We start from the raw sequence: 54,305 nt of genomic DNA on the forward strand, positions 1-54,305 counted from the left end.
CGCTCGACGACGTCGCGAAGATGATCGCCGACAAGACCGGCGGCAAGTGAGGCGACGGACGTGAGCGCACTGGGAGAAGCGGCCGTCGTCACCGAGGCCGAGGTCACCCCCGTCTCGCCGGGCGGGCTCCGCAAGGAGTCCGCCTGGCGGCGTCGCGACCGCCGCTGGGGCTACGTCTTCGTCGGCCCGCAGCTGCTCGGGATGGCGCTCTTCGTCGTCGTGCCGTTCGCGGCGAGCATGGTGCTCGCCTTCGCGCACTGGGATGGCCTCAACGACCTGAGCTGGGTCGGCTTCGACAACTTCAAAACGGAGCTGACCGACCCGCTGTTCGGGAGGTCGATCCTCAACACCCTGCTGATCGCGCTCATCACGGTGCCGATCGGCCTCGGGCTCGCCGTCGTGCTCGCGGTCGCGCTCGAACGGCTCAAGACGCGGACGCTCTACCTGATCCTGTTCTTCGCGCCGGTCGTCACCTCGTCGGTCGCGGTCGCCATGATCTGGCAGCAGCTCTTCCGCAAGGACGGCGTGATCAGCGGTTTCATCGCCTCCGTCTTCCACGTCGCTCCGCCGGACTGGCTCGGCGACCCGCACCTGGCCCTGCTCGCCGTGTGCATCGTGACGATCTGGTCGTCGGTCGGCCTCAACGTCATCATCTTCCTGGCCGGCCTCCAGAACATCTCGCCCGCGGTCATCGAGGCCGCACGGCTCGACGGCGCCGGCGCGCTCACCCTGTTCTTCCGGGTGCGGCTGCCGCTGCTGTCGCCGATCATCTTCTTCTCGACGGTCATCGCGTTCATCAGTTCGCTGCAGACCTTCGACACCGTCTTCATCCTCACGGCGAACGCCGGGCCGGACAACGCGACCCGGACGATCGTCTACCACATCTACGACCTGGGCTTCGGGAAGTTCCAGTTCGGCCCCGCGAGCGCGGCCTCCATCATCCTGCTGGTCATCACGCTGATCATCACGGGGATCCAGTTCACCGCGCAGAAGAAGTTCGTCCACTACGAGGATGGTGCAGCATGACCACCGCTGAGCTCCGGACGCCCACCCCGACCGCCGCCCCGCCGGCCTCCGCGCCCCGGGCGCCCCGCACCGGCCGCGGCGCCTCCCGCGCCCGCAATGCCGCCCTCCACGTCGTGCTGCTCGCCGGCGGGATCGCGATGGTGTTCCCGTTCCTCTGGATGCTGATCACCTCGTTCAAGTCGCTGCCGCAGCTGCTGAACGACCCGCTGAGCTTCTGGCCGCAGCCGTTCACGCTGCAGAACTACGTGGACGCCTGGAACGACGTCCCGTTCGGCAGCGCCTACTGGAACACGATCTACATCGCGGTGCTCGTCGTCGTCGGCACGCTGATCACCGCCGCGATGGCCGGGTACGCGTTCGCGCGCATCCCGTTCCGCGGCAGCCGGGTGCTGTTCGTCGTCTTCCTGGCGACGCAGATGATCCCGATGCAGGTGACGCTCATCCCGTTCTACTTCCTGATGGCGAGGCTCGGCTGGGTGGACTCGCACCTCGCGCTGATCGTGCCGGCCGCGCTGGCCAACCCGTTCGCGGTGTTCCTGATGCGCCAGTTCGTGCTGTCGCTGCCGAAGGAGCTGGAGGAGGCCGCCATCGTCGACGGCGCCGGCCGCTGGCGGATCTTCTGGAGCGTCGTCCTCCCCAACCTGAAGCCCGGGCTCGGTGCGCTCGCGATCATCGTGGCGCTGAGCACCTGGAACAACTTCCTGCTGCCGCTGGTCATCCTCAACACGCAGGACAACTTCACGGTGCCGCTGCTGCTGCAGAGCTTCCGCGGTCAGTTCGGGTCGGTGAACTACGGCCTGATCATGGCGGCGTCGGCGATCGCCACCATCCCGATGCTCATCGCGTTCGTGATCGGTCAGCGGCGCATCCTGAACAGCATGGCGGCGTCGGGGCTGGGCGGCCGGTGAGGGCCGCGGACCGGGTCTCGCCGTTCCTCGACCTGGAGTCGGCGCCGTTCACGCTGCCGGGGTCGCGGATCCTGGTGTTCCGTGACGCCGGGCTGCCGGACGCTCTGACGGTGCGGCTCGCGGAGTACGAGCGCGACCTGGACGACTGCGTGCTCGTGCGGACGCTGCGGGTGCTCGACGGCGACGGGCGCGCGGTCGCGGTGTCCGCGGTGCATCCCGACCGCATCTCGTTCGGCCCGGACGTGACGCTGACCTTCGACGGGCCGTCCGCGCTGAGCGTCGGCGGCGACGGCGTGTGGACGGTGGAGGTCGACCTCCCCTCCGGCGACTCGCCCGTCGCGCTCGCCTCGGCGGACGGCGCCGTGCGGATCACCTCCACCGGAGTCGCGCGCGGGGCCGCGCACGCCGACGCCCTCGCCGCGACCTCCCGGATCTGGGAGGACTGGTTCGCCCGCACGCCCGCCGTCCGGGCCGACCTCGCCGACATGACCGCGTTCTGCTGGTGGGTGCTCGGCGCCAACATCGTCTCCCTCCCCGGCCGCGGGGCCCGTGCCGTCGTCCCGTCGAAGATCGGCTACGTCGGGCTCTGGCAGTGGGACGCGTACTTCATCGCCTCCGGCCTGCGGCACGGCGACCCCGACCTGGCCCGCGAGCAGCTCGAACTCGCCTTCGGGTACGCCGGGGCGGACGGGCAGCTCCCGGACGTCGTGCACGACGAGGGCATCCTCGCGTCGAGCGACGACCTCCCGCCGGGTGACCGCGACAACCTCCGCCGCGCGGGGTCCGCCATCGCCGACCCGACCGCGCCCATCCCGCTGACCAAGCCGCCGCTCGCCGCGTGGGCGCTGCGCCGGCTGGAGGGCTACGTGGACGACCCGGCGTTCTTCGACAGCGCCTGGGAGGCCGTGGCCCGCAGCCAGGACTGGTGGTTCACGCACTCCGACCTCGACGGCGATGGGATGCCGGAGTACGGCCACCCGTACTCGTCCGGGCTGGACGACAGCCCCGTCTTCGACGCGGAGCTGCCGGTGGCCTCCCCCGACCTCGCGGCCTACCTGATCCTGCAGGACGACCTGCTGGCCGGACGCGCACGTGCTGTCGGGGACGCGGACGGCGCCACCCGTCACACCGCGCGGGCGTCGCGCACCCTCGCACTGCTGGAGGCGATGTGGGACGAGTCGGCCGGCTACTTCCGCTCGTACGGCGCGGGGGCTCCCGTGGACGCGGAGACGGCCGTCTCGCTGCTGCCGCTGCTGACCGGCCGCCTGCCGGGGCGCTACGTGGCCGGCATCCTCGCCGCCCTGGACGACCCGACCCGCTTCGCGACGCCGTGGAGCGTGCCGACGGTGGCGCGCCGAGAGCCGGACTACTCAGACGAGCGCATGTGGCGCGGCCCGGTCTGGGTGAACGTCAACGCGCTCCTCGCCGAGGGCCTCGCGGTCTCGGGCCAGCCGGAGCGGTCGCGGGCACTCATCGAGGAGACGCTGCGTCTGGTCATGCACGGCGGCGGTCCGCACGAGTACTACAACCCGTCGACGGGCGGCAAGCCTCCGCGCGCGACGACCGCGTTCGGGTGGTCGGCGGCGCTGTTCGTGGACCTAGCCGTACAGGTCAGCGCCTGAGATTCGTCACGAATCGCGGCTATCCGTCGTCGAGAGCGACGATTCGTGACGAATCCACGCGCGGGTCAGCTCAGCCGCTCCCAGTTGATGCCGGCGTCGGCCAGCAAGCGGCGCATGCCGTTCGTCCAGTTCTCGGCCAGGGCGGCCTTCGCGGCCGGGACGTCGCGCTCGACCAGGTGCCGGGCGATCTGCGCATGCTCCTCTGCCGAGCGCTCCACGAGCACGTCGTCGCCCACGAGGAGGCTCTCGTAACGGTGGATGGCGCTGCGGACCTGGGCGATCTGCTCCAGCAGCGTGCGGTTGGGGCAGGCGCTCAGCATGAGGTTGTGCCACTCGTCGTCCTTGCGGTTGACGATCGCGTGCTCGGCGAGGTCGTCCGAGAAGGCAGCGGCCAGGGCGGCGAGGCGCTGGCCGAGGGCGGCGAGCTCGTCCACCGGCGACAGGTCGAGCGCCAGGCCCTCCAGGGTGACGATGATCGGGCAGAGGTCCTCGAACTCCTGCGCGCTGAGCGGCACGAAGCGGAAGCCCTTGCCGTTCTCGCTCTCGATCTGGCCCTCGGACTCCAGGGCGATGAGGGCCTCGCGCAGCGGCGTGCGGGAGACGCCGAGCTCGGCCGCGAGCTGCACCTCGTTGATGCTCTCCCCCGGGCGGACCTCGCCGGCGCGCATCCGCGCGAGGAGTTCCTCGCGCACCTGTGAACGCAGGTTCTTGCGCTCGATCGCCATGTGACCTCCCGGCCGGACTCGTGGTCGCCAGCTTAGGGGTTGACCCGTCGCTTCGATCCCTTTAGCGTTACTGTATACAGAATACAGTCGACACGGCAGAGAACACAAGGAGACCGATGACGATCCCCGAGCCCCGGAGCATCCGGCTCGACGCGCTCGCCTACGGCGGCGACTACAACCCCGACCAGTGGCCCGAGGAGGTCTGGGCGGAGGACGTGCGCCTCATGGTGGAGGCCGGCGTCAACATCGTCACGCTCCCCGTCTTCTCCTGGCCGCTGCTGGAGCCGGAGCCCGGCAGCTGGGACTTCGCCGGACTGGACCGCATCATCGACCTCCTCTGGGCCCACGGCATCACGGTCGACCTGGCCACCGCGACCGCGACGCCGCCCGCGTGGCTCGTCCGCGAGCATCCCGAGGTGCTGCCGTGGAACGTCGACGGCGTCCGGCTGGAGTTCGGATCCCGGCAGTCGTACTGCCCGAGCTCGCCCGTGTTCCGGGAGGCCGCCCTCCGGCTCACCCGCGCCCTCGCCGAGCGCTACGGCGAGCACCCCGCGCTCGCGCTCTGGCACGTCTCCAACGAGTACGGTGACCACGTCGCGCGGTGCTGGTGCCCGGAGTCCGCGCGGCACTTCCGCCGTTGGCTGGAGGCCCGCTACGGCGACATCGCCGGCCTCAACGAGGCCTGGGGCACGAGCTGCTGGGGCCAGCACTACCTGAGCTTCGACCAGATCGAGCCGCCGCGCACCGCGACCGGGCCGATCAACCCCGCCCAGGTGGTGGACTTCGAGCGGTTCTCGTCCGACGCGCTCCTGGAGCTCTTCCAGTCCGAGGTCGACGTGCTGCGGGAGGTCACGCCCGAGATCGCGGTGACCACCAACTTCATGAGCCTGTTCCGCGAGCTGAACTACTGGGACTTCGCCGACGCGGAGGACCTCGTCACCGACGACGCCTATCCGGACCCCGCCGACCCGCACGCGCATGTCGGCGCCGCGCTCAACTACGGGCTGATGCGCAGCCTGAAGGACGGCCGGCCCTGGCTGCTGCTGGAGCAGGCTCCGAGCGCGGTGAGCTGGCGCGACGTCAACGTCCCGAAGGCGCCGGGGCAGCTCCGGCTCGGCAGCCTCCAGGCGGTCGCGCACGGCTCGGACGGCGTGATGTTCTTCCAGTGGCGGCAGGCGAAGTTCGGGCCGGAGAAGTTCCACTCGGCGATGCTCGGGCACCGCGGCGAGCGCAGCCGCAGCTACCGGGAGTCCACAGCGCTCGGCGCGGAGCTGAAGAAGCTGGAGGCCGTGCGCGGCACGCGCGTCCGCTCCTCGGTCGCGCTGGTGGCCGACTGGGACGCCTGGTGGGGCGTGACGCAGACCGAGTCGATGCCGTCGCAGCGCCTGGACTGGCTGACCGAGGCGCGCGCCTGGCACGCCGCCGCGTTCGCGCTCGGGCAGCCGGTGGATGTCGCCCGGGCTGCCGGCCCGTTCGGCGCGCACCGGGTGGTGCTCGTCCCCAACCTGTACGCGGCGACCGCCGAGCAGGCCGAGGCGCTGAGCGCGTTCGTCGCCGGTGGCGGCCACGTGGTCGTTGGGCCGTTCTCCGGCGTGGTCGACCACCGCGAGCAGGTGCACGAGGGCGGCGCTCCGGGACCGCTCCGCGACCTCCTGGGCGTGGAGGTGGACGAGTGGTGGCCGCTGGCCGACGGCGCCCAGCGCGCGGTCGAGCTCGGCGGCGTCGTCCACTCGACCCGGGTCTGGGGCGAGTGGATCGAGGCGGGCACGGGCACCGAGGTTCTCGGCCGGTTCGCCGACGGCGACCTTGCCGGCCTCCCGGCCTTCACCCGCCGGTCGCACGGTGACGGCGCCGCCTGGTACCTGGCCGCCGGGCTGGACCAGGCGGGGATGCGCGCCGTTCTCTCCACCGTGTTCGCAGCCGCCGATGTGGAGGCCCGCGAGCCCGACACCGCGCTGGAGGTCGTCACCCGCACCGACGGCGCCACCGACTTCACCTTCGTGCTCAACCACGGCCGGGAGACGCGGACCGCTCCGCGCATCCCGGGCGGCGTGGACCTGCTCACCGGCGCGGACGCCGGCGACGGGCTGCCGCTCGACGCGTTCGGCGTCGCCGTGATCCAGCACCCGACCCGCACCGACAGCGAGAGGCAAGCATGACCCACCCCTTCGTCCATCCGTATGTGCCGAACACGGCGCCCGAGTCACGGCAGGCCATGCTCGACGCGGTCGGCGCGACCTCCGTCGAGGAGTTCTACGCCGACGTTCCGGCGGACCTGCGGCTCGGCCGCGATCTCGACCTCCCGGAGCCGCTCATCGCGGAGCAGGACCTCGTCCGCCACGTCGGAGGGTTGCTGCGCCGCAACCGCGCGGTGGAGCCCGGTCGCCTCTTCCTCGGTGCCGGCACGTACCACCACGCGGTGCCCGCGGTCGTCGACGAGGTCATCAACCGCAGCGAGTTCCTCACCGCGTACGCGGGCGAGCCGTACGAGGATCACGGCAGGTTCCAGGCGCTGTTCGAGTACCAGTCGCTGATGGGCGAGCTGCTGAACCTCGACGTCGTGAACGTACCCACCTATGACGGTTACCAGGCGGCGGCGACCGCGCTGGCGATGGCGACGCGCATCACCGGCCGTCGCGGCATCCTGCTGGTCAGCGACGCGCACCCGGACAAGCTGTCGAAGGTGCGGGACTACCTGCTGCCGGTCGCCGACCTCACGATCGTGCCGACGGTGGACGGGGTGGCCGACGTTGCCGCGGCCTCCGCCCTCATCGGCCCGGACACCGCAGCGGTCTGGATCGAGACGCCGAGCTTCCACGGGGCGCTGGAGACCGCGGTTCGCGAGCTCGCCGATGCCGCGCACGCGGCCGGTGCGGTTCTCGTCGCGGGGACCGACCCGATCGGCCTCGGTGTGCTCGCCTCCCCCGCCGACCTCGGCGCGGACATCGTGCACGGCGACATCCAGTCGCTCGGCCTGCACCCGTGGTTCGGCGGCGCGCACGGCGGCTTCATCGCCGTCCGCGACGACACCCGTTTCGTGATGGAGATGCCGTCGCGGCTTTTCGGGCTGGAGTCCACCGACGTGCCCGGCGAGTACGGCTTCGGGGACGTCGCCTACGACCGCACCTCCTTCGCGGTGCGCGAGGAGGGCAAGGAGTGGGTCGGCACCGCAGCCGCACTGTGGGGAATCGCCGCGGGCGTGTACCTCTCGCTGATGGGGCCGCAGGGGATGGCCGAGCTCGGCGACACGCTCATGTCGCGAACGGCATATGCTCGCGATGCGCTCACCGCCCTCCCCGGGGTGCAGCGCGCCGACGGCGCCATCCATTTCCGGGAGTTCGTGCTCGACGTAAGCGCCACCTCCCTCACCGCCCCCGAGCTGGTGGCCGCGCTGCGTGCCCGCGGCTTCGAGCCGGGCCTCGCCCTGGATGACATGCGCCTTCTGGTATGCGTCACCGAGCAGAACACCCAGACCGACATCGACGACCTCGCCGCCGCCCTCGGCGCCGCCCTGAAGGAGAACGCCCGATGAGCCTCCCCGTCGCCCCCAAGCCCGCCCTGCGCCGGTTCCACCAGGCGCGCTGGGACGAGCCGATCGTCTTCGAGCTGCACGCGCCAGGCGAGCGCGGCGTGATCCCGTCGCGCACCGAGGACGGTGTGCGCGGCGCCGTCGGAGACGTCGTCGCCGAATTGCCGGCCTCCCTGCGCCGCGCCTCCGCGCCCGCGCTGCCGGAGGTCGGCCAGATGCGCGTACTCAAGCACTACCTCCGGCTCAGCCAGGAGAACCTCGGCGCCGACCTCAACGTCGACGTGGGCCAGGGCACCTGCACGATGAAGTACGCACCGAAGGTCAACGAGGCGATCATCCGCACGCCCGACCTCACCGAGCTGCACCCGCTGCAGGACCCGGAGACGGCACAGGGCGTGCTGGAGATCGTCTGGCGCACCGAGCGGATGCTCACCGAGATCTCCGGGATGAGCCGCGTCTCGCTGCAGACCAGCGGCGGCTCGGAGGCGATCTGGGCGAACATCTCGATGATCCGCGCCTACCACGCGTCCCGCGGCGAGGCGGAGCAGCGGGACGAGGTGATCACGACGATCTTCTCGCACCCGTCCAACGCGGCAGCCGCCAAGATGGCCGGCTACAAGGTCATCACGATCTTCCCGGACGCCGACGGCTACCCCGACGTGGAGGCGCTGCGGGCCGCCCTTTCGGAGCGCACGGCCGCGATCATGGTCACGAATCCCGAGGACACCGGCATCTACAACCCGCGCATCCGCGAGTGGGTCGAGCTGGCGCACTCGGTGGGCGCGCTCGCGTCGTACGACCAGGCGAACGCCAACGGCATCCTCGGGATAACCCGCGCCCGCGACGCCGGGTTCGACGTGTGCCACTTCAACCTGCACAAGACGTTCGGCACCCCGCACGGCTGCGGCGGCCCCGGCTCCGGCGCCAACGCGGTGTCGGAGGCGCTCGCGCCCTTCCTGCCCGGGCCCGTGGTCGAGAAGGTGGGCGTCCGGTACGTGCTGGACGCGGACCGGCCGCAGTCGATCGGGTCGGTCGCGCCCTTCTACGGCGTCATCCCGAACATCGTGCGCACCTACGCGTGGCTCCGCGCCCTCGGGGCTCCCGGTCTGCGCGCCGTCGCGGAGACGGCCGTGCTCAACAACAACTACCTGATGAAGCTCGTGCTCGACATCCCCGGTGCCAGCGCACCGTACGCGACCGGCCGCCGCCGCATCGAGCAGGTGCGCTACTCGTGGCAGGAGCTGTTCGAGGAGACCGGCATCAGCTCCGAGGAGATCGGCATCCGCGCGAGCGACTTCGGGATGCACTACTGGACGAGCCACCACCCCTACGTGGTGCCGCAGCCGTTCACGCTGGAGCCGACCGAGTCGTACTCGAAGGCCGAGCTGGAGGAGTACGCGCGCGTGCTCGCCGAGGTCGCGCGCGAGGCGCGGGAGACCCCGGAGGTCGTCCGCACCGCCCCGCACAACCAGACAGTGCACCACACGCACCACGACGACCTGGACGACCCGGAGCGCTGGGCCGTGACGTGGCGGGCCTACCGTCGGAAGCACTTCGGCGACGGTTCGGGAGTCACGGCGCCGGAGCCCGAGCTGGAAGCAGCGGTCGTGTGACGATCGGGCTCATCGTGAACCCGGTCGCGGGCGTCGGCGGCCCGGCCGGGCTCGCCGGCAGCGACGGCGCCGCGGTGCAGCGTGAGGCGCTGCGCCGCGGCGGCCGGCCGCGTGCGGGAGAGCGTGCGCTGGAGGCGCTGCGCGTGCTCGCGGCCGCGCACCCCGGCGCCGAAGTCCTCACCGCCTCCGGCGCACTGGGAGAGGACGCCGTGCGTGCCGCCGGACTCATTCCCCGCGTGGCATACACCCCTCACCACCCCGCGAAGGGCACGTTGTCGTCACTTCCGGGGGCGAAAAGTGACAAGAACGTGCCCCTCGGCGGTACTGATGGGGATGACACGGCTCGGGCGGCGGCGGCGCTGCGGGCCGCTGGCGCATCTCTCATCCTGTTCGCGGGCGGGGACGGCACGGCCCGGGATGTCGCTCGCGGCCTCCCTGCCGGCTCGCCCGTCCTCGGCATCCCCGCCGGAGTCAAGATGTACTCCGGCTGCTTCGCCGTCTCCCCCGCCGCCGCCGGCGTTCCCGCCGCCGACTGGCTCCGCTCCCCGCTCTCCACCGCCGAGGCCGAAGTGCTCGACCTCGATGAGGCCCTCCTGCGCGCCGGCCGCCCCGATCCGCGCCTCTTCGCGCTGGTCGCGGTCCCCGTCGCCGCCGGACGAACCCAGGCCCGCAAGGCCGCCACCCCGGCATCCGCCAGGGAGGCCGTCCGCCGCGCCGCCGCGGGTGCTGCCGCGGCGATGCGCCCGGGTGTCCGCTACCTCCTCGGCCCCGGCGGGACCACCACTGAGCTGGGCCGCCTGCTCGGGCTCGACACCTCGCCGCTCGGCGTCGACCTCGTGCAGGACGGCCGCCTCCTCGCCCGAGACCTCACCGAGCAGCAGACCTACGACGCCGTCGCCGGCCACGACGCCCAGGCGGTCGTGACCGTCATCGGTGGCCAGGGCTTCCTGCTCGGCCGGGGAAACCAGCAGCTCTCCGCGCGCGTGATCGCCGCGCTGGGCGCCGCTCCCCTGCTCGTCGTCGCCACCGAGCAGAAACTCATCGACCTCGCCGGCCGGCCACTCCTGGTCGACACCGGCGACGCGGCTCTCGACCTGCGGCTGGCCGGTCACGTCCGCGTGACCACCGGGCCTGCGACCGCGAGCCTCTACCCTGTCAGTGCCGCGTCAGCGGCCCCCATCGAAGGAGAACCCGAATGCGTCTAGCCGGCAAGTCCGCCATCGTCACCGGAGGGGCAGGCGGCATCGGCCGCGCCACCTCCCTCGCCTTCGCGGCGGAGGGCGCGCGCGTCGCCGTCGTCGACCTGCAGCAGGAGGCCGCCGAGGCCGTCGCCGCCGAGATCCGTGCGGCAGGCGGCGAGGCCATCGCGCTCGGCGCCGATGTGTCCGCCGAGGCCGACGTGCAGCGCGTGGTCGCCGCCGTGGTGGAGGCGTTCGGCGGTGTCGACGTCTCGTTCAACAACGCGGGCATCATCCGCCGCACGACCGCGGTCGAGACCACCGTCGAGGAGTGGGACCGCGTCTTCGGCGTCAACGTGCGCGGCGTCTTCCTGATGTGCAAGCACGTCGTGCCCGTCATGGCGGCCGCCGGGAAGGGCTCCATCATCAACACCGGCAGCGGCTGGGGGCTGAAGGGCGGCGGCCAGGCCATCTCGTACTGCGCCTCCAAGGGAGCGGTCGTCAACATGACCCGCGCGCTGGCGATCGACCACGGCCCGCAGGGCATCCGCGTCAACTCGATCAACCCGGGCGATGTGAACACCGGCATGCTGCGCGACGAGGCCCGCCAGCTCGGCCAGGAGGCCGGCTCGTTCCTCGCGGAGGCGGCCGACCGCCCGCTGCGCCGGATGGGCGAGCCGTCCGAGATCGCCGCGGCCGTCGTCTGGCTGGCGAGCGACGAGTCGTCGTACGTCACCGGCACCGCCCTCGTGGCGGACGGCGGCGGGATCGCGTAACCCGACGGGATCCTGTGCCAGGGTGGGGATGTGGAAGGCGCGGACATCGACCTGGCGTACATCCCGCCCGGCGCGGTGCAGCTCCACGACGCCCGGCAGAAGCGGCGCTGGACCGTCGAGCTGGAGTCGTTCGAGATCGGGGTGTTCCCGGTGACGGAGGAGCAGGTCGCCGAGCTGATCGGCGAGCCCGCGACGCATCCCCGCCGGCCCGCGACCGGGGTGAGTTGGCTGCGCGCGATCCGGTTCTGCAACGCGGCGTCCGAGTGGGAGGGGCTCGACCCGGCGTACGCCGTCGACGGCGAGGAGGTCACCTGGCACGTCGACTCCGACGGCTACCGCCTCCCCACCGAGGCCGAGTGGGAGTACGCCTGCCGCGCGGGCTCGACCGGACCGCACTACGGGCCGCTGGCCGAGGTGGCCTGGACCAGCGCGGACGGCCTCAGTGCTCCGCACGACGTGGGCGGAAGGCTGCCCAACCTGCACGGCCTGTTCGACACGCTCGGGAACGTGTGGGAGTGGTGCTGGGACTACCTCGACCCGGCACGCTATGACGACTACCGGGTGTTCCGCGGCGGAGGCTTCGCCGACGACGCCTGGAGCGTGCGCGCGTCGGTGCGCCGCGGCGGTTCGCCGCGGACCCGGCACGAGGACCTCGGCTTCCGGGTCGCGCGCGGCGGCTTCGACGCGGAGGGCGCGGCCCAGGGCTGGTCTGCGGAGGCCGACCGCGAGCGCGCGGCGCTGGAGTTCCCGCTCCCGCCGGGCTGGACGCCGCGCCGCTAGCGCGGGAAGTCTCAGAGCCCGAGCGAGCGCTTGATCAGCGTCTCAGCGTCGTCCGGCCCGACGGCCGGAGCGGTGGCCTCCCGGTTCGCCTCGGTGACGGCCTTGACCACTTCGTCGCGCTGGATGCGAATGCCGCGCGGGGCCTCGATGCCGACCCGCACGCCGTCGCCGCGGACGTCGAGGATCGTGACGACGATGTCGTCCCCGATGAGCACGCGCTCGCCGACCTTCCGGGTCAATACCAGCATTGATCCAGCCTATCGGGCAGTCGACCCCGCGCCCACTCCCCCATCGGCCCGCCCGATTCCCGCGGTCAGCGCAGCCGGGCCGGGCGGACCCGCACCGGCGCGAGCCAGGCCGCGACAATCACTGCGGTGATCGATCCGGCCGCCATGATCGCGGCGAGCACGACCACCTGGAACCGCCCCGCCTCCAGCGGCGAGACCCCGCCGAAGATCGCGCCGACGAACGCGCCCGGCAGGGTGACAAGGCCCGTCGTCTTCGTCTGGTCGACGGACGGGATCAGCGCCGAGTACACCGCTCCCCTGGCCTGCTCCAGAGTCGACTGCCGTGGCGTCGCGCCCAGCGCCAGCCAGCCCTCCACCTCGTCCCAGTGGTCGTCGACCGCCTCGGTGAACCGGCGGCCGGAGAGTGTCGCGATGCTCATGGAGTTGCCGATGACGATGCCGCCGATGGCGAGCGCATAGCGCGCCGAGAACTCGATCGCGCCGGTCAGGAAGACGACGGAGAAGGAGACGACGACGCCGGTGAGCATCGCCGTCCCCATCATGAGCGCGTGCTCCCCCGACCAGCCGATGCGGTGCGTGGCGGTCGCCGCCGCGACGCCGAACATGACCAGGAGGGCCAGTGCGACCCAGACCGGATCGGTGATGACCCCGGCGAGGACCACACTGATGATCGCGAGCTGGGCGGCCCCGCGGAGGATCGCCAGGGCCGGGGCCCAGCGGTGCGGCACGCGGTACGTGGCGAGGACGACGGTGGCCAGCAACGCGAGCACGGCGACCCCGAGGAGGGTCGGCGCGAGCTCGGCGAAAATGGGCACGTCCCACCCTAATCCGGGCGTGTTTCACACATGATCATCCACAGGGTTTCACACCGTGTGAATTACGAGGATGTAATTTCGAAGCTGTCTTCGAATTCCCGATAGTCTCGGAGAAAATGCAGATCAGAGCCTGAATCATCCTGAAAGGCAGTCTGAGAGCCCTCTAATCTCGGGCGTGTCCTCCACACCTGAGGGCAGTTGTTCCACCCGTTTTCAACAGAGTTATCCACAGGTGGAGAAAGTCAGCGGTCGCTCCACCCGACCGGTACCCCCAAAAAGGAGGTCGAGTCCGGCGTCGTCGTGTACGCGACGCCGATCGCGGCGATCGCGTCGACGCCGCTGCCGGCCTCCGCGACCAGGTTCGCCCACACCCGGGTGTCCTCGGGCTTGCGGGTGACGTCGACGGCGATCCAGACCTGGTCGGGGACCACATCGTGGAGGATGCCGGCGTAGCGGGCGGCGTCGGAGGGGGCTTCGCCGACGCCGATCGCGACGATCGTCGAGCCGTTGCGCCGCACGCCGTCCGCCCGCGCCTGCAGGGCCTCCCGGCGGCCGCCGACGTGACGGGAGCCGGTTCGTCCGACCGTGCCGGCCACGGCCACCTCGATCGCCGGGGTGGCCAGCGCCATCGCCTGCGCGACGGACAGCGCGTCTTCCCGGAGGCCGAACACGAAGACGAGGTCGCCGGGGTTCGTCGCGAGTCGCGGCGCCGGGCGGGTCGGCTCCTCGAAGCGCTCGGGCCGCCGCGCGGGAGCGGGGGAGGGCGTCGAGTCGATGACGATGGTCGTGGGCTCCACCGGCACGGGCAGGTACCGGGCCGGGACGAGCGCCTCCGGATCGGTCTCGGCGATGATCTCCTCCATGACCTCCTCGAACTGCGAGGAGGCGTTCGCGTGCTGGAAGCGGACCTCCTGCTCGTCGGCGTCGGCCAGCAGGCCGGCGATCATGTCGGACGGGGCGAGCTCGTGGAGGTCCTTCTTCGGACGCCAGGCGTTATGAGGCCAGAGTCGGGGTGACAATTCGAATTACTCCGATCGTTTCGATGGGCGCCGGGGAGGTGGTGGCCTCGTTGTATGACAGGACGGGGAGAGCGGGCGCCTGCGCGGCGATGAGCCGGCGGACGGAGGGGCGGAGCTGCGGCGCGCAGACGAGTACGGCGCCTTCGTGCTCGGTGGCGGCGGAGCGGACCTCGCTGAGGACCTGCTCGAGCACCGGGGGATCGAGGACGAGCTGCGAGCCGTACTCGGTCTGGCGCTGGCCCTCCAGCATCGCCTGCTCGAGCATGGGATCGAGGGTGATGACGCGGAGGGTGCCGTCGTCCACGTAGGGGTTGGAGAGCGCGGCGCCGAGCGCGAGCCGGGCTGCTTCGACCAGGCCCTCGGGTTCGAGCGAGACCTTGGCCCGGAGCGTGAGCGCCTCGTAGATGCGCGCGAGGTCGTTGATCGGCACGCGCTCGGAGAGCAGCCCCTGGAGCACGCGCTGCACCTCCGCGAGGCTGAGCAGGGCGGGGACGAGCTCGTCGACCGCGGACGGGTTCACCCGCTTCACGCCCTCGGTGAGCACGCGGACGTCCTCGCGGGACAGCAGGCGGGCCGCGTTGGCGGTGACCGCCGACGAGAGGTGCGTGACGACGACGGAGACGCGGTCGATGACCGTCGCACCGGACAGCTCGGCGGTGTAGCGCAGTTCGGCGGCGATCCACTTGGCGGGGAGGCCGAACACCGGCTCGATCGTGTCGACTCCGGCGAGCGCGGTGAGGTCGTCGCCGAGGGCGAGCACCTTGCCGCGCGGCGCCTGGCCGCGGCCGACCTCCACGCCGGCCACCGTGATGCAGTACGTGGCCGACGGGAGTTCGCCGTTGTCGCGCGTGCGCACCGGCGGGACGACGATGCCGAGCTCGATCGCCAGCTTGCGCCGCAGTGCGCGCACGCGGCCGAGCAGGTCGTCCGAGCCCCCGGAGACGATGTCGATCAGGTCGGTGGCGAGCTGGATCTCCAGCGGGTGCACCCGCATGTGCTCCAGGAGGTCGTCTGTGGTGTCGCTCGCACCCGTCGTCTTCTCCGCGACCGCCTTCGCGCGCTCCTCGGCGGCGGCCTTCGCCGCGCGCGCCTTGATGCGCTGGGAGGCCCAGATCAGGATGCCGCCGACCGCGAGGAACGGGATCATCGGCATGCCGGGGATCAGCGAGAGCGCGATGGCGGCGGCGGCGGCGATCGCGAGCGCGACGCGGGACTGTGTCAGCTGCGCTCCGGCCTGCGAGCCCATGTCGGAGTCGGCGCCCGACCGCGTGACGATCATGCCGGTGGACACCGCCATGAGCAGCGCCGGGATCTGCGCGGTGAGGCCGTCGCCGATGGTGAGCAGCGTGTACTTGTTGAGGGCGTCGGTGATCTGCATGCCGTTCTGCAGCATCCCGATGCCGATGCCGCCGATCACGTTGATGACGATGATGAGGATGCCGGCGATGGCGTCGCCCTTGACGAACTTGGAGGCGCCGTCCATCGCGCCGTAGAAGTCCGACTCGGCGGCGACCTCCGCCCGGCGCTCCCTGGCCTGGGCGTTGGTGATCAGTCCGGCGTTGAGGTCGGCGTCGATCGCCATCTGCTTGCCGGGCATGGCGTCGAGCGTGAACCGGGCGCCGACCTCGGCCACGCGCTCCGCGCCCTTCGTGATGACCACGAACTGGATGACGACGAGGATGAGGAAGACGACGGCGCCGATGATGATGTTGCCGCCGACCGCGACGTTGCCGAACGTCTCGATCACCTGGCCCGCATAGCCCTGGCCGAGCACGAGCCGGGTGGAGGCGACGTTGAGTCCCAGCCGGAGCAGGGTCGCGATGAGCAGCAGCGAGGGGAAGACCGAGAAGTCGAGCGGCTTGCGGGCGAACATCGTGGTCAGCAGCACGACGAGGGCGAAGGCGATGTTGACCACGATCAGCGTGTCGAGCAGCCAGGCCGGGATCGAGACGACGAGCAGGAGCACGATGCCGACGACGCCGACCGGCACGGCCAGGAGCGACAGGTTCTTGTTCTTCACGAGTGGGCCAGCCTCCTGCTGTCGATCGGAGTGCGCGCCCGCGTGGCTGCGGGCAGGGTGTGGATGTCGGTGAGCGAGCCGCCGCGCCGCTTCAGGGCCATGACGAACGCGAGCACGTGGGCGACCGGCGTGAAGAACTCGGCCGGGATCTCCTGACCGAGGTCGCAGGCGGCATGCAGCGCCCGGGCGAGGGGCACGTCGGAGACCATCGGCACGCCCTTCGCCAGGGCCTCCTCGCGGATGCGGGCGGCGATCAGGTCCGCGCCCTTCGCGACCACCTTCGGCGCCGACGCACCCGGCTCGTACTTCAGGGCGACGGCGACGTGGGTGGGGTTGACCAGCACGACGCTCGCGTCGGCGACGGCGGCGATCATCCGGTTGCGGCTCATCGCGAGCTGCCTGCTGCGGCGCTGCGCCCGGATCATCGGGTCGCCCTCTGCGCTCTTGTGCTCGTCCTTGACCTCGCGCTTGGTCATCCGGCTCGCCGTGCGGTTGCGGCGCATCACCACGACGAGGTCGATGGCGGCGAAGAGCAGGCCGCCGCCGATGGCGAGCTGGAGCAGGGAGCCCATCGCGCCCTGCGCGGTCGCGACGAGTGCGGGGACGGAGAGCCCGCCGGTCTGGAGGACGAGCGGGATCAGTCCCTGGATGACCACGTACAGCCCGATCCCGACCAGGGCGGCCTTCCCGAGGGTTTTGCCCAGCTCCCACGCGCTGCGCGCGCCGAACATGTTGCGGATGCCCTTGAGCAGGTCGAACTGCTCGAAGTGCGGTTTCAGCTTCTTGAGGTGGATGCCGCCCTGCGCGGCCGTCGCGGCGATCACCGTCAGCGCGACGACGAGCAACAGCGGCCACACCGTGCCGAGCACCGACAGGAGGCCCGTGCCGAGCGAGGCGAGCGCGCTCGCGGGCGTCGGGTCGCGGATGATGTCGCGGAACGCGAAGATCTGCGACTCCGCAGCCTGCTGCGCGCTCGCGATGATCATCGGGATCAGCGCCGTCGCCACGCCGACCGACAGCCAGGCGGGGAGGTCGCGGGCCTTCTGCAGCTGTCCCTTCGAGCGCACCGACTTGAGGTGCTTCTCCGTGGCCTGCTCGGTGCGCTCCTGGGCGGACATCAGGGGCCTCCCATCGCGTGGACGGCCTGCCCGGCGAGCGCCTGGACGATCATCGGGAGCGCGACGATCCCGAGCGCGCACAGCACGACGGCGAGGAGGACCAGCGCGGGCGGCCCGAGCGAGTACACGTTGAGCGCCGGCGCGACGCGGGAGAGCAGGCCGAGCGCCGCGTTCGCGACGAAGAGCACGGCCATGATGGGGCCGGCGATCTGCAGCGCGGCGAGCAGCATCTGGGTCACGGAGCCGCTCAGGGTCTGCGTGATCGACCTCCAGTCGACCGACATCGTCAGGGGCACCGCCGTGAACGAGCGGACCAGGCCGCCGAGCACGAGCTGGTAGCCGTCGCTGACGAACAGCAGCGCCAGCGCGGTCATCTGGAACAGCCGGGAGAACTGGGCGGCGTTGATGTCGGCGGCCGGATCGTATTGCTGCGCCGCCTGCAGGCCGCCCGAGAAGTCGAGCAGCGACCCGGCGGACTCGATGGCGGAGAACACCAGGTAGACGAGGAAGCCGAGCACAGCGCCCGTCGCGGCCTCGCCGACGAAGTCGAGCAGGAACTGGCCGGTCGAGCCGGGGGAGTAGTGCTGCGCCGCCTGGGGCGCGACGACGATCCCGAGCAGGACGGCGAGCATGCCTTTGATCTGGAGGGGGAACGCCTGGTACGAGAACGGCGGCGCGATCAGCACGAACAGCAGGATGCGCACCGAGACCAACGCCGTGGCCTCGATCGCGCTCAAGTCGATGGGGATGTTCATCGTCAGCCTCCCAGCAGCGTGGGGATCTGCTGGAACAGGTACTGGGTGAACGTCACGAGCTGCTCGATCATCCAGTTGCCGCACACGATCAGCGCGATGGAGACGCCGATCGCCTTCGGCACGAACGAGAGGGTGACCTCCTGGATCTGGGTGATCGACTGGATGAGCGACACCGCGAAGCCGATGGCGAGCGCGGTCAGCACCATCGGCGCGGCGAGCTGCGCCATGAGCAGGAGGGCCTGCGTGGCGATCTTGAGGACGGCGGCGGAGTTCACGGCGGCCCCCTATTTGTAACTCGCGACGAGGGACTGGATGATCAGGCCCCAGCCGTCGACCAGGACGAAGAGCAGGATCTTGAACGGCAGCGACACCATGACGGGCGGGAGCATCATCATGCCCAGCGACATCAGGCCGGCGGAGACCACGAGGTCGATCACCAGGAACGGCACGTAGATCACGAAGCCGATGATGAAGGCGGCCCGGAGCTCCGAGATGACGAACGCCGGGACGAGTGTCGTCAGCGGGACCGCGTGGAGGTTCGCCGGGTTGGCGCGGCCCGCTGCGCGGGTCATCAGCGCGATGTCCTCCTGCCGGGTGTGCGCGCCGAGGAAGGCTTTGAGCGGCGCCTCCGCGGCCTGCAGCGCGCCGCCGAAGTCGAGGTGCCCGGCCAGGTAGGGCTGCACGGCGTGGACGTTGATGTCGGTGATGGTCGGCGCCATGATGAACAGGCTCAGGAACAGGGCGAGCCCGGCCAGCACCTGGTTCGGCGGCACCGACTGGAGACCGAGGGCGTTGCGGGCCATCGAGAGCACCACGAACACCTTGGTGAACGACGAGACCATGACGAGCAGGCCGGGCGCGACGGAGATGAGCGTGACGCCGAGCAGGGTGACGATGGTGTCGGCGGGCGTGCCGTTGATGCCGTTGATCGAGATGGTCGGCCCGCCGGTGCCGGCCGCGGGTCCGGACGGCCCGGCCGGCGGGGTCGGCGACGGCAACGGCGTGGGGACGGCGTGCGCGCTGCCCGCGGTGAGCAGCACGATGCCGGCCACCGCCGCCAGCACCAGGAGCGCGAGGACGATCGGGCGCCCATAGCTGCGGCGCCCGCCCGTAAGCGCTGCGCTGCGGCGCGCGCCCGTGAGCGCTGCGGCGCTCACCGCGGAGTTCGGAGGGATTGGGCAGCCCTCCGCCAGGTGTCGGGGGAGGTGATCGCCTGCGCGAAGGTCGGGGTCGTGACGGGCGCGGGGGAGAGTTCCGGCGTGTCGTCCAGCTCGCCCAGGTCGTCGGGGACCTCGATCGACTCCTCGGCCGCGAGCGCGTCCGCGAACGTGTCCAGCTCGCGCGACTTCAGCACGACGACGGAGCTGTCGGTCACGCCGAGCACGAAGTGGGTGCCGTCGGCCTCCACGATCACGACCCGCGACTTGCCGCCCAGCGACTGGCGGCCGATGACGGTGACCGCGCGCTTGGTCCTCTTCTTGCTCCACTTCGCGCTCCTGCGCTGCACGAACCAGATGAGTCCGATGATCAGCGCGAGGGAGACGGCGACGCGGAGGGCGGTGAAGAGGGTGTCCACGGGTCAGACCAGGGCGTCGGCGGTGTCGAGGATCTGGGTGACGCGCACGGCGTAGTCCTGGTCGACGACGACGATCTCGCCGTGCGCGATCAGGCGGCCGTTGAGCAGGATGTCGGCGGGGGACCCGGCGGAGCGGTCGAGCTCGATCACGGTGCCCGGCTCGACCCCGAGGACGTCGCGCACCGACATGCGGGTGCGGCCGATCTCGACCGTGAGCGCCATCTCGACGTTGGAGATGCGGCCGAGCCGCCCTGCGACGTCCGACGTGGCCCCGGCGGACGACGCACGCACGGCGTCGCCGCGGATGGCGAACCAGGCGACTTCCTGGCCCGACCGGTCGGTGACAGTGAAGCGGTGCGCGGCGGCGTCGGAGAACAGGTGCGTTGCGTCCTCGACCCGGGAGTCGCCGAGCACGCCCGACCCGAGGTGCTCGGCCGCGGCGGCGAGGGTCGGCTGCAGGACGTCGGCGAGGCCGACCCCGAGCTGACCGCCGGTCTCGGCGAGGACGACCTCCTGGTCGCGCACGGCGAGCGCGAGCTCGGCGGACGGCGAGCCGATGAAGGTCGCGACGACCGCGTTCGCGGCGCTCGCCGGCGCCACGGCCGGGTCGAAGGCTGCCGTGACGGTGAGCTCGCCTATGCCCAACGGGGCATGTGTCAGAGTCTGCGCGGCGGCGGCATATGCGTTCTGGGGCATCGAGGGGTTCTCCATCAGTTCTTGTCCTCAGCGGTGGTGACGACGACGGCGAGGCGCGACCCGGCGGCGCCGATGGCGGCGGTCCCGACCGGCTCGCCGCCCGCCGCGACCTGGATCGGCCTGCTGACCGGGTGGGGCAGGCGGATGACATCGCCCACCGCCATCCCGAGCACGGAGGCGGGGGTGACGTACGCGGAGGCGAGCCGGGCGCTCACCTCGACCGGGACCTGCGCGAGCTGGGCGTGCAGGAGCTGCTTGGCGTTGTCGACCTCCACGGTCGGGTTCGTCTCGCCCAGCCGCTCCAGCAGGACCCGGGCCGGGAGGGCGATCGTCGCCTCCGCGACGTCCTCCCCGACGCGTGCGGCGAACCGCGCCACGATCATGAGCTCGCTGGTGGGCGCCGCCTGGGCGAACTGCGAGTTGTACTGGATTGCGTCGATCCGCACCGCGTTGGTGAACAGCGGGCCGAGCGAGTACTGCAGGTCTTCGAGCGCGTCGTTCATCAGGCCGACGACCAGGGCGTGCTCGATCGGGGTGAAGGTGCGGTCGAGCAGGGGGAGCGGGCGGTTGCCGCCGAGCATCGCGTTCACCCAGCGCAGCGCCGCTCCGGTGGGGAGCTGGATGACGCCACGGGGGTCCACGTCGCTGATCGAGCACAGCACCATCGCGGTGCTGGACGGGAGCGCCGCCGCGTACTCGTCGTAGGTGTGCATGGTGACCTGCTCGCACGTCACCTGGGACAGCACACGGACCTTCGCGGTGAGCTGGGTGCCCCACTGGCGCGCGAAGGTCGCGAAGGCGAGCTCGAGCACGCGGGAGTGCTCGCGGGCCAGGGTGGTCGGCCGACGGAAGTCGTACGGCCGCACCTCGCGCTCGGCCGGCTGGGTCATGGTCTGGGTCATCCGCCTGCTCCCTTCGCCGCGACGAGCCCCGGGATGAGGTCGCGGACCTCCTGCGGCTGGGCCGACCGGACCACGATGTCGACCCGCCGGTCCTGGGCGAGCTGCGCCGCGTCCGACCCGGTGGCCGTCGCGGTCGCGGAGCCGTCGCTGACCGCGTAGATCCGCGTCGCCTGGATGCCGGAGACATCGGTGAGCCGGCGGAGCACCGAGATGGCGCGAGCCGCCGCGAGGTCCCAGTTGTCGGCATAGGGCGGACCGGCGGGCCGGGTGTCGGCGTGCCCCTCGACCGAGATCGTGTACGACGTCGGGTACAGGACCGGCCCGACGTTGTCGATGATCCGCACCGCCAGCGGGGTGAGCGAGGCGAGGTTGGAGTCGAAGAACGCGTTCCCGCCGATCAGACCGATCGTCAGGCCGCGGGCGTCGATCGTGTAGGAGACCGAGCCCTGCAGCCCCTGGGAGGTCAGCCGGGCGTTGATCGCCGCCTCGATCGCGCGCAGGTCGGCGATCTCGACCTTGGCGGCTTCGAGGGGCGACATCGGGGGAGCGGTGGAGGCCGACGACGGCACCGGGGTGGGTTCGGCGTCCTTCGCCGCGACGATCACGCCCTTGGCCGTGTCCACCTTCTGGCTCACCTTCTCGCCGAAGCCGGTCTGGAGCGAGTTCTTCAGCTCGTTGAACTTGTGCGCATCGATGGAGGACATCGAGAACAGGACGATGAACGTGCACATCAGCACGGTGACCATGTCCATGTAGGAGGCCATCCAGCGTTCGTCGTTGGCGTGACCCTCGCCGTGGCCGTCGGCGGCCGGCCTGCGACGCCCGCGGCTCACGGCCCGACCGCGGACGCTGCCTCGGAGACCGGGGCTGACGCGTCGTTCTTGGCCTTGCTGCGCTTCGGCTTGGGACTGTAGGGGACCATCGCGGTGAGGCGCTCGGACAGCGCGCGCGAGGAGGTGCCGGACTGGATGGCGAGCACGCCCTCCACCACGATCTGCCTGCGCTCGGCTTCGAGCTCGGCGAGGCGGCGCAGGCGCGTGCCGAGCGGGAGCCAGATGAAGTTGGCGGAGAGCAGGCCCCAGAGCGTGGCGACGAACGCGCTGGCGATCATCGGGCCGAGCTTGTCGGGTGTGGAGAGGTTGCCGAGCACGTGGGTCAGCGAGACGACGGTGCCGACGATGCCGATGGTCGGCGCGTAGCCGCCGAGCGCCGAGAAGAACGAGGAGGAGACGCGGGTGGCCTTCGACCAGGTCGCGATTTGGTCCTCGAGCAGGATGCGGAGGTCCTCGGAGTCGGCGCCGTCGGCGACGCCCTGAAGGGCGCTGGACAGGAACGGGTCCTTGACCTCCTCCGCCGACGACTCCAGCGAGAGCAGCCCGCGCTGGCGGGCGACGTCGGCGAGGTCGAGGAGGGTGGCGACCGTGCCGGCGAAGTCCGGCTTCTTGCCCTTGAACGCCCCGGGGACCGCCTTGAACGAGTCGAGTGCGTCCTTCACGGTCGCGCCGGCGATGCCGACGGAGACGGTGGCGCCGAGCACGAAGACGACGGGGCCCACCAGCAGGAGCGACGCGAAGCTCGCCCCCTCGATCGTCACCATCGTCGCCAGCGAGCCGAAGGCCGCGACGATCCCGATGATCAATGCCAGATCCATGCTCAGCTCCCTTCGCCCGAGTCGGCCGGACGTCCCAGCCGGTACGCGCGGTCGAGCACGTCCGCGCGGTAGTCCGCGATGCGGTCGATGACCTCCGCCATCGTCTCGGTCACCACGTAGCGCACGCCGTCGACCATCGTCAGGGTGGTGTCGGGGTCGGCGTTGATGCGCTCGATGAGGTCCGGGTTCACGGCGAACGGCACGTGGTTCAGCCTGGTCACCGTGATCATGAGGACTCCGCAGAGAGGGGAAGGGATCGATCGCCTCCGTGACGGAGGTGCTCGCCTTCCCCTATCGGCAGGTCGGGCGGTTCCGTTAGCCCGGCGTCGCTACTCGCTCAGGGTCACTGCGTCTTGAGCTGCAGGAGCTCCTGCAGCACGTCGTCGGAGGTCGTGATCACCCGGGCGGAGGCCTGGAATGCACGCTGCGCCACGATGAGGTTGGTGAACTCCCGCGCCAGGTCGACGTTGGAGCCTTCGATCGCGCCGCTCGTCAGCGTGCCGAGGCTGCCGCTCCCGGCCACGCCCACCTGCGGGAGCCCGGAGTTCGGGGTGGCGACGAAGTTGGAGTTGCCGGCCTTCTGCAGGCCGCCCGGGTTGGTGAAGTTGGCCAGGGCGACGCGACCGATGGCCTGCTTCTGACCGTTCGAGAACGACCCCATGATCGTCCCGTCGCCCTCGAGCGAGAACGACTGGAGCGAGCCGGCGGCCGTCCCGTCCTGCGAGGCGAAGTTGACGCCGCCCGAGCCCGCGAACCCGGTGACCTTGGACATGTCGATGGTGACGCCGCCGACCGTGAGGGTCTGACCGCTGGTCATCGCGCCGTTCGTGAACGTGATCGAGCCGCTGGCGGTGGCGCCGGAGGCGTCGGTCGCGGTGACGTCCCAGCCGGCGGCGGTGCGGGTGAACGTGGTGCTGAGGTTGCGCTGCGCCCCGGTGGCGTCGTAGACGGTCACCTGGCCGTTGAGCGTCGAGCCCGCGGCCGCATCGTCGGCCAGGTTGCCGGACATCGTGGCGTTCGAGGTCGCCCGCGCCGCGGACAGCCCGCTCGTCGAGAGGGTGAGGTTGGAGACCGGGGCGGACGAGTTGACGACGCCGTTGACGGCCGGCCAGCCCTGCACGATCGCGCCGTCCGGGCTGACTAGGTTGCCGGAGGCGTCCGTGGTGAACGCGCCGGAGCGCGTGTACTGGGTCTGGCCTCCGTTGTTGACGATGAAGAAGCCGTCGCCGTTGATCATCAGGTTGGTGCCGACGCCGGTGGTCTGCGCCGCGCCCTCGGTGAAGTTGGTCGCGGTCGCCGCGACGCGCACGCCGAGGCCGACCTGAGCCGGCGACGTGCCGCCCTGGTTGGCCGTCGGCGCGGAGGCCGTCCCGATCATCTGGGACAGGGTGTCCTCGAACTCGACCGAGGAGGACTTGTAACCGGTAGTGTTGACGTTGGCGATGTTGTTGCCGACCACGTCGAGCATGGTCTGCTGCGCCTGGAGGCCCGAGACGCCGGAGTCGAGAGAACGGAGCATGGGAGTGTGCCTTTCGGTGGTGGGGACTAGGAGGCCGGAGTCTGCTGGACGCCGAGGATGCCGGAGAGGGGGAAGGTGCCGCCGTTGACGGACACGGTCGGGGTCGCCCCCGAGAACGAGACGCCCGTGACGACGCCCGTCTGGGCCTTGCCCGCGAGGTCGTTGTAGCTCACGGTCTTGCCGATGAGGTCGGCGGCCGCGGTCTGCATCTGCAGGTTCAGGGCGGTGTTGCTGCTGGAGCCCAGCGCGGTCATCTGCTGCATCATCCCGAGCTGGGTCGTCTGCTGGACCATCGCCGCCGAGTCCATCGGCGAGCTGGGGTCCTGGTTCTTGAGCTGCGTGACGAGCAGGTTCATGAAGTCGTCGGCGGTCAGCGACTGGTGCGGAGCCCGGGTGGGCTGCGTCGACCAGAGCGAGGTCGTCGAGGCGGTCGAGGCGGGATCGGTCGAGATGGGGGTGACCATGTGTTCTCCTTCGTGGTCAGACGACGATGTCGAGGGTTCGGGCGCCGGGGAGGGCGACGGTCGTGGTGGGCAGGTCCGGCGCGGCGCTTCGGACGGACGCTTCGGCCGGCTCCTCCGGCAGTTCGGCCCGAGCGGTCGTTCCGCGCTCCTCGGCGGAGGCCCACGGCGACCGGCCGCCTCCACCGCTCTCGGCCCCCGGCGCGTTCTGGTCGGAGACGGAGACCGAGGCGTTCGCCGTCGTCGCGTTGAGGTCGCGCCGCAGGTCCGTGAGGATCTGCCGGATGGCGTCGCGACCGGCGTCGCTCGGCGCGAACAGCTCGATGTGCACGCCGGTGTCGCTGACGCGCGCGTGCACCGTGACGGGGCCGAGATCGTCGGGGGCGACCCGCACGACCACGATGTGGTCGCCGTCGGGTTGCCGCGCGAGGGTCATGACCGGCTGGGCGAGCTGCTGCTGGAGCGGCGGCGCCGGGGTCGGCGCGGTGGAGGCCGAGGGCGCGGCCGCAGCAAGCGCGGTTGCGAAGGTCGGAGCCTGCGTGAGAACGGGTGCCGCTGCGGGGGTGGTCGACTGCTCGGGGCCCGCGCTCGGTGTCGCGGGTGCGGACGGCGTCCTGGCGGCCGGCCGGGCAGGCACGGAGGCTGGAGCAGCCACGGAGGCTGGAGCAGGCACGGAGGGCTGCGCACCAGTGGCGGGATCGGCCGTCGCGATCGGCTGGGCGCTTGCCTCGCGGGTCGGTGCCGGAGCCGCCGCGGGTGCCATGACCGCGGCCGTGGGAGTGGTCGGCGCTTCGACGGGAGCGGGCGACGCTGACGTCTGCACCGGGGGCGCGGGCATCGGCGTCGCCGGAGGGACCGGCGCGGCGGCGAGCGCCTGCTGCACCGCGAGCTGACCGGCCGCGAGAACATCGGCGACCGCAGGGGAGGGGGCGTCGTGGTGCTGATCCGCGTCGGTCGGCCGCGTGGACGCGCTCTTGCCGTGTGGTCCCTCGTCCGGAGTGGACGGGGAGGCCGTCGACGCGGCGTCGGCGAGCGGCGCCGGGGCGGATGTCGCCAGACCGAGGAACGTGGCAGGAGCCGGCGCGGGCTGCACAGGCGGCGCGGGCGGCGGTGTCGTCGGCGCGGTCGCTGCGGCGTCGGCAGAGGGCGCGGGGTCGGAGGGAGGCGCAGGAGGGGTCGGCGCTGCGGCGTCGCCGGCCAGCGCCGAGAGGAGGGCGGTGCCGAACGCGGTCCCACTGCCGGTCGACGAGGCATCGGACGGCGAGGCGGGCGCGAGCAGGGCCGCGGCGCCCGCGAACCCCGAGACGACCGCGCTCACGAGTTCGCCCCCGAGCTCTGACCGAGCAGCGCCGTCAGTGCGCTGCCGCCTCCCGACCCCAGGAGGCCGGAGAGCGACGACCCGCCGCTCGACCCGAGCAGTCCGAGCAGCGACGACCCTCCGCTCGACCCGAGCAGCGCCGCCAACGCGGACGAGGACGACGACGCGCCACCCGAGCCCAGCAGCCTGGCCAGCGACGACCCTCCACTCGACCCGAGCAGCGCCGCCAGCGCGGAGGCCGACGTCGTGCCAGAGGCGGCCGGTGTCGGCGCGGTCGCGTTCGGCACGATCCGGCGGATGGTCACCACGTTCGAGGGCGAGATCCAGTTGTCCATCTCTTCGACCTGGCCGCCCGGCTTGGGCGCCTGGATGATCTTGCCGTTCCCGGCGTAGATGACGATGTGCTCGCCGCCGTTGCAGACGATGAGGTCGCCCGGCTGCGCGTCGGCCAGCGACGGAACGCTCTGGCCGATCGTCCCCTGGCCGGAGACCAGCCGCGGCAGCGAGATGCCCATGTCGCCGTAGACGCGCTGCACGAGCCCGGAGCAGTCCAGGCCGGCGCTCGTCGTCCCGCCGAAGACGTACGGGACGCCGATGTACTTGCGGGCGTCCGCCACGATGTCCGCGCCGGTGGTCCCGTTGTTCGCCTGCTGGCCGGCCGCCGGGGTGACCTGCGCGCCGGTCGTCCCGGTCGCCGCGGCCAGGCTCGTCGCGAAGGCGGACGAGCTGGTGGTCTGCGCAGCCTGCGCCGCGGGCGTCGGCTGCCCGCCGACGAGCTGCACCATCTGCGACTCGATCTGCTGGATGCGGCCCACGGCCTCCGTGATGCTCATACCGCGTCCCTCCTGCTCTCGCGCCAACCCTGGATGGCCACCTCGTCGAGCGCGGACTGCTCCTCGCGCAGCTCGCGGGCGACCTCGGCCTCGGTGTGCCGCTTGCGGAGCTTCTCCAGCGAGACGGCGGACGCACGGGCGGCTCCGTGAGCCGACCTGGCGTCCCCGGCCTCCCGGGCGGCGAGCTCGTGCAGCGCCGACAGCTCGCCGAGCAGCACCTGCGCGCTCGACCGGGCCGCGACCACGGCCGAGAGGGTCGCGGAGTCGACGGCGTCGGAGCGGACCCCGGCCAGCGACGCGCGCGTCCTGGCTCCCCGGGCGCGCACAGCGTCCACCGCCCGGTTCGCGTCGGCGAGCTCCGCCGCCGCCCGCTGTTCCTCCAGGTCGCGCACGCGCAGGAGGCCGGCCAATCCGAAACGCTTCATGCCGCTGCTCCGAACGCTCGGGTCAGCTCGCGGAGCGAATCCCACGCCCCGTCCGCGGTGGACCGCTGATCCATGCCCTGCCGGAGGAAGCCGTCGATGGCCTCCTCGAACCGCACCGCGGCGTCGACCCGGGCGTTCGCACCCGGCTTGTACGCGCCGACGTCGAGCAGGTCCTGGGCGCTTCTACGCGCGGAGAGCACCGAACGGAGCGCCGTCGCGTCGGCCAGCCGGTCCTTCGGGGTGATCTTGGAGGCGAGCCGGGAGATGGAGCCCAGCACGTCGATCGAGGGGAAGTGGCCCGTGATCGCGAGAGCGCGGTCCAGGACGACGTGCCCGTCGAGGATCGACCGTGCCGCGTCGGCGATGGGCTCGTTGTGGTCGTCGCCGTCGACCAGGACGGTGTAGAGGCCGGTGATCGATCCCGTGGCCGCAGCGCCTGCGCGCTCCAGGAGCGACGCCAGCGTGGAGAAGGTCGACGGCGGGTACCCGCGGGTCGCCGGGGGCTCGCCCGCGGAGAGCCCGATCTCCCGCTGGGCCATCGCCACGCGGGTCAGCGAGTCCATCATCAGGACGACGTGCTGGCCGCGGTCGCGGTGCCACTCCGCGATCCGGGTGGCGACGAGGGAGGCCCGCAGCCGCATCAGCGCGGGCTCGTCGGAGGTGGAGACGACGACGATCGAGCGGGCCAGCCCCTCGGCGCCGAGGTCGTCCTCGATGAACTCGCGCACCTCGCGGCCGCGCTCGCCGATCAGGGCGATCACGGACACCTCGGCGTCGGTCCCGCGGGCGATCATCGACAGCAGCGACGACTTGCCGACGCCCGAGCCGGCGAAGAGGCCCAGCCGCTGCCCGCGGCCGGTGGACACCAGGGTGTCGAGGGCGCGCACCCCGAGCTGGAGGGGCGACGTGATCCGTGCGCGCTCCAGCGGGCCGGGCGCGGTCTTGGCCAGGCCGACATGCTGCGTCGGCGGGAGCGGCCCCTTGCCGTCGATGGGACGGCCGAGGCCGTCGATGACTCGGCCGAGCAGCGCGTCGCCCACCGGGACGGCGGGAGCCGCCGGAGCGGAGTGCACGGGCGTGCCGATGGGATGCGCGGCCGAGCCGGACAGCACCATGCAGGTGAGCAGCCCCGGTCGCACGGCGACGACCTGGGCCGCGGTGTCCACGCCGGGCTCGCCGATCGCCACCAGGTCGCCGACCGCGCCCTCCAGCCCGGCCACCTCGATGCCCAGGCCGACGACGGAGGCCACGCGGCCGATCCGCTCCGGCGCTGCCGACCGGACGGCGACCGCCAACCGGGCGCCCCCCGGCGCGTACCCGGTCATGCGCGGTCTCCCGTCAGGACGGTGCGCGCCCGTGCGAGCCCCGCGTCGATCCTGGCGTCCAGCCAGCCGTCGCGCAGGACGGCGATGGCGTCGCTCGGAGCGATGGACGGGTCGGGCACGATCTCCGGGAAGGCGCCGGTCTCCTGCGCGACCGCGCGGGCGTCGTCCGGGTGCATCCGCACCGAGACCAGCTCTCCGGCCGGCGTGGCGGCGATGACGCGGCGCAGGGTGTCGGCCGCGTCGACGTGCCCGTCGGCCACCTCGCGCTGGAGCACGGCCTCGGCGAGCGCGAGCGCCGCCTCCACCAGGGCGTCGTCGGCGGTGGCGACGACCGGGACGGCGAGCGCGCGCACCCCCTCCGCGGCCGCGGCGAGCGCCGCCAGGGCGCGCCGGGTCGCTGCGGCGGAATCCGCCTCCGCCGCCTGCCAGTGCTGGAGCCGGGCGCGCTCGGCCGCCTCGTGCTCGGCCTCCGCGCGGCGCAGACCCTCGCTGTAGCCGGCGGCGAACCCGCGGGCCCGCGCGCTCGACGCGCCGCCCTCGGCGTCGACCGAGACGGCCGCGCCGGACGAACCGACCTCGGGATACCGCACAGGGGCGAACGCGCTACTCGACATATTCGTCCTCGTCCGAGCGATGCACCGTGATCGTGCCCTCCGCTTCGAGGTCGCGGATCGCGCGGACGATCTCCGCCCTGGCCTCCTCGACGCGGGAGAGCCGGATCGAGCCGAGCACCGACGACTCCTCGTCGAGGACCTCGAGGTTGCGCTCGGAGAGGTTGGCGCGGATGACGTCCCTCGTCGCCTCCGGCGAGCCCTTCATCGCGATGGCGAGCATGGAGACGTCGATGCCGCGGAGCACCTGCTGGACGTCGCGCGGCTCCAGCTTCACGATGTCGGCGAAGGTCAGCATCCGCGAGCGCACCTCGGCGGCGAGCTCGGGATCGCGCTGGTCCAGTTCGTCCAGCAGTGCGCGCTCGTTGGCGACGCTGGAGCGGTTGATGATGTCCACCAGGGGCTGCACGCCGCCGACGGCGTCCTGCTGGTCCTTGGTCTTGACGACCGATCCGGCGCGGCTGCGCAGCGTGTCGGCGACGGTGCGGGCCACCTCGGGGCTCACGCTGCCCATCGTCGCGATGCAGTGCGCGACGTCGGTGCGGATCTCGGGCTTGAGCGCCGCGAGGACCCGCGAGGCCTGGTCGGCCCGCAGGTGGGCGAGCACGGTGGCCATCGTCTGCGACAGCTCGCCGTCGAGCAGGAGGGCGACCTGCGCAGGGTCGGCGGTGTCCAGGAACTCGAAGGCGCGTCCGGCGAGCGAGGATGCCACGCGGGACATCACGCCGGCGGCCCGCTCGGTGCCGAACGAGGCCTCCAGCAGCCCGATGGCCGCGCTCCGGCCTCCGCTGACGCGCGCGGCCGGCTGGAGGGCGAGCTCGTGGAACTCCACGAGCGCCGCCTCGGCCTGCTGCCGGTCGACGCGCTTGAGCGCGACGATCTCCGCTGCGATCTCCTCGGACTCCGACTCGCTGAACTGCTGCATGACGCGCGCGGCGGCCGCCTGATCCAGGTTCATCAGGATCAGGGCGGCCTTCTGCGCGCCCGTCAGCGGAGCGGCGGCCTTGGTGTCCGTCACGGCGTCGTCTCCTTCTCACCCATCAGGCTGAGCAGGAAGTCCGCCGCGCGGCGCGGGTCGTCCACGGCGAGCTGCTCGATCTCGGCCCTGCGCTGCTCCGACTCGATCGACACCGGGGTCGGCGGAGGGGTCTTCAGCGGCACGGTCGGAGCGGTGACCTGCGTGAAGGCGAGCGTCGGGGCGGCCAGCTCGTCGTAGCGGTCGTCGCCGTCGGCCTCCGCGTTGCGGCGACGGCGGCGGAAGACGAGGAGCGCGATGATCATCGCGACGATGATGCCCGCGGCGATCAGGCCGGTGCGGACCAGGGAGTCGAGCTGCGCCTGCTGGGTCTGCGCCGCGGCCTGCGCCAGCGCCTGCTTCGCGGCCTGCGCGTTCGCCTGCGAGAAGTTGACGAGCTGCACGCCCACCGCGTCGCCGCGGGTCGTGTCGATGCCGGAGGCGTTGGCCACCATCGTCTGGAGCTGGCCCGTGCTCACCCCGGCCTTGTTCGCGGCCGCGCTGTCGACGGCGACGGAGACCGTCTGCCGCTGGACGCCGCCGGCCGGGATCTGCTGCGTGACGCTGGTCTTGTTCAGCGCGTTGTCGCTCGTCGTGTTGTCGGAGCTGTAGCTGCCGTTGCCTCCGCTGTTCGCGGCGGTGTTGGAGACGCCGTTCGTGGTGGAGCTGGTGCCGAGCACGCCGGACTGGGCGGCCGCGCCGGTGCCGGTGTAGGTCTCCTTCTGCGACGACGAGCTGGTCTGCGGCGCCCCGGTCGGGATGCTGTAGCTGTCGGTCGTCTTCGTGGAGGTCGAGTTGTCCATCAGCGCGCTGACGACGACCGTGGAGTTGCCCGAGCCGAGCACCTTGTCGAGCATCGACTGCACGCTGGACTGGACGGCGCTGTCGTAGGCCTTCGCCTGGTCGCCGGTCGAGCCGGCCGTGGCCCCGCCCGTCGCCGAGAGCACGTTGCCCGCGGCGTCGATCACGGAGACGTCGGTGGGCTTCATCCCCACGGTCGAGGACGAGACGAGGTGGACGATGGCCTGCACCTGCGCGGGAGTCAGCGTGGTGCCGGCGCTCTCGTCCACGAAGACGCTGGCCGTCGGGTCCTGCGCCTGGTCGGTGAACACCGTCGGCTGCGGGATGGCCAGCTTGACCGAGGCCGTCTTGACCCCCTGCATCGCGTCGATCGTGCTCGCGAGCTCGCCCTCCATCGCACGCTTGTAGGTGACGTCCTGCTGGAACTCGGAGGTCGTGACGCCCATGTTGTCGAGCAGGGAGTAGCCCTGGTTGCTGCTCGCCGGGAGGTTGGCCGCGGCCGCCTTCAACCGCTCCTGGTAGACCTGCGCCTGCGGCACGAGGATCGTGTTGCCGCCGTCCGTGAGCTGATACGGAACGTTGTCGGTGTGGAGCTGCGTGGTGATCGCGGAGGCGTCGGAGGCGGAGATCCCGCTGAACAGCGGCACGTACTGCGGCTGGGTCAGCCAGACCGACAGGCCGGTGACGCCCAGGACGAGCACGAGCAGCGCGAGGACCGAGACGGTCTTCTGCGCGAAGCTGAAGCCGGCGATCGTCGCGCCGATGCGCTTGAGGACCGCCTGGAGCCGGGCCGGCATCTAGCCACCCATCCGCATGATGGTGTTGAACGCGTCCACGGCCTGGTTGCGCAGCGTCGCCATGAGCTGCACGGTCGTCTGCACGCGGGCAGCGGCGACGGTCGCGTCCTGGATGTCGTTGAGGTTGCCGGTGACCGCCTTCACGTTGGCCGCGTCGGACGTGCTCTGCAGCTGCTGGAGGTTGTTGACCGCCCCCGTCAGCGCGGCGCCGAACCCACCTGCGCCCGAGCCGGAGGACGGGGCGGCGACGGCCGGAGCCGCCTGCTGGACGTTTCCGAGCGAGATCGCTCCGATGGCCGGAATGCTCATCACTTGGCTCCGATCTGCAGTGCCGACTGGTACATGTCCTTCGCGGCGGTCACCGCGTTCGAGTTCGCCTGGTACGCGCGCTGCGCCTCGATGAGGTCGGTCATCTGGCTCGCCATGTCGATGGTCGTCTGCTTCACGTAGCCCTGCGCGTTGGCGTTCGGGTCGCCGGGGGAGTAGACGAGCTGACCCGCAGCCGAGCCGTAGACGATGCCGCCGATCGAGACTCCGTTCATCCCGGGGTTGGCCTGCGCCTGGACGAAGCGCTCCTGGAAGGCGGGGTTGTTCGGGGAGGTGGTGTCGTTGATGTTCGCGAGGTTGTCGCTGATCGAGTCCAGCCAGGTCTGGTTGAGCGTCATGCCCGTGCCGGAGATGCCGATGGCGTCGTAGCTCATGGTCAGTTCACCGTCGCAGCGGCTCGGATCTCACTGAACTGCTGGGACATCGCCTGCGAGGCCGCCTGGAACTTCAGCCCGTTGCTGACCTCGGCGAGCGTCTCCTGCTCCAGCGAGACGTTGTTGCCGTTCAGCCGGGTCGGGTCCATGCTCGTCGTCGGCGCGATGGCGGAGGCCGGCAGCGCACCGCTGTGCGCCGCGACCGACTTCTCGAGGGCCGACGCGAAGTCCACGACCTGGGCGTGGTAGCCGGGCGTATTGATGTTCGCGATGTTGTTCGAGATCGCGGTCTGCGCCGCGGCATAGCCGTCGAGGGCGGAGGACATCGCGTTCATCGTCACGGATTCGAGCAAGGCTCACCTCATGAATGGTGGAATTCCAGGGGAGGAGGCCGATCCGTGGCCCGCAGTGAGCTATCCGTGCTCGTAGTGGCCTATCGGCAGGAACGGCTGCCGCGTTAGCGTCCTAGCCGATCAGATCGAGGTAGACCGGAGGTTCTGCGTCCGGGCGCGGCGTCTGCACGCTGCCCAGCGACTCCAGCTCGGCGCGGATCCGCTGCTGCTGGTCGCGCAGCCCGTCGATCGCCCGCTGCTGCGCCGCCTGCACGTCACGGGCGCGCTCGGCGAGCTCCGCCGGCAGCGCGGGCAGCGGCGCACCGGGACGCCAGGCGCCGAGTCCCGCCGGGCCGGCCGCCTGTGCGCGCGTCTCCAGCTCGTCGAGCAGCGAGGCCCACGCGCCGGCGGCCGTTTCAGGCAATCGCCACGACCTCGCTGTTGTCGTCGGCGCCGTCGACCTCCCACGAGGTCCCCGCCGACAGCGAGTCCGCCGCCTGGTGCCAGGCCTGGCGCAGCGGCTCCAGCAACGCGATCGCCTCGATGACCAGGGCGACATCCCGGGTCACTCGGCAGTGGATGAGGGCGTTCGAGACGTAGATGTAGAGGCCGAGGAGGCTCTCCGCCGCGTTCCAGACGTCCACGCGCAGCGAGCCCGCCAGCGCCGTGAGGATGTCGACCGCGTGGGTGAGCCGGTAATCGGCGACCGCGAGGTCGCCGGCGTCGAGGGCGTCCTTCGCGCAGTTCAGGTCGAGCAGCAGCCGGTCGTACAGCATGGTGAGCAGTCGCGACGGCGACGCGGAGAGGATGGCGTTGTCGCGGTAGGTCTGCGCCGCAGATGGCATGTCGATCCTTGTGCTTTCTCTGGGGGCCGCGTCAGTTCGACGACGAGGGGTTCATCGCGTTGATCTGCTGGGTCAGGTAGTTCTGCTCGTTCTGGAGCTGGCCGAGGGTCGTCACGAGGGCCGTGTACTGCGCGGTCAGCAGCTTGCGTTTGGCCGCGAGCATCGTCGTCCAGTTGCTCACGCCCGACTGGTCGTTGGAGATCTGGGTCTGCTGCGACGTGATGGAGGCGGTCACCGTGCCGGTCACCGGGTCGGAGGCCGTGGAGCTGACGGCCTGAACACGGGAGGCGATCGTCTGCACCGCGGCGATGGTCCCCGTGGGGTCGCTCGCGAGGGCGGCCTGGAACTTCGCGCTGTCGAACTTGATCGACCCGTCCGACTGGATCGCGATGCCGTAGGTGGCGGGGGAGACGGTGCCGCCGGGCCCGACCGGGGCGGACACCGCCGACTGCAGGTTGCGATAGACACCCTGGATGAGGAGGCTGCCCGTGAAGGTCCCCGCGGTCGTCGTGCTGGAGCCGTCCGTGTTCTGGGTCGTCGTGACGGCGGACTGCTGCGTGATGTACGAGAGCAGCGTGTTCACGCCGGAGACCAAAGAGGACGCGGTCGAGGTGATGCTGCCGCTGTCCATCGTGGAGGTGAGCGTCACCGGCGCGGCGGTGGGCTTCGCGACCGTGACGGTGACGCCCTGGACGAGGTTCGCGAAGGTGTCGGTGGACGACGAGACCGTCTGCGCCGCCGCGGTGCCCGGCCAGAGGGTGACCGTCGCGTCCTGCGCGGCGGTGACGGTGGCGGCGCCGGTCTGGGTGAGGAGGTTCGTGGCGGTGCCTGCCGTGTAGGCGGCGCTGGTGCCGGCGTAGACCTGGAAGGCCGCCGCCGCGCCGGTCTGCGTCGAGGTGAGCTGGAGCCGGTACTGCGGGTTGCCGGAGGCGTCGGTGCCCGAGGCGACCTGCGCGGCCGTGACACCGGCTCCGGCGGCGTTGATGGCGGTGACCACGTCCGAGATGCTCGAGGACGCGGCCGTGATGTCGTGCGCGGCGCCCGTCGAGTCGACGATCGTGATGGCGCCGCTCGCGTCCGGCCAGGTCGTCATGACGCCGGTGACGGACACCTGCGCCTGCGCCACCTGGTTCACCTGCATCGAGAAGGACGTCGGCGACGCCGCGGTGGTCGCGGTGGCCATGACGGACGAATCCGTGCTCGCGACGGTGAGGAGGTTGAGGCCGTTCGTGGCCGCGGCTCCCGTCGCGCTCGTCTGGAGCGCCTGAAGCGTCACGTTGAGGTTCTGGAAGGCCGAGAGGGCGGTCTGCTCGGTCTTGACCTTGGCCTGGAGCTGGGTCTGCGGAATGGACTCCGCGGTCATCAGCGCGTTCACGATGGCCGTGGGGTCGAGGTTGTTGACCAGGTTGGAGACCGTGACCTGGCCGTTGCTGCCCACGGTGAGGGAGGGCAGCGAGATCGTTCCTACAGAGCTCATCCGAATTCCTCCTCCGATCCGCGATCAGGCAACTGGGGTGCGGGCGGCGACTGAACCCGAATCAGTCGCCGCCCGCCAGAGGGTGTCAGCCCTGGAGCAGCTTGAGGATGAGCTGGCTCTGCTGGTTGGCCTGCGAGAGCATCGCGGTGCCGGCCTGCATGAGCACGTTCTCCTTGCTGTACTTCGCCATCTCGGACGCCATGTCGGTGTCCGCGATCTGCGAGTTGGCGGCGGTCAGGTTCTGCGAGTTGACCGCGATGGACTGCGCGGTCGCCGTCAGCACGTTCTGGGTCGCGCCGAGGGTGGCCTGAGCGGTCGAGACGGTCTGGATCTGGGCCTGGATCGCGGTGATCGAGGCCTGCGCGTCGGTCGCGTTGTCGAACTTCAGGGCGGCGACGGCCGTGCCGATGGTGCTGACGTTGGCGGGGCCGAGGTCGAGGGAGACCTTGTCCGCTGCGTTGGCGCCGGTCTGGAAGTTCAGCGCAGCAGCGCCGGTGGCCGAGCCGTCGAGCAGCTTGACGCCGTTGAAGTTCGTCGACGAGCCGATCGAGCTGAGCTGGGCGGCCAGAGCGGTGACCTGCGTCTGGATGTCCGTGCGCGAGGCGACGTTGTTCGTGTCGTTCGCGGCCTGGACGGCGAGGCTGTTGATCGTCTGCAGGATGTTGGACACCTGGGACAGCGCGCCGGAGGCGGTCTGGATCAGGTTGATGCCGCTGGCGGTGTTCTGCCCGGCCTGGTTGAGGCCGCCGATCTGCGCCTGCAGGCCCTGCGAGATCGCGAGGCCGGCCGGGTTGTCCGCAGCCGTGTTGAGCTGCGAGCCCGACGACAGCTTGTTCATGCTGCTCTGCAGAGCAGCCTGGTTGGAGTTGAGCGAGTTCGTGACCGAGAGAGCGCTCAGGTTGGTGTTGATGGTCATAGCCATGATGTTCGAATCCTCCGTGAGAGTGTGCAGAGCCGGTCCATCCGTGGGCCGACGAATGGACCTATCGGCAGCTCTGCCACGGATGTAAGCGCCCGATCGAAATGAGTTCCGTGTCCCCCGAAATGCTTACAAGCGCCCCGTTCCTGCCGATAGCGGAAGGTACGGCAGACAACGTGTGTGCCCTTTGCTATGGATGGCTGATGGGAGCGTGGAGCGCGGTGGGCGCCAACGAACTGTCGAACGAGCTCTGGCGTCAGAGAGAGCTCCTGGAGCTGCTGCTCTACAAATTCGAGGTCGAGCAGTTGCTCCTCGCCTCCGGCAAGGCCCGCTGGGTGCCGCACGCGACCCGCGAGGCGGAGGTCGTGATCGAGCGGCTGCGGACCGCGACGCTCTCGATGAGCGTCTCCGCGTCCGCCCTGGCGATCGAATGGAGCCTGCCCGCGGACACCCGGCTCCGCGAGCTCGCGGCCGGCGCCCCGGAAGGAGCCTGGCAGGGCATCTTCGCGGCCCACCTGGAGGCGCTCGTCACGCTGACCCGCGAGATCCGCACCGTCCGCGCCGGCAACGACCGCCTGCTGCGGAACGCCCTCCGCGCCGCCCAGGACACCTTCGACGCCGTCTCGGACGGCGCGTCGGTCTACACCTCCGACGGGACGACGGACCTGCCTTCTGCACGCGCCCGCCTCGTCGACGCGACCCTGTAGGAGACGACCGTGTCCGGCAACCTTCTCGGCTCCCTCAACACCGCCTTCTCCGGCCTCGCCGCCGCTCAGGCCGGCATCGAGGTCACCGGCGACAACATCGCCAACGCGACCACCCCCGGCTACGTCCGCCAGCAGGTCGACCTGGAGGCCGTCGGCGGCCCCGCCCAGGTCGGCCCCTTCGCGCAGGCGGCCACCGCCGGCCAGGGCGTGCGCGTTGCCGGCATCGTCCAGCTCGGCTCGTCCCTGCTCGACGCCCAGGCCCGGTCCGCCGGCGCCGCCGCCGGCTACAGCGGCGTCACGGCCTCGGGGCTGAGCGCGCTCGAGTCGACGCTCGGCGAGCCGAGCGGCGACGCCATCTCCGGCTCGCTCTCGAAGTTCTGGTCGTCCTGGCAGGACGTCTCCAACCAGCCGGGCGCGCCCGCCCCTGTCGCCGCCCTGCTCGGCAAGGCGGGCTCCCTGGTCGGGCAGATCGCCACCGCCTACCGGTCGGTGCAGTCGCAGTGGTCGCAGACCCAGCAGGATCTGGCGAACACGGCGGCGCAGGTGAACTCCGACGCGTCCAAGGTCGCCCAGCTCAACGGGCAGATCCGCTCGGTGGCCGCCTCGGGCGGCGACGTCAACGCGCTCATCACCCAGCGCAGCAACATCCTGACCGAGCTCGCCTCGCTCTCCGGCGCGTCCGTCGTGAACAACGCGGACCAGACCGTGACCGTGAGCATCGGCGGGGCGAACCTGGTGCAGGGCACCATCGCCCGGTCCCTGTCGGTCACCGGATCGACCACTCTGGAGGGCGCCGCAGGGTCGCCGGCCGGAGTGCAGTGGTCCGACGGCGCCGGCCCGGTCTCGCTCAACTCCGGCAAGCTCGCCGGCGACCTCTCGCTCCTTGCGCCCGCGACCGCCACCGGCAATGGCGGCGCGATCGCGGAGACCGCGGCGAAGCTCAACAGCCTCGCGACCTCCCTCGCCCAGCAGGTGAACGCCGTCAGCGTCACCGGGACGACCTCCACCGGCGCCACGAACGTCGCGTTCTTCGGGATGTCGGCGACCGGCCCGGCGGCGCTCGGCCTGAGCGTGCTCCCGACCGACGCCTCCGGTGTCGCCGTCGCCGCAGCCGGCGCAGGCGCGGCGGACGGGTCGATCGCGGACGCGATCGGGCAGCTCGGCACCGGCGCGGGCTCGCCCGACGTCGCCTGGTCGACGGGCGTCATCGCGCTCGGCACCGCGACCAGCAACGCGACGCAGCAGTCCACCCTCGATCAGAGCGCCCAGGCCGCCGCGACGGGCGCGCAGTCCTCGCAGGAGTCGGTCAGCCTCGACGAGGAGAACATGAACCTGATCGCGTACCAGCACGCCTACCAGGGCTCTGCGCGCGTCATGACCGCACTCGACTCCATCCTCGATCAGCTCATCAACCACACCGGACTCGTCGGATTGGGATAGGCCGAACATGTCATTCCGTGTCACCGAGTCGACGCAGCTCGCGTCGGCCCAGCGCAATCTCCAGCTCAGCGCCCAGCGGCTCAACCAGCTCGACCAGCAGGTCGCCAGCGGGCTCGCGATCAGCAAGACCTCCGACGACCCCGCGGGCGCCGCGACCCTGCTCGACCTGCAACGGCAGCTCGCGCAGAACACGCAGTACCAGCGGAACGCCGGCGACGGGACGGCCTGGCTCGCGACCGCGGGCACGGCCCTCACCTCGATGAACGACACCCTCAACCAGGTGCGCGACCTGACGGTGCAGGCCGCGAACACGGCCACCCAGACCCCGAGCTCGCGCACGGCCATCGCCACCCAGCTGCAGTCGCTGAAGCAGACGCTGCTCACTCTGGCGAACACGCAGTACCAGGGCCGCAGCGTCTTCGCCGGCACCTCCGACGCAGGCAGCGCGTTCAACGCCGACTACACCTTCAACGGGACGGCCGGCTCGTCGGTGAACCGGCGCGTGGGCACGGACACGACCGTCCGGGTCGACGTCGACGGGTCGTCGGTGCTCGGCGCCGGGGCGACCTCGGTCTTCGCGCTGATCGACTCGATCGCCAGCGCCGTGAGCAGCGGAGGGAACGTGGGCGGGCAGCTCACCGCGATCGACGCCGTCGCCGCGAACATCCGGGGCGCCGAGGCGACCGTCGGCAGCGCACAGAACCAGCTCACCGGCGCGACCTCGGCGCTCACCACGCAGGCCACGACGCTGCAGACCACGCAGAACGGAATCCAGAACGTGGACGCCGCGCATGCCATCCTGAAGATGCAGACGCAGCAGGTCGCCTACCAGACCGCCCTGGCCGTCACAGCCAAAAGCATCCAGCCGACCTTGATGGACTACCTCAGATGACAGTGCAGATCAGCTTCCAGGAACCGCTCGCCGGCCTCGGGTCGTTCACCGAGTACGACTTCGCCCCGCTCGACGGCGCCCGCGACACCTACACCCTCCGGGCGAGCGCGCAGCCGGCGATCCGGCTGTTCCTGGTAGACGCGGCCGCCTACCTGCCGGACTTCGTGGGGGAGCTCGACCGGCCGGCCGACGGGGAGCCGGGTGTCTTCCTGGTCGTGACGCCGCACGCCGACGGAATCACCGCCAACCTCCTCGCGCCCATCTTCATCGACCCGGTCACGCGCACCGGCGCGCAGGTGATCGCCACGGACGACCTCGACCGGGTGCAGGTGCCGCTGCGCCGGACGGCCTGACAGACCCTCGGTTCACGCCGGGACGGCAAGTAGTGTGTACGCAACGCGGGCTACGGTCCGCACACCCGAGTGCGCTTCACGAATGGAACAGCCGATGACGACGAACGAGGCCAACGAGCTGACGGCCCAGCTCTGGCGGCAGCGGGAGCTCCTGGAGATGCTGCTGTTCAAGTACGAGGAGGAGCGGCTGCTGCGCACGGCCGGGATGACCCGCTGGCTCGCGCACGCCTCCCGCGAGATCGACGTCGTGACCGCGCGGCTCAGCAAATCCAGCCTCTCGACCGCCGTCGCGATCTCGAGCCTCGGCGAGTCCTGGGGGCTGACGCACGGCGCCCTCCTGCGCGACCTCGCCGAGGGCGCGCCGAGCCCGATGTGGGCGGAGATCTTCACCGACCATCTGCGCGCCCTGGTCGAGGTCATCACCGAGATCCGCGAGGTGCGGGCGCAGACGACCGCGACCTACCGCTCGAACGGTGAGATCGACCACACCGAGCAGAGCGCGCGGCTGATCGACACGGTCCTCTGACGATCGGTCAGGCGGTGACCCGCTGGGTGACCGAAGCCGGGTGCGCGGTGAACTCCGCGAGCTTGGCGAGGTAGGCCGACCGCTTCGTGCGGGGGTTCCTGTCGGGCATCGGGAGCACGCCGGCGTCCCGGTCGAAGTGCAGGAGCCAGCCCTCGTGCAGCAGCTTCATCGCCTCGCTCCGGGCCAGCGACACGGCCGCGTGCGTGACGCCGAGCTCGGCGGCCACGTCCTTGACCTGCCGGTCCTCGAAGAAGAGGCGGGTGACGATCAGGTGCAGCCGCTCGGGGAGGGCCTCGACGGCCGCCCGCAGGAACGTCTCGCGCTCCGACGTCTCCGCCGACTCCTCCGGGCCGAGGATCGCCGAGACCAGCTCCTCGGAGCGCTCCTCGATCGCGACCGGTCCGGTCGCGGACTCGCGGAGGGTGGCGACGACCGTCGCGCGGTCGACGCCGAGGGAGACGGCCATCTCGTCGATGGTGGGCGTCCGGCCGAGCGTCTGGTAGAGCCCGTCCCGGATCGCCAGCGTCTCCTTGATCGTCTTGCGGGTGCCGCGGGAGACCCAGTCCTGCGAGCGCAGCTCGTCCGCCAGCGCACCGGAGATGCGGGTGCGGGCGTAGGCGCCGAATGGCACGCCGCGGTCGGGGTCGAAGGAGCGGGACGCCTGGAACAGGGCGAACTGGCCTGCGGAGGCCAGCTCATCCCTGTCGAGATGCGTGCCGCGGTTGCACAGGTCGGAGACGATGTAGCCGACGAGCGGCAGGTGCTCGATGACGAGCTGATCGCGCGAGTGTGTGTTCACGTGTTCCTCTGTCGTTCGCGGTCTTAGGGCAGGACCACGGCGGGTTTCGGTGGGTGTAAATCACGCTCGGGTGCGCAGTTCACCTCTGCGCCCGATTAGGGGTAGACGCTTCGGCACTCTTGAAATTAGCGGGCTGACCAGCATCCTGTAACGACCCAAGTCGGGTGACAAATGAATGCATTGCATTCGCGGAGCCATCCGCTATGCTCCGGCGGTCAGCCCGCAGCGGTCTTCGCCGGGCAGGGCGCCGCGGCCTTCATGGCGGCCGTGGCCTGGTCCTCCGACCAGGGCAGCGTCGCCACGACCTTCGCGCCCTTCTGCACCGCGGGCACCTTGGACGCGATCGACGCCAGCCGCTCGGCCAGCGCCTGCGCGAACCCCGCGCCCGGCGTCGAGTCGTTGAGCGCCACGACGACGGTCAGCCCCGACGACGGGTCGGCGTACGCCGCCGACAGGTAACCGGGGACCGCCCCCGACGCGCCGCGGAGCGGCCCGACGACCTGCATGCCGAGTCCGTAGCCCAGCCAGGACGCGCCCGCGCCGACCGTCTTCGCCTGCGCGTCCGCCGAGCTGCTGCTCAGCAGCGAGCCGCTGGCGAGCGCCTGCGCGAACACCTTGAGGTCCGTGACGTTCGAGACCACCCCCGCCGCCGTCCAGCCCAGCGACGGCGACAGCGCGGTGATGTCCTGCGGCTTGGCGCACACCGGAGCGCCGGTGGCGTCGAGCGGGGCCACGTAGCCCGCGGGATGCGGGCCGGGCACGGTGAAGACGCCGTCGTCGGGGAGGACGCTCGCCGACATCCCGAGCCGGCCGAACACGTAGCTCTGGTAGAGCTGCTCCCAGTTGCGGCCGGCCGCGTTCTGCAGCGCCATCCCGAGCAGCAGCGCGTTCGTCTGCGACGGGCTGTACTTCTCGCCCGGGTTCCCGGTGCGCGCCATCGCGACGCCGTCGCTCACGAGCTCGAGCGGCGGCCAGTAGCGCTGCGGGTTGGCCAGGAACTCGCGGTGCAGGACCGACGCGTAGTCGCCGAAGCCGGAGGTGTCCTGGCACAGCTCGCGCAGGGTCACCCCGCCGACGCCCACGAGGCCCGGAATCCACTGCGCGACCGGGTCGTCGAGCTCCACCGTGCCCTCGTCGACCAGTTCGAGGAGCACTGTGCACGTCATCGCGGTGGTGAGCTGGCCCGCGCGGAACGTCATGGCGGGGGTGACCGGCACGGACCCGCCGCGGGTCGTGGTCCCGATCGCGGTCGTCCAGCTGCCCGCCCACGGCGCCCAGACTCCGACGAGGGCGGCCGACCCTCCGGAGAGCTGGATCGCGTCCGTCACCGCTGTGGTGAGCTGCGTCACCGTGGCGGCCGGGAGGGCGCCCGGCTGCTGCGGCGGGAAGTCGGGGTTCGCACCGGTGTTGCCGCACGCGGCGAGGGTGAAGGCGAGCGTGGCGGCGAACGCCGCGAGAACGATTCTGCGGAGACTTCTCCCTCGTCCCATCGCATCCCCCCGACGCTCCTGTGGCAGCGATTGTAGCGTGCGGCGACGCCCGCGCGGAGTCCCCCCGGACCGTGTCCAATCCGATCCGCTCACTGCGCCGAATTCCTGGATGAGGCGCGCACGCCGCGCGCCGTCTTCCAAGGAGGAACGACACATGCGCACATCACCGAACCGCCTCGTCGCCACCATTTTCGGCGCCGTCTACCTGCTCGTCGGCCTGCTCGGCTTCGCCTTCACCGGCGGCGTCGGCTTCGTCGCCACCCAGGGTGGCCTGATCCTCGGCATCTTCGAGGTCAACCCGCTGCACAACATCGCCCACCTGCTCATCGGCGCGGCGCTGCTCATCGCCGGCCTCACCAGGGCAGCCGCGGCGAAGGCCGTCAACACCACCGTCGGAGCCGTCTACCTGCTCCTGGGCATCGTCGGCTTCTTCCTGGTCGGGACCGGGGCGAACATCCTCGCCCTGAACACCCCCGACCACTTCCTCCACTTGGTGAGCGCCATCGTGCTCCTCGGTGTCGGTCTCGGCGCCGAGCGGACTGTGCGCTCCTCTTCGGTCGCCGCCTGACCGACCAGGCCACGGCGCTTCCCATGAGCAGGATGAAGGGGTCAGCCCCGGTCGCCCCGGCGACCAGGGCCTTCCTCGCCGTGGCCGCGCTGGGGGCCGGGCTGCTACACGCCGCCCTCGCCCCCAGCGCACCCCTCCCGCTGCTCGCGCTCTTCGTGGCGGTCGCCGCCGCGGAGCTGACCTGGGCAGTCCTCACGCTGGCCCGCGAGCGACCTCCCCTGTTCGGCCTGATCCCGGCACTGGCGCTGGCGCCGCTCGGGATCTGGGCCGCGCTCGCCACGGCCGGCGCCACGGCGACGTCGGGCACGGTGCTCACGCTCCCTCTCCTGCCGATGGGCGCGGCATCGCTGCTCGACGTCGCTGTTGCGGCGGTCGCCGCGGTCATCCTGCGGCGCGGCCGGCCTGCGCGTCACGCGAACAGCGCGCTGCGGTTCGTCTCGGCGCTCCTGGTCAGCGCGTGCGCGGTCTGTGCGGTGACCATTCCCGCTCTCGGCGCCACCGACGCCGGTGTCGCAGCGGTGACGGTGCACCACCACCACTGAGTGCGGGCTCGGCTCAGCTCCGGCGGCTCAGCGCGAACGACGCGTTCCCGAACCGCACGATCGACCCGGGATCGACCTCGTGCCGCGTGTTCGGGTCGCACGCGAAGGTGCCCTCGCCCGGGTAGGTGATCGTCGTCCCGTTGGCGGAGCCGAGGTCCATCACCCAGAAGACCCCGTCGTACTGCCCGAACGCGAGGTGCGCGCGGGAGACCGACTTGGCGTCGTCCGCCACCGTCACCAGCTCGACGTTCGCAGGGTCGTCGAACTCGGTGCCCGGCGTGTGGGATGCCGGATTGCGCCCGATCACGCCGTTGCCCGCCGTCTCGACGTGCTGCCCGTCGCTCAGATCCAGTGCGAACATGACCGCCATCGGCGTCTCCTCTCCTCGGCGCACCCGAAAGCGCCCCGCCCAGCATGCCATGACCCGGGCCGCGCTCCCTAGGGATCAGGCCGGAGCCCGGTCACTCCGCCGCGATCGGCACCCGCATCGACCGGGCGTCGCGCATGAAGCGCTCCACGTCCGGGTCCACTGTGATGTCGCTCGGGCGCAGCGGACGGGTCAGGTAGAGACCCTCCAGGCTGGTGATCCGGCTCAGCGCGACGTACGTCTGGCCCGAGGTGAACGCACGCGCACCGAGGTCCACGATCGCCGCGTCGTACGTCTTGCCCTGCGACTTGTGGATGGTGACCGCCCACGCGAGCCGCAGCGGGAACTGCGTGAAGTCGGCGACCACGTCCTTGGTGAGCTTCTTGGTCTCGGGGGAGTAGCTGTACCGGTACTTCTCCCAGATCGCCGGCTCGACCTCGTGCACCTGGCCGTCGACGTCCACGTAGACGTTGGAGTCGATGCGGGTGACGGTGCCGATGGTGCCGTTCACCCAGCGCGGTCCGTCGCCCTGTCCGACGTCGTTGCGCAGGAACATCACCTGCGCGCCGACCTTCAGCTCCAGCACCTCGTCGGCCGGGTAGTTGCGGCCGCCGAAGTCGCCGCTCACCTCGGCCTTCGCCGTCAGCGGCCGGCCGGGCAGCTGCTCCAGGGCCTGCGCGTTGATGCGGTTCACCGTGTCGTTGCGCGTCGCGAGCGTGATCGTGCCGTCCCGCGGCGCCGGGCGCGCGCCGACCTCGTTCAGCCGGTCGGCGATCTCCTTCGTCACCTGCCCGTGCCGGACCGCGTTGAGCATGTAGCGGAAGTCGGACTCGTGCTGCCGGTGCACCTGCAGCAGCTCGACGATCTGGAGGTCGGCCTCCCGCCACACCTTCGCGTCGAAGAACCACATCGAGCGGTAGGTGTCGGCGAAGTACGCGCGCTCCTCGTGGTCGCCCGGCACGGGCGCGAGCTGGTACGGGTCGCCGAACAGCACGATCTGGACGCCGCCGAACACCTCCTTCGGCCGCTGCCTGGCCTGACGGAGACTGCGGTCGACCGCGTCCATCAGGTCGGCGTTCACCATCGAGACCTCGTCGATCACCAGGGTGTCGATGCTGTTCAGCAGCTTGCGCAGCTCACTGGTCTGATCGATGTCGTGGTCGGCGATGACCCCGATCGGCAGCTTGAACAGCGAGTGGATGGTCTGCCCGCCGACGTTCAGCGCGGCGACCCCGGTCGGCGCGGCGATGACGATCGACTTCTCGGTGTTCCACGACAGGTGGTTGAGCAGCGTGGACTTGCCGGTTCCGGCCCTGCCCGTCACGAACACATGGTCCCGCGTGTGCTCGATCAGCTCGAACACCGCCCGCTGCTCGGGCGAGAGCGAGAGTCCGCCCATCCGGATCCCTTCCCTCGCGCGACCTGCCGAACTACTCTAACCCCGCGCGCAGCGCCAGGGCGGCTTATCCACAGGCCCATAGGATGGCAGCTATGGGTGGGGACGGCAGGGTCGGCGGACTCCGGCCGGTGCTGCTCTGGGCCGGCGTCGGCGTCCTCCTGGTCGCCGCGTTCCTCGCCGCGCTCGGCGCCGTCCAGCGGACCTTCTACAGCCCGGAGGGGTTCGTCTCCGCCTACGTCGGCGCGCTCGCCTCGCACGACCTGACCAGCGCGCTCGCCATGCCGGGCGCGGCGCCGACGAAGCAGGCCCTGGCCGCCGCCGGACTCCCGGCGGACGCCTCCGCCGAGCTGCTGCGCTCGGACCTGCTCCCGGACTACACCGACACCCGCGTCGTCTCCGACACGGCCGGCCCGGGCGGCCGCCGCACGGTCACGGTGCACGTCGTCGCGGACGGCCACCCGGTCGTCGCCGCGTTCGAGCTCCGCCAGACCGGCGCCATCCTCGGCCTCCTGCCGACCTGGGAGTTCGCGCGCACGCCCGTCGGTGTCGCGCACATCACCGTCGCGCATGCGCAGACCTTCACCGTCGGCAGCCATACGGTGAGCCCGCGGGCCGCCGCCCCGTCGCAGCCGGCGACCGCGTTCAGCGTGAGTGCCGGGTATCTGGTCCCCGCGCCGTCGCTCTACGTCCTGGGCCACTCCGACAGGTACACGCATGCCGCGCCGGTCAACGTGGCGACCGCCCCGGCCGCCACGGTGGCGGCGACGGTCGACGCACAGCCGAACGACGCCTTCACTGCGGCAGTGCAGAAGGAGCTGAACGGCTTCCTCGACGAGTGCGCCAAGCAGCAGGTCCTGCAGCCGGCCGGCTGCCCCTTCGGCGTGGTGATCGACGACCGCGTGCAGGGTGCGCCCACCTGGAAGATGACGCAGTACCCCGCCGTACACCTCGTCCCGGGCGACGCCTCGTGGACGATGTCGCAGGCGGTCGGGATCGCGCACCTCTCCGTGACGGTGCAGTCCATCTTCGACGGCAGCATCGAACATAGGGAGTCCGACGAGAAGTTCGCCGTCTCGCTGACCAGCGTCGTCATCCGCCCGGACGGATCCCTCGACATCGTCGTGGGTGAGTAGCGGCTACCGCTGCACCGTGCCGTCGCGCGCCGCCAGCCGGGCGAGCTGCTCGTTGTACGCCCTCAGCTCCGCGTCGTTCGTGCGGTCGGCGTTCCTGTCCTGCCGCCTCGAATCGCGCTCGTCGCTGCGGCTCCACTGGATGGCCACCACGATCGCCAGGATGACCGTCGGGATCTCGCCGATGCTCCACGCGATCCCGCCGCCCGTCTGCTGGTCGACCAGCGGCGTCGCGCCCCAGGTCCGGCCCATCGCGCCGAACCAGTCGGCCAGCAGGAGACCGTGCATCTGCATGATGGACAGCCCGAAGAACGCGTGGAACGCCATCGTGCCGAGCAGCAGCAGCAACCGGAACGGGTACGGGAGCCGGTACTTGACCGGGTCGATGCCGATCAGCGACTGCACGAACAAATAGCCCGTGATCACGAAGTGCACGACCATCCACTCGTGCCCGATGTGGTCGGTCGTCGCCCAGCGGATGAGCGGCGTGTAGTAGAACGCCCACAGCGACCCGGCGAACAGTCCGGCCGCGACGAGCGGATGCGAGATGATCCCTGCGAACCGGGAGTGCACCGCGAGCAGGATCCACTCGCGGCCGCCGCGCGTGCCGTCCTGACGCTTGCGGATCGCCCGGACGGCCAGCGTCACCGGGGCCCCGGGCACCAGCAGCAGCGGGACCGCCATCGTCAGGACCATGTGCGCCGACATGTGCGCCGAGAACAGGTACTTCTCGTAGACGTTCACACCGCCGTTGGTGATGTAGAAGAGCAGGACGATGCCGAGCGTCCAGAGCACCGTCCGGTAGACCGGCCACTTGTCGCCGCGCTTGTGGAGCCTCCACACGCCGGCCAGGTAGAAGAACAGCGCGAAGCCGCAGGCGAGCACCCAGAGCAGGTCGAAGTTCCACGTCGTGAAGAGCCGGCCCCAGGTGAGCTCCGGCGGGAGCTTCTCGCCGGTGAGGATCTCCGCGGGCGTCGGCACCGCGGCCCGGGTCTGCGGAACCGGCGTCACGGTGCGGGCGAGCGCCGCCGCCACACCAGAGGCGATGCCCATGAAGGCCAGCTCGGCGGTGACGATCCACCAGAACGTCCGGCCCTCGCCCAGCCGCTTCAGCCGTTCGATGAGGACGCGGCGCTGCATGAGCCCGAACAGCCCGAGGACGCCGAGCGCAGCGACCTTGACGAGCACCAGGATGCCGTACGGCGTCGCCAGCTCGGCCAGCGTCCCGACGCGCAGCTCGGCGTTCACGTACCCCGACAGGGCCACCACGATGAAGCAGATGAGCGCGATGCTGGAGTACCGCTCCAGCACCGTCACCAGCCGGCCGCCGCCCAGCGTGCGCTTGATGACGATGAGCGTCAGGAGGCCGCCCAGCCAGATCGCGGCGAACAGCACGTGCAGCCCGAAGGAGGTCACCGCGGCGTCGTGGCCTGCGGCTTCCGAGCTGTGCCCCTGCTGCGCCATCGGCACGACCGCGGCCATTGCGAGCAGCGTGACGAAGACGATCGCCGTCTGGTTGCGGACGGCGAAGCAGAGCACCGTGACGGCGGCGGCGATCAGCGTGATGCCGAGCCAGGCCTGACCGAGCGACACGCTGGTGATGAACGAGCTCAGCCCGTTGGTGAAGGTCTGGTCGAACGACCACGGCACGTTGGCGACGCTGACGAATGTGAACAGCCCGGTCACGGCGGAGGCCACCGTCATGATCGCGGCGCAGGCCGCGGCGAAGTCGAGGGCCGTGCCGTACTCGTCCCTGTCCGCCTTGAACGCGAAGCAGGCCAGGACCAGCGCGCCGACCGTCCCCGAGAGGCTGAGGTTGACGACGAGCGTCGAGATCGGGAGTCCCCAGCGCACCAGCGCGCCGGGGTCGAGCAGCAGGGGCGCGGCGGCCCCTCCGCCGAAGGCGAGAGCCGCGACGACCGACAGCAGAGCGGCCGCCAGGAGCACGGCGGGACCGATCACGCGGAGAAGTCTGGGCACCCGTCAAGCCTACGTCTCCGCTGCTGTGCGCCCGCCCACAGCACGGGGGCGCAGATCCCTGTCGGCACAACGGAACGGGGGCGGCGTCGCAGTCGCGACGCCGCCCCCGTGGAGCCTGTTCAGGCTGTTACTTGACGGCAGCCTTGAGCTTGGAGCCCGCGGTCAGCTTGACGCGGTGGCCGGCCGGGATCGAGATCTCGGCGCCCGTCTGCGGGTTGCGGCCGGTGCGAGCGGCGGTCTCGGTGCGCTCGGCGGCGAGCCAGCCCGGGATGGTGACCTTGCCGCCACCCTTGACGGTCTCGCTGATCGTGGCGAAGAACGCGTCGACGACGCTCGAGACGGTGGCCTGGCTCTGACCCGACGCCGCGGCGACGGCAGCAACGAGCTCGGTCTTGTTCAGGTTGTCAGCCATTGAGTGTCCTCCTCGGACCTTGTGCTGGTAGTTCAGCTGTCTTGTGGAACGGTTGAGGCCACAGTGGGCCATAACGTTTGGTCGGTTGACCGCCTCGAATGTATCAGAATCCCGCGGAATTACGCGGATTCTCGCGGATTTTTCGCCTGTTGACAGGGCGTGTCCAGCCCCGGGGACGACGAAGGGGCGCCCGGCGGATGCCGGACGCCCCTCCAAAGGGTGTCGTTCGCTGCTTCTCAGCAGCCGACGCTGGGAGTTACCAGCTCGACTTGGTGATGCCGGGCAGCTCGCCTCGGTGCGCCATGTCGCGGAAGCGGACACGCGAGATGCCGAACTTGCTGAGGTTTCCACGGGGACGGCCGTCCACCGCGTCGCGGTTGCGCACGCGGATGGGGGAGGCGTCACGGGGGAGCTTCTGGAGGCCCAGGCGGGCGGCCTCGCGGGACTCGTCGGTGCCGTTCGGGTCGACGAGCGCCTTCTTCAGCTCGGCACGCTTCGCGGCCCAGCGCTCGACGATGACCTTACGCTGCTCGTTCTTGGCGATCTTGGACGTCTTGGCCATGTTTAGCGCTCCTCTCGGAAGTCGACGTGCTTGCGCACGACAGGGTCGTACTTCTTGAGCACGAGGCGGTCGGGGTCGTTGCGACGGTTCTTCTTGGTCACGTAGGTGTAACCGGTGCCCGCCGTCGAACGGAGCTTGATGATCGGACGGATGTCCTGCTGCTTCGCCATTAGATCTTCTCCCCACGGGCCAGGAGGTCCTTGACCACGGACTCGATGCCGCGGGCGTCGATGACCTTGATACCCTTGGCGCTCAGCGTCAGGGTGACGTTACGACGAAGAGACGGGACGTAGTACGTCTTCTTCTGGATGTTCGGGTCGAACCGGCGCTTCGTGCGACGGTGCGAGTGCGAGATGTTGTGACCGAAGCCGGGAACGGCTCCAGTCACCTGGCACACTGCTGCCATTGCTTTCTTCTCCAATACCGTGATGCCTTCCGGCACCACCCAAGGTCACTTGTCGGCGCACGACTTCCCACGCATTCTCGTTGTGGGGTTTCGTACACGGCTAACGGAGTGGGAGGAGCCCACTCAGCCAAACATCTATGCTACGGCATGCGGGTAGATGCGGCCAAATCGCGGTGCGATCTACTCGCCGGCGGCCTTCGCCGTGCACCCTGCGCACAACCCGAACACGTCCACCACATGCTGCGCCTGCGTGAACCCGTGCGACGCCGCCGCAGCACGCGCCCACTGCTCGACCTCGTCGGCTTCGATCTCCACCGTCAGCCCGCACTTGCGGCAGATCAGGTGGTGGTGGTGCCCCGTCGTGCACGCACGATAGAGGCTCTCGCCCTCCGGCGACTGCAGCGAGTCCGCGTCGCCTTCCGCCGCCAGGTCGGCGAGCGCGCGGTAGACGGTCGCCAGGCCGATCGGGGAGCCTGTCTCGTGCAGCGTCAGGTGGAGCCCCTGCGCGCTGATGAAGCCTTCCGTCGAGGACAGGGCCTCTCGGACGGCCTCCCGCTGCCAGGTGTTGCGCTTCACTGTTCCAGGCTAGCCTCTCTGGCTCACGAGTCGCCGGGAACCCCGGGCGCCCACGAGCCGGCAGACCACGTAGATCAGGAAGGAGATCGTCGTTACGTACGGGCTGATCGGCAGGGAGCTGCCGAGCGCCAGCAGGATGCCCCCCACGATCGAGAGGAGGGCGAAGCCCACGCTCAGCAGCGGCACCAGCAGCGGCGACGATGAGATGCGCATCGCCGCGGCCGCGGGCGTCACGAGCAGCGACAGTACGAGGAGCGCACCGACGATCTGCACCGACACGGCGACCGCGAGGCCGAGCAGCACCATGAAGGCGAGCGCGACGAAGCGGGTCGGGACGCCGCGGGAGGCGGCGACGTCGGCGTCCAGGCTGTCGAACATGAGCGGGCGCCACATCAGCAGGAGGCCGATCAGCACCAGCGCGCCGATGACGAGCAGCGATCCGAGCTGCGGGTCGTCGACCGACACGATCTGGCCGGTCAGCAGGCCGAACTTGTTGGCGCTGCGGCCGGGATACAGCGCCAGGGCGAGGATCCCGAGTCCCAGCCCGAAGGGCATCAGCACCGCGATGATCGAGTTGCGGTCCCGCGCCTTCGCGCCGAGGAGGCCGATCAGGATGGCGGCGATCAGCGATCCGACCAGCGACCCGGCGACGACGTTCACGCCGAACAGCAGCGCGACGGCCGCTCCGGCGAACGAGAGCTCGCTGATCCCGTGCACGGCGAACGCCATGTCGCGCTGCATCACGAAGACGCCGATCAGGCCGCCGACGACGCCGAGCACCGCGCCCGCGAAGATCGAGTTGCGCACCAGCGCGAGCAGCTCGCCGTAGTCGGTGAAGTTGAAGAGCTGCGACCAGAGATCGTTCATGCGGCCGGCTCCGGGTGCGAGGTGCGGGTGTGGTCGTGGTGCTCGTGGGTCTCGGCGTCCGGGATGCCGACGACCACGATGCGGCCGCGGCTCCGGATGACATCCACGGGCGTGCCGTACAGGTCGGTGAGCACCTCGCTGCGCAGCACCTCGTCGGGGGTTCCGGTGCGGAAGCGGCCGCCGGCCAGGTAGAGCACGCGGTCGACCATCCCGAGCACCGGGTTCACGTCGTGCGTGACGAAGACCACCGCGCTCCCGTGGTCGCGCCGGCGCCGGTCGATGAGCTCGCTGACCCCGCGCTGGTGCTGGAGGTCGAGCGACAGCAGCGGCTCGTCGCACAGCAGCAGGGCCGGGTCCCCGGCGAGCGCCTGCGCGACGCGGAGCCGCTGCTGCTCGCCGCCGGACAGCGATCCGACCGGGGTGTCCGCGTAGCGGCGCGCCCCGACCGAGTCGATGAGCCGGTCCACCTGCGCGCGGTCCGCGCGGTTCGGGATCGGGAGGCCCCAGCGGTGCCCGTTCACGCCGAGCGCGACGAGGTCGCGGGCGCGCATCGGAGTGCCGGCGGGGATGAGCTTCTGCTGCGGGATGTACCCGATGCGCCGATCGCCGCGCCGCACGGCGTGGCCGTCGAGCACGATGCTCCCGGAGTCCAGCGACTGCTGGCCGAGGATCGTCTTGAGCAGGCTGGTCTTGCCCGAGCCGTTCGGCCCGAGCACGGCGACGAACTCGCCGGCGTGCACGTCGAGGTCGAGCCCGCTCCACAGCGTGCGGTCCCCGAAGCCGAGGGCGGCGTCGCGCAGGCTGAGCACGACATCGCGTTCCGCCGGCGCGGCCACGCGTTCGATCGGCTCGCTCACTTCGCCAGCGCCGCTCCCACGGCGTCGAGGTTGGCGTTCATCCAGCTCACGTAGTCCTTGCCCTTCGGCAGGGTCTCGGTGACGGGGACGACGGGGATTCCCGCCGCCGTGGCCGCCGCCCGCACGCGGTCGGTCTCCGGCCCGCTGGTCTGCTCGTTGTAGGCGAGCAGTCTCACCGTGTGGCCGCCGAACAGCGCGAGCGTCTGCTGCAGCACGAGCGGGGACACGTCGGTGCCCGCCTCGATGGCGGCACTGAACTTCTCGGGCGTCTTGTTCACGAGCCCGGCGGACTCCAGCAGGTAGAGCGGGACGGGCTCCGTGATCGCGACCCCTTCTCCCGCGTACTTCGACTTCAGCTCGGCCTCCCGGGCCTGGAGGGCGGCCAGCTTGCCGGAGAAAGTCGCGGCGTTCTTCGCGAAGGTCGCCTTCTGCGCCGGGTCGGCCTTCGAGAGCGCGTCGGTCAGGGCGGTCGTGAACTTCTGGATGGTCGGGAAGTCGTACCAGACGTGCTCGTTGAGGTCACCGCCCTCGGCCTTCTTGCCCGAGAGGTCGACCACGTTCAGCACCGTCGCCTTCGTGTTCTTCGAGCCGGTGCGGAGTGTGTTCATGAAGTCGTCGTAGCCGCCGCCGTTCTCGATGAGGATGTCGGCCTTCGACACGGCGAGCTGGCTCTGGGCGCTCGCCTCGAACGAGTGCGGGTCCTGGGCGGGGTCGGACATCAGGGCGGTCACCTCGACGGCGTTCCCGGCGATGGTGGAGGCGATGTCGCCGTAGACGTTGGTGCTGGCGACGACGCGGACCTTTCCGTCGTCGGCGGCGGAGCCGGCCGAGCACCCGGTGAGGGCGGCGACGGTCGCGGCGGCGAGGGCGAGGGTGAAGACGGAGCGCTTCAACATAGGGACCTGTCTAATTCGTGGTTGTCCCCACGAATGTATCCCTAATTGAGAACGATTGTCAAAATCACTAAGCCGCCCGCGCAGATTCGTGCCGAATGTCGCGAATAGCGCGGCCAAACGCCACATTCGGCACGAATGTGCAGGGCTCAGTCCAGCAGCAGCGCGGGCTCCTCGATGATGGAGGCCACGTCGGCAAGGAACCGCGAGGCGACATCCCCGTCCACCACGCGGTGGTCGAACGAGGCGCCCACGGTCGTGACGTAGCGCGGGCGCACCTCGCCGTCCACGACCCACGGCTTCTGCTTGATCGTGCCGAGCGCGACGATGCCGACCTCGCCCGGGTTCAGGATGGGCGTTCCGGTGTCCATCCCGAACACACCGATGTTCGTGATGGTGATCGTGCCGCCCGCCATGTCCGCCGGGGGAGTCTTACCCTCGCGGGCGATCAGCGTCAGCTCCTCGAGCGCCTTGGCGAGCTCGAGCAGCGTCATCTCCTGCGCCTCCTTGACGTTCGGGACGATCAGGCCGCGCGGCGTCGCAGCGGCGATGCCGAGGTTCACGTAGTGCCGGACGATGATCTCCTCGTCGGTCCACGTGGAGTTCACGGTCGGGTTGCGGCGCACGGCCCAGATGATCGCCTTCGCCACGATGAGCAGCGGCGACACCTTGACCCCGACGAAGTCGGGCGACGTCTTGAGGCGTTTGACGAACTCCATCGTGCGCGTAGCGTCGATGTCGACGAACAGGCTGACGTGCGGGGCGCTGAAGGCGCTGGTGGTCATCGCGTTGGCGATCGCCTTGCGCACGCCCTTGACGGGGATGCGGTCCTCGCGGTCGTCCGGCCACGCGGGCGTCTGGATGTTGCGGAACACGCTCGCCTGGGTCGCCTCGCGGAGCACGTCCTCCCGGGTGATGTCGCCGATCGGCCCGGTCGGGGTGACCAGCGCGAGGTCGACGCCGAGGTCCTTCGCCAGCTTGCGGATCGGCGGCTTGGCGATCACGGGCGCGCTGCCGATGGGGGAGGCGCCGGCCGGGGCGGACGGAGCGGAGGCGGCGGCAGGCGCAGCAGCCCGCGACGGCGCGGGCGCGGCAGGCGCCGGCGTGAACGTCACCGGGATGGCGGCGGTGCCCGGGTGCGTCACCCGGCGCCGGCGGCTGGTCCCGTGGCCGGCCGCACCGTACCCGACGAGCACGGCGCCC

Annotated in this window: 63 protein-coding genes (2 of these 63 cut by a window edge); 18 read left to right on the forward strand and 45 right to left on the reverse strand. The window is 71.0% G+C overall.

All coding sequences use genetic code 11. From position 1 onward, the window contains the following. The 4 genes in view from ABH923_RS10485 to ABH923_RS10500 are tightly spaced (at most 10 nt apart) and all read left to right on the forward strand, a layout consistent with a single transcriptional unit that may run on beyond the window. On the forward strand, nt 1–50 hold the 3' end of the coding sequence (locus ABH923_RS10485; RefSeq protein WP_370055314.1) for a sugar ABC transporter substrate-binding protein. Its footprint begins 1,246 nt before the window's first position; only the last 50 of its 1,296 coding nucleotides appear in the window; the start codon falls outside the window, past its left edge; the stop codon is at nt 48–50. 10 nt (nt 51–60) lie between these two features. Continuing rightward, complete coding sequence (locus tag ABH923_RS10490) at nt 61–1,026, forward strand: carbohydrate ABC transporter permease (RefSeq protein WP_370055315.1); 966 nt, start codon at nt 61–63, stop codon at nt 1,024–1,026. Beyond that, nucleotides 1,023–1,934, forward strand: a complete 912-nt coding sequence (locus ABH923_RS10495) for a carbohydrate ABC transporter permease (protein ID WP_370055316.1) — start codon at nt 1,023–1,025, stop codon at nt 1,932–1,934. Before ABH923_RS10490 ends, ABH923_RS10495 begins: the two co-directional genes overlap by 4 nt. Beyond that, entirely contained in the window at nt 1,931–3,556 is a 1,626-nt protein-coding gene (locus ABH923_RS10500; protein WP_370055317.1) for an amylo-alpha-1,6-glucosidase, read from the forward strand. Before ABH923_RS10495 ends, ABH923_RS10500 begins: the two co-directional genes overlap by 4 nt. A 65-nt stretch (nt 3,557–3,621) precedes the next feature. Here the strand turns inward: ABH923_RS10500 and ABH923_RS10505 are convergent, their stop codons facing one another. Further along, nucleotides 3,622–4,281 carry a GntR family transcriptional regulator gene (locus ABH923_RS10505; protein WP_370055318.1) on the reverse strand — a complete coding sequence of 220 codons (660 nt, stop codon included), beginning with the start codon at nt 4,279–4,281 and terminating at the stop codon, nt 3,622–3,624. Between the two features lie 116 nt (nt 4,282–4,397). Between ABH923_RS10505 and ABH923_RS10510 the strand changes: the two genes are divergently transcribed. From ABH923_RS10510 to ABH923_RS10535, 6 genes are read left to right on the forward strand one after another with little or no spacing between them, the layout of a single operon-like run. After that, a complete protein-coding gene (locus tag ABH923_RS10510) occupies nt 4,398–6,440 on the forward strand; it encodes a beta-galactosidase (protein WP_370055319.1) in 2,043 nt (680 codons plus the stop codon). Continuing rightward, nucleotides 6,437–7,813 carry an aminomethyl-transferring glycine dehydrogenase subunit GcvPA gene (gene gcvPA, locus ABH923_RS10515; RefSeq protein ID WP_370055320.1) on the forward strand — a complete coding sequence of 459 codons (1,377 nt, stop codon included), beginning with the start codon at nt 6,437–6,439 and terminating at the stop codon, nt 7,811–7,813. The genes ABH923_RS10510 and gcvPA overlap by 4 nt, the downstream gene beginning before the upstream one ends. Continuing rightward, nucleotides 7,810–9,423: an aminomethyl-transferring glycine dehydrogenase subunit GcvPB gene (gcvPB, locus tag ABH923_RS10520; protein WP_370055321.1), complete on the forward strand. Its 1,614-nt coding sequence runs from the start codon at nt 7,810–7,812 to the stop codon at nt 9,421–9,423. Before gcvPA ends, gcvPB begins: the two co-directional genes overlap by 4 nt. Next, complete coding sequence (locus ABH923_RS10525; protein WP_370055322.1) at nt 9,420–10,628, forward strand: ATP-NAD kinase family protein; 1,209 nt, start codon at nt 9,420–9,422, stop codon at nt 10,626–10,628. Before gcvPB ends, ABH923_RS10525 begins: the two co-directional genes overlap by 4 nt. Further along, complete coding sequence (locus tag ABH923_RS10530) at nt 10,619–11,377, forward strand: SDR family NAD(P)-dependent oxidoreductase (RefSeq protein ID WP_370055323.1); 759 nt, start codon at nt 10,619–10,621, stop codon at nt 11,375–11,377. The genes ABH923_RS10525 and ABH923_RS10530 overlap by 10 nt, the downstream gene beginning before the upstream one ends. A gap of 30 nt (nt 11,378–11,407) precedes the next feature. Continuing rightward, a complete protein-coding gene (locus ABH923_RS10535) occupies nt 11,408–12,157 on the forward strand; it encodes a formylglycine-generating enzyme family protein (protein WP_370055324.1) in 750 nt (249 codons plus the stop codon). 11 nt (nt 12,158–12,168) lie between these two features. Here ABH923_RS10535 and csrA read toward each other — a convergent pair whose 3' ends face one another. The 30 genes from csrA to ABH923_RS10685 all read right to left on the reverse strand — a co-directional run bounded on the left by csrA (nt 12,169) and on the right by ABH923_RS10685 (nt 36,339). After that, nucleotides 12,169–12,405 (reverse strand): carbon storage regulator CsrA, encoded by a 237-nt coding sequence (gene csrA, locus ABH923_RS10540; RefSeq protein ID WP_345838846.1) that lies wholly within the window; start codon nt 12,403–12,405, stop codon nt 12,169–12,171. 65 nt (nt 12,406–12,470) lie between these two features. Beyond that, the gene (locus ABH923_RS10545) at nt 12,471–13,220 is read right to left on the reverse strand and encodes an ABC transporter permease (RefSeq protein WP_370055325.1); all 750 of its coding nucleotides are present in this window, start codon (nt 13,218–13,220) and stop codon (nt 12,471–12,473) included. Nucleotides 13,221–13,462: 242 nt separating this feature from the next. Continuing rightward, nucleotides 13,463–14,239, reverse strand: a complete 777-nt coding sequence (locus ABH923_RS10550) for a hypothetical protein (protein WP_370055326.1) — start codon at nt 14,237–14,239, stop codon at nt 13,463–13,465. Continuing rightward, entirely contained in the window at nt 14,214–16,259 is a 2,046-nt protein-coding gene (locus ABH923_RS10555; RefSeq protein WP_370055327.1) for a flagellar biosynthesis protein FlhA, read from the reverse strand. Before ABH923_RS10555 ends, ABH923_RS10550 begins: the two co-directional genes overlap by 26 nt. Then, nucleotides 16,256–17,377: a flagellar biosynthesis protein FlhB gene (locus ABH923_RS10560; protein ID WP_370055328.1), complete on the reverse strand. Its 1,122-nt coding sequence runs from the start codon at nt 17,375–17,377 to the stop codon at nt 16,256–16,258. Before ABH923_RS10560 ends, ABH923_RS10555 begins: the two co-directional genes overlap by 4 nt. Further along, nucleotides 17,377–18,132, reverse strand: a complete 756-nt coding sequence (locus tag ABH923_RS10565; RefSeq protein ID WP_370055329.1) for a flagellar biosynthetic protein FliR — start codon at nt 18,130–18,132, stop codon at nt 17,377–17,379. Before ABH923_RS10565 ends, ABH923_RS10560 begins: the two co-directional genes overlap by 1 nt. A 2-nt stretch (nt 18,133–18,134) precedes the next feature. Then, nucleotides 18,135–18,407, reverse strand: coding sequence for a flagellar biosynthetic protein FliQ (locus ABH923_RS10570; RefSeq protein WP_185275712.1), 273 nt, complete (start codon nt 18,405–18,407; stop codon nt 18,135–18,137). 9 nt (nt 18,408–18,416) lie between these two features. After that, nucleotides 18,417–19,184: a flagellar type III secretion system pore protein FliP gene (gene fliP / locus ABH923_RS10575; RefSeq protein ID WP_370057339.1), complete on the reverse strand. Its 768-nt coding sequence runs from the start codon at nt 19,182–19,184 to the stop codon at nt 18,417–18,419. A 101-nt stretch (nt 19,185–19,285) separates the two neighbouring features. Continuing rightward, complete coding sequence (locus ABH923_RS10580; RefSeq protein ID WP_370055330.1) at nt 19,286–19,708, reverse strand: FliO/MopB family protein; 423 nt, start codon at nt 19,706–19,708, stop codon at nt 19,286–19,288. 3 nt (nt 19,709–19,711) lie between these two features. After that, a complete protein-coding gene (gene fliN / locus ABH923_RS10585) occupies nt 19,712–20,404 on the reverse strand; it encodes a flagellar motor switch protein FliN (protein WP_370055331.1) in 693 nt (230 codons plus the stop codon). Between the two features lie 14 nt (nt 20,405–20,418). Further along, nucleotides 20,419–21,306: a flagellar motor switch protein FliM gene (locus ABH923_RS10590; RefSeq protein WP_370055332.1), complete on the reverse strand. Its 888-nt coding sequence runs from the start codon at nt 21,304–21,306 to the stop codon at nt 20,419–20,421. Further along, nucleotides 21,303–22,139: a flagellar motor protein MotB gene (locus ABH923_RS10595; protein ID WP_370055333.1), complete on the reverse strand. Its 837-nt coding sequence runs from the start codon at nt 22,137–22,139 to the stop codon at nt 21,303–21,305. Before ABH923_RS10595 ends, ABH923_RS10590 begins: the two co-directional genes overlap by 4 nt. Then, nucleotides 22,136–22,957 carry a motility protein A gene (locus tag ABH923_RS10600; RefSeq protein WP_370055334.1) on the reverse strand — a complete coding sequence of 274 codons (822 nt, stop codon included), beginning with the start codon at nt 22,955–22,957 and terminating at the stop codon, nt 22,136–22,138. The genes ABH923_RS10595 and ABH923_RS10600 overlap by 4 nt, the downstream gene beginning before the upstream one ends. A 2-nt stretch (nt 22,958–22,959) precedes the next feature. Continuing rightward, on the reverse strand, nt 22,960–23,187 hold the full coding sequence (locus ABH923_RS10605) for a flagellar FlbD family protein (protein WP_370055335.1): 228 nt from the start codon (nt 23,185–23,187) through the stop codon (nt 22,960–22,962). Nucleotides 23,188–23,300: 113 nt separating this feature from the next. Beyond that, the gene (locus ABH923_RS10610; protein ID WP_370055336.1) at nt 23,301–24,476 is read right to left on the reverse strand and encodes a flagellar hook protein FlgE; all 1,176 of its coding nucleotides are present in this window, start codon (nt 24,474–24,476) and stop codon (nt 23,301–23,303) included. Nucleotides 24,477–24,502: 26 nt separating this feature from the next. Continuing rightward, nucleotides 24,503–24,940, reverse strand: a complete 438-nt coding sequence (locus ABH923_RS10615; protein ID WP_370055337.1) for a flagellar hook assembly protein FlgD — start codon at nt 24,938–24,940, stop codon at nt 24,503–24,505. Nucleotides 24,941–24,956: 16 nt separating this feature from the next. Continuing rightward, nucleotides 24,957–26,255: a flagellar hook-length control protein FliK gene (locus ABH923_RS10620; RefSeq protein ID WP_370055338.1), complete on the reverse strand. Its 1,299-nt coding sequence runs from the start codon at nt 26,253–26,255 to the stop codon at nt 24,957–24,959. After that, a complete protein-coding gene (locus ABH923_RS10625; protein WP_370055339.1) occupies nt 26,252–27,088 on the reverse strand; it encodes a C40 family peptidase in 837 nt (278 codons plus the stop codon). Before ABH923_RS10625 ends, ABH923_RS10620 begins: the two co-directional genes overlap by 4 nt. Continuing rightward, complete coding sequence (locus ABH923_RS10630; RefSeq protein ID WP_370055340.1) at nt 27,085–27,513, reverse strand: flagellar export protein FliJ; 429 nt, start codon at nt 27,511–27,513, stop codon at nt 27,085–27,087. The genes ABH923_RS10625 and ABH923_RS10630 overlap by 4 nt, the downstream gene beginning before the upstream one ends. Beyond that, nucleotides 27,510–28,838, reverse strand: coding sequence for a FliI/YscN family ATPase (locus tag ABH923_RS10635; protein ID WP_370055341.1), 1,329 nt, complete (start codon nt 28,836–28,838; stop codon nt 27,510–27,512). The genes ABH923_RS10630 and ABH923_RS10635 overlap by 4 nt, the downstream gene beginning before the upstream one ends. Beyond that, the gene (locus ABH923_RS10640) at nt 28,835–29,452 is read right to left on the reverse strand and encodes a FliH/SctL family protein (protein ID WP_370055342.1); all 618 of its coding nucleotides are present in this window, start codon (nt 29,450–29,452) and stop codon (nt 28,835–28,837) included. The genes ABH923_RS10635 and ABH923_RS10640 overlap by 4 nt, the downstream gene beginning before the upstream one ends. Beyond that, the gene (gene fliG / locus ABH923_RS10645; protein WP_370055343.1) at nt 29,442–30,467 is read right to left on the reverse strand and encodes a flagellar motor switch protein FliG; all 1,026 of its coding nucleotides are present in this window, start codon (nt 30,465–30,467) and stop codon (nt 29,442–29,444) included. Before fliG ends, ABH923_RS10640 begins: the two co-directional genes overlap by 11 nt. After that, nucleotides 30,464–32,062, reverse strand: coding sequence for a flagellar basal-body MS-ring/collar protein FliF (gene fliF, locus ABH923_RS10650; protein ID WP_370055344.1), 1,599 nt, complete (start codon nt 32,060–32,062; stop codon nt 30,464–30,466). Before fliF ends, fliG begins: the two co-directional genes overlap by 4 nt. Further along, nucleotides 32,063–32,371 carry a flagellar hook-basal body complex protein FliE gene (locus ABH923_RS10655; RefSeq protein WP_370055345.1) on the reverse strand — a complete coding sequence of 103 codons (309 nt, stop codon included), beginning with the start codon at nt 32,369–32,371 and terminating at the stop codon, nt 32,063–32,065. After that, on the reverse strand, nt 32,371–32,763 hold the full coding sequence (locus ABH923_RS10660; RefSeq protein WP_370055346.1) for a flagellar basal body rod protein FlgC: 393 nt from the start codon (nt 32,761–32,763) through the stop codon (nt 32,371–32,373). Before ABH923_RS10660 ends, ABH923_RS10655 begins: the two co-directional genes overlap by 1 nt. Before the next feature lie 2 nt (nt 32,764–32,765). Then, nucleotides 32,766–33,098 (reverse strand): flagellar basal body rod protein FlgB, encoded by a 333-nt coding sequence (flgB, locus tag ABH923_RS10665; protein ID WP_370055347.1) that lies wholly within the window; start codon nt 33,096–33,098, stop codon nt 32,766–32,768. Nucleotides 33,099–33,228: 130 nt separating this feature from the next. Continuing rightward, the gene (locus ABH923_RS10670; RefSeq protein WP_370055348.1) at nt 33,229–33,519 is read right to left on the reverse strand and encodes a hypothetical protein; all 291 of its coding nucleotides are present in this window, start codon (nt 33,517–33,519) and stop codon (nt 33,229–33,231) included. Continuing rightward, a complete protein-coding gene (gene fliS, locus ABH923_RS10675) occupies nt 33,512–33,940 on the reverse strand; it encodes a flagellar export chaperone FliS (RefSeq protein WP_370055349.1) in 429 nt (142 codons plus the stop codon). Before fliS ends, ABH923_RS10670 begins: the two co-directional genes overlap by 8 nt. Nucleotides 33,941–33,971: 31 nt before the next feature. Beyond that, entirely contained in the window at nt 33,972–35,417 is a 1,446-nt protein-coding gene (gene fliD, locus ABH923_RS10680) for a flagellar filament capping protein FliD (RefSeq protein WP_370055350.1), read from the reverse strand. Between the two features lie 85 nt (nt 35,418–35,502). Then, entirely contained in the window at nt 35,503–36,339 is an 837-nt protein-coding gene (locus tag ABH923_RS10685) for a flagellin (RefSeq protein WP_370055351.1), read from the reverse strand. 200 nt (nt 36,340–36,539) lie between these two features. Here ABH923_RS10685 and flgN point away from each other — a divergent pair, with 200 nt between their 5' ends. The 5 genes from flgN to ABH923_RS10710 all read left to right on the forward strand — a co-directional run bounded on the left by flgN (nt 36,540) and on the right by ABH923_RS10710 (nt 40,254). Then, nucleotides 36,540–37,043 (forward strand): flagellar export chaperone FlgN, encoded by a 504-nt coding sequence (flgN, locus tag ABH923_RS10690; RefSeq protein ID WP_370055352.1) that lies wholly within the window; start codon nt 36,540–36,542, stop codon nt 37,041–37,043. Nucleotides 37,044–37,052: 9 nt separating this feature from the next. Beyond that, complete coding sequence (gene flgK / locus ABH923_RS10695; protein WP_370055353.1) at nt 37,053–38,483, forward strand: flagellar hook-associated protein FlgK; 1,431 nt, start codon at nt 37,053–37,055, stop codon at nt 38,481–38,483. Between the two features lie 7 nt (nt 38,484–38,490). Beyond that, complete coding sequence (flgL, locus tag ABH923_RS10700) at nt 38,491–39,375, forward strand: flagellar hook-associated protein FlgL (RefSeq protein ID WP_370055354.1); 885 nt, start codon at nt 38,491–38,493, stop codon at nt 39,373–39,375. Beyond that, the gene (locus tag ABH923_RS10705; protein WP_370055355.1) at nt 39,372–39,728 is read left to right on the forward strand and encodes a flagellar assembly protein FliW; all 357 of its coding nucleotides are present in this window, start codon (nt 39,372–39,374) and stop codon (nt 39,726–39,728) included. The genes flgL and ABH923_RS10705 overlap by 4 nt, the downstream gene beginning before the upstream one ends. Nucleotides 39,729–39,822: 94 nt before the next feature. Next, complete coding sequence (locus ABH923_RS10710) at nt 39,823–40,254, forward strand: flagellar protein FlgN (protein WP_370055357.1); 432 nt, start codon at nt 39,823–39,825, stop codon at nt 40,252–40,254. 7 nt (nt 40,255–40,261) lie between these two features. Here the strand turns inward: ABH923_RS10710 and ABH923_RS10715 are convergent, their stop codons facing one another. Both ABH923_RS10715 and ABH923_RS10720 read right to left on the reverse strand, forming a co-directional pair. After that, nucleotides 40,262–41,053, reverse strand: a complete 792-nt coding sequence (locus ABH923_RS10715) for a sigma-70 family RNA polymerase sigma factor (protein WP_370055358.1) — start codon at nt 41,051–41,053, stop codon at nt 40,262–40,264. Between the two features lie 215 nt (nt 41,054–41,268). Continuing rightward, on the reverse strand, nt 41,269–42,543 hold the full coding sequence (locus tag ABH923_RS10720; RefSeq protein ID WP_370055359.1) for a serine hydrolase domain-containing protein: 1,275 nt from the start codon (nt 42,541–42,543) through the stop codon (nt 41,269–41,271). A gap of 154 nt (nt 42,544–42,697) precedes the next feature. On the opposite strand from ABH923_RS10720, the gene ABH923_RS10725 reads away from it, so the two are divergent. Together ABH923_RS10725 and ABH923_RS10730 are read left to right on the forward strand one after the other, a co-directional pair. Next, the gene (locus ABH923_RS10725; protein WP_370055360.1) at nt 42,698–43,111 is read left to right on the forward strand and encodes a DUF4383 domain-containing protein; all 414 of its coding nucleotides are present in this window, start codon (nt 42,698–42,700) and stop codon (nt 43,109–43,111) included. 23 nt (nt 43,112–43,134) lie between these two features. Then, nucleotides 43,135–43,653 (forward strand): hypothetical protein, encoded by a 519-nt coding sequence (locus ABH923_RS10730; protein WP_370055361.1) that lies wholly within the window; start codon nt 43,135–43,137, stop codon nt 43,651–43,653. A gap of 13 nt (nt 43,654–43,666) precedes the next feature. Here ABH923_RS10730 and ABH923_RS10735 read toward each other — a convergent pair whose 3' ends face one another. Together ABH923_RS10735 and ABH923_RS10740 are read right to left on the reverse strand one after the other, a co-directional pair. Continuing rightward, nucleotides 43,667–44,023, reverse strand: a complete 357-nt coding sequence (locus ABH923_RS10735; protein WP_370055362.1) for an FHA domain-containing protein — start codon at nt 44,021–44,023, stop codon at nt 43,667–43,669. A 91-nt stretch (nt 44,024–44,114) separates the two neighbouring features. After that, nucleotides 44,115–45,419, reverse strand: coding sequence for an ATP-dependent RecD-like DNA helicase (locus ABH923_RS10740; RefSeq protein ID WP_370055363.1), 1,305 nt, complete (start codon nt 45,417–45,419; stop codon nt 44,115–44,117). Nucleotides 45,420–45,511: 92 nt separating this feature from the next. On the opposite strand from ABH923_RS10740, the gene ABH923_RS10745 reads away from it, so the two are divergent. Continuing rightward, nucleotides 45,512–46,552, forward strand: coding sequence for a hypothetical protein (locus tag ABH923_RS10745; RefSeq protein WP_370055364.1), 1,041 nt, complete (start codon nt 45,512–45,514; stop codon nt 46,550–46,552). A 3-nt stretch (nt 46,553–46,555) separates the two neighbouring features. On the opposite strand, the gene ABH923_RS10750 is transcribed toward ABH923_RS10745, so the two are convergent. From ABH923_RS10750 to ABH923_RS10795, 10 genes are all read right to left on the reverse strand, one after another. Further along, nucleotides 46,556–48,529: a cytochrome c oxidase assembly protein gene (locus ABH923_RS10750; protein ID WP_370055365.1), complete on the reverse strand. Its 1,974-nt coding sequence runs from the start codon at nt 48,527–48,529 to the stop codon at nt 46,556–46,558. A gap of 127 nt (nt 48,530–48,656) precedes the next feature. Next, a complete protein-coding gene (locus tag ABH923_RS10755) occupies nt 48,657–48,941 on the reverse strand; it encodes an HU family DNA-binding protein (RefSeq protein WP_308457987.1) in 285 nt (94 codons plus the stop codon). A gap of 256 nt (nt 48,942–49,197) precedes the next feature. Next, nucleotides 49,198–49,503: a 30S ribosomal protein S14 gene (rpsN, locus tag ABH923_RS10760; protein ID WP_370055366.1), complete on the reverse strand. Its 306-nt coding sequence runs from the start codon at nt 49,501–49,503 to the stop codon at nt 49,198–49,200. Nucleotides 49,504–49,505: 2 nt separating this feature from the next. Next, nucleotides 49,506–49,673, reverse strand: coding sequence for a 50S ribosomal protein L33 (gene rpmG / locus ABH923_RS10765; RefSeq protein ID WP_090039571.1), 168 nt, complete (start codon nt 49,671–49,673; stop codon nt 49,506–49,508). After that, on the reverse strand, nt 49,673–49,909 hold the full coding sequence (gene rpmB, locus ABH923_RS10770) for a 50S ribosomal protein L28 (RefSeq protein ID WP_018188988.1): 237 nt from the start codon (nt 49,907–49,909) through the stop codon (nt 49,673–49,675). Before rpmB ends, rpmG begins: the two co-directional genes overlap by 1 nt. A gap of 180 nt (nt 49,910–50,089) precedes the next feature. After that, nucleotides 50,090–50,485, reverse strand: a complete 396-nt coding sequence (locus ABH923_RS10775; RefSeq protein ID WP_370055367.1) for a Fur family transcriptional regulator — start codon at nt 50,483–50,485, stop codon at nt 50,090–50,092. 9 nt (nt 50,486–50,494) lie between these two features. Next, nucleotides 50,495–51,352, reverse strand: coding sequence for a metal ABC transporter permease (locus tag ABH923_RS10780; protein ID WP_370055368.1), 858 nt, complete (start codon nt 51,350–51,352; stop codon nt 50,495–50,497). After that, nucleotides 51,349–52,209, reverse strand: coding sequence for a metal ABC transporter ATP-binding protein (locus tag ABH923_RS10785; RefSeq protein ID WP_370055369.1), 861 nt, complete (start codon nt 52,207–52,209; stop codon nt 51,349–51,351). The genes ABH923_RS10780 and ABH923_RS10785 overlap by 4 nt, the downstream gene beginning before the upstream one ends. After that, complete coding sequence (locus tag ABH923_RS10790; protein ID WP_370055370.1) at nt 52,206–53,105, reverse strand: metal ABC transporter solute-binding protein, Zn/Mn family; 900 nt, start codon at nt 53,103–53,105, stop codon at nt 52,206–52,208. The genes ABH923_RS10785 and ABH923_RS10790 overlap by 4 nt, the downstream gene beginning before the upstream one ends. 146 nt (nt 53,106–53,251) lie before the next feature. Next, on the reverse strand, nt 53,252–54,305 hold the 3' portion of the coding sequence (locus ABH923_RS10795) for a dihydrolipoamide acetyltransferase family protein (RefSeq protein WP_370055371.1). 341 nt of this gene lie beyond the right edge of the window; 1,054 of the gene's 1,395 nt are visible here — the last part of the coding sequence; the start codon falls outside the window, past its right edge; the stop codon is at nt 53,252–53,254.

Origin of the sequence: Leifsonia sp. EB41 (assembly GCF_041262565.1) — a bacterium.
In the GTDB taxonomy this organism is placed as follows: Bacteria; Actinomycetota; Actinomycetes; order Actinomycetales; family Microbacteriaceae; genus Leifsonia.

Excerpts from the sequence above, each read along its gene's own strand:
- ABH923_RS10725 (WP_370055360.1), top strand. The coding sequence starts at position 42,698 with ATGCGCACATCACCGAACCGCCTCGTCGCCACCATTTTCGGCGCCGTC.
- ABH923_RS10510 (WP_370055319.1), top strand. The coding sequence starts at position 4,398 with ATGACGATCCCCGAGCCCCGGAGCATCCGGCTCGACGCGCTCGCCTAC.
- ABH923_RS10615 (WP_370055337.1), bottom strand. The coding sequence starts at position 24,940 with ATGGTCACCCCCATCTCGACCGATCCCGCCTCGACCGCCTCGACGACC.
- ABH923_RS10640 (WP_370055342.1), bottom strand. The coding sequence starts at position 29,452 with ATGTCGAGTAGCGCGTTCGCCCCTGTGCGGTATCCCGAGGTCGGTTCG.
- fliS (WP_370055349.1), bottom strand. The coding sequence starts at position 33,940 with ATGCCATCTGCGGCGCAGACCTACCGCGACAACGCCATCCTCTCCGCG.
- ABH923_RS10530 (WP_370055323.1), top strand. The coding sequence starts at position 10,619 with ATGCGTCTAGCCGGCAAGTCCGCCATCGTCACCGGAGGGGCAGGCGGC.
- gcvPB (WP_370055321.1), top strand. The coding sequence starts at position 7,810 with ATGAGCCTCCCCGTCGCCCCCAAGCCCGCCCTGCGCCGGTTCCACCAG.
- flgL (WP_370055354.1), top strand. The coding sequence starts at position 38,491 with ATGTCATTCCGTGTCACCGAGTCGACGCAGCTCGCGTCGGCCCAGCGC.
- ABH923_RS10660 (WP_370055346.1), bottom strand. The coding sequence starts at position 32,763 with ATGAGCTACGACGCCATCGGCATCTCCGGCACGGGCATGACGCTCAAC.
- flgN (WP_370055352.1), top strand. The coding sequence starts at position 36,540 with ATGGGAGCGTGGAGCGCGGTGGGCGCCAACGAACTGTCGAACGAGCTC.
- fliN (WP_370055331.1), bottom strand. The coding sequence starts at position 20,404 with ATGCCCCAGAACGCATATGCCGCCGCCGCGCAGACTCTGACACATGCC.
- ABH923_RS10720 (WP_370055359.1), bottom strand. The coding sequence starts at position 42,543 with ATGGGACGAGGGAGAAGTCTCCGCAGAATCGTTCTCGCGGCGTTCGCC.
- fliF (WP_370055344.1), bottom strand. The coding sequence starts at position 32,062 with ATGCCGGCCCGGCTCCAGGCGGTCCTCAAGCGCATCGGCGCGACGATC.
- ABH923_RS10625 (WP_370055339.1), bottom strand. The coding sequence starts at position 27,088 with ATGAGCATCACGGAGGCCGTGGGCCGCATCCAGCAGATCGAGTCGCAG.
- ABH923_RS10705 (WP_370055355.1), top strand. The coding sequence starts at position 39,372 with ATGACAGTGCAGATCAGCTTCCAGGAACCGCTCGCCGGCCTCGGGTCG.
- ABH923_RS10600 (WP_370055334.1), bottom strand. The coding sequence starts at position 22,957 with ATGGATCTGGCATTGATCATCGGGATCGTCGCGGCCTTCGGCTCGCTG.
- rpmB (WP_018188988.1), bottom strand. The coding sequence starts at position 49,909 with ATGGCAGCAGTGTGCCAGGTGACTGGAGCCGTTCCCGGCTTCGGTCAC.
- ABH923_RS10780 (WP_370055368.1), bottom strand. The coding sequence starts at position 51,352 with ATGAACGATCTCTGGTCGCAGCTCTTCAACTTCACCGACTACGGCGAG.
- flgB (WP_370055347.1), bottom strand. The coding sequence starts at position 33,098 with ATGAACGCGATGTCCTCCGCCCTCGACGGCTATGCCGCGGCGCAGACC.
- ABH923_RS10740 (WP_370055363.1), bottom strand. The coding sequence starts at position 45,419 with ATGGGCGGACTCTCGCTCTCGCCCGAGCAGCGGGCGGTGTTCGAGCTG.
- ABH923_RS10685 (WP_370055351.1), bottom strand. The coding sequence starts at position 36,339 with ATGGCTATGACCATCAACACCAACCTGAGCGCTCTCTCGGTCACGAAC.
- ABH923_RS10655 (WP_370055345.1), bottom strand. The coding sequence starts at position 32,371 with ATGAGCATTCCGGCCATCGGAGCGATCTCGCTCGGAAACGTCCAGCAG.
- ABH923_RS10745 (WP_370055364.1), top strand. The coding sequence starts at position 45,512 with ATGGGTGGGGACGGCAGGGTCGGCGGACTCCGGCCGGTGCTGCTCTGG.
- ABH923_RS10495 (WP_370055316.1), top strand. The coding sequence starts at position 1,023 with ATGACCACCGCTGAGCTCCGGACGCCCACCCCGACCGCCGCCCCGCCG.
- csrA (WP_345838846.1), bottom strand. The coding sequence starts at position 12,405 with ATGCTGGTATTGACCCGGAAGGTCGGCGAGCGCGTGCTCATCGGGGAC.
- ABH923_RS10730 (WP_370055361.1), top strand. The coding sequence starts at position 43,135 with ATGAGCAGGATGAAGGGGTCAGCCCCGGTCGCCCCGGCGACCAGGGCC.
- ABH923_RS10605 (WP_370055335.1), bottom strand. The coding sequence starts at position 23,187 with ATGATCACGGTGACCAGGCTGAACCACGTGCCGTTCGCCGTGAACCCG.
- ABH923_RS10565 (WP_370055329.1), bottom strand. The coding sequence starts at position 18,132 with ATGAACATCCCCATCGACTTGAGCGCGATCGAGGCCACGGCGTTGGTC.
- rpsN (WP_370055366.1), bottom strand. The coding sequence starts at position 49,503 with ATGGCCAAGACGTCCAAGATCGCCAAGAACGAGCAGCGTAAGGTCATC.
- ABH923_RS10710 (WP_370055357.1), top strand. The coding sequence starts at position 39,823 with ATGACGACGAACGAGGCCAACGAGCTGACGGCCCAGCTCTGGCGGCAG.
- ABH923_RS10590 (WP_370055332.1), bottom strand. The coding sequence starts at position 21,306 with ATGACCCAGACCATGACCCAGCCGGCCGAGCGCGAGGTGCGGCCGTAC.
- ABH923_RS10735 (WP_370055362.1), bottom strand. The coding sequence starts at position 44,023 with ATGGCGGTCATGTTCGCACTGGATCTGAGCGACGGGCAGCACGTCGAG.
- fliD (WP_370055350.1), bottom strand. The coding sequence starts at position 35,417 with ATGAGCTCTGTAGGAACGATCTCGCTGCCCTCCCTCACCGTGGGCAGC.
- ABH923_RS10610 (WP_370055336.1), bottom strand. The coding sequence starts at position 24,476 with ATGCTCCGTTCTCTCGACTCCGGCGTCTCGGGCCTCCAGGCGCAGCAG.
- ABH923_RS10635 (WP_370055341.1), bottom strand. The coding sequence starts at position 28,838 with ATGACCGGGTACGCGCCGGGGGGCGCCCGGTTGGCGGTCGCCGTCCGG.
- ABH923_RS10755 (WP_308457987.1), bottom strand. The coding sequence starts at position 48,941 with ATGGCTGACAACCTGAACAAGACCGAGCTCGTTGCTGCCGTCGCCGCG.
- gcvPA (WP_370055320.1), top strand. The coding sequence starts at position 6,437 with ATGACCCACCCCTTCGTCCATCCGTATGTGCCGAACACGGCGCCCGAG.
- ABH923_RS10560 (WP_370055328.1), bottom strand. The coding sequence starts at position 17,377 with ATGTCCGCCCAGGAGCGCACCGAGCAGGCCACGGAGAAGCACCTCAAG.
- rpmG (WP_090039571.1), bottom strand. The coding sequence starts at position 49,673 with ATGGCGAAGCAGCAGGACATCCGTCCGATCATCAAGCTCCGTTCGACG.
- ABH923_RS10630 (WP_370055340.1), bottom strand. The coding sequence starts at position 27,513 with ATGAAGCGTTTCGGATTGGCCGGCCTCCTGCGCGTGCGCGACCTGGAG.
- ABH923_RS10790 (WP_370055370.1), bottom strand. The coding sequence starts at position 53,105 with ATGTTGAAGCGCTCCGTCTTCACCCTCGCCCTCGCCGCCGCGACCGTC.
- ABH923_RS10505 (WP_370055318.1), bottom strand. The coding sequence starts at position 4,281 with ATGGCGATCGAGCGCAAGAACCTGCGTTCACAGGTGCGCGAGGAACTC.